Origin of the sequence: Rothia similimucilaginosa, assembly GCF_029850875.1 — a bacterium.
Lineage (GTDB): Bacteria > Actinomycetota > Actinomycetes > Actinomycetales > Micrococcaceae > Rothia.
In genome coordinates this window covers 288,357-346,027 of the sequence record NZ_JAOVAM010000001.1, presented here as the reverse complement: position 1 = coordinate 346,027, position 57,671 = coordinate 288,357, and the positions used below count along the sequence as shown (strand labels likewise).

Here is a 57,671-nt window from a genome sequence, read left to right as displayed (position 1 = left end):
CAACGGCGGCACCCGAACCATCAAGGATATCGACGACGAGAACGTAGAAGTTCCCGCCAGCCCGAAGAAGGTTATCGTCCTCTCCGAACCCACCCTCGACGGCCTGCTCGCCCTCGGCGTGACCCCCGCCGGTTCGGTCTCTGGCCGCGGCCAGTCCGGCGTACCCAACTACCTCGCCGACCGCGCCAAGGACGTGCAGATCATCGGCACCGTCGCCCAGGTCAACTACGAGCAGATCGGCAACCTCGAACCCGACCTGATTCTCGTCGACTCCACTGGCGTGGACAAGCGCTCCGATGCCTACGAAACCCTCAAGAAGATTGCCCCCGTGGTCTACTGCGGCTACGCGGGTGGCGACTGGCGAATCAACTTCCGCAACGTCGCCAACGCCATGAACATGGTCGACAAGGGCGAAGAAGTCATCAAGGCATACGAGGCAAATGCCGCGGCGCTGAAGGGTCAGCTCGCCCCCAAGTACGGCGACAAGACCTTCTCTATCGTCCGTTGGGCAGGCAACGGCCCCGCCCTGATTCTCAAGGAACTGCCCGCCGGCCAGGTGCTCAACGACCTGGGTCTTAAGCGCCCCGAGGCGCAGGACCGTAACGGCCAGGGTCACTCCGAGCCCGTCTCCCTGGAGAACCTGGCAACCATCGACGCGGACTACATGTTCCTGGGCACCCTCGGCGGCGCAAGCCAGCAGAACCCGAACGCGCAGGGCTCCGCAGGTCTGCAGGGCGCCGAAGAAGCACTGAATAAGGCGAAGGAAACCTCCGGCTTCACCAACCTGAAGGCCGTCAAGGACGACCACGTGATTCTCGTGGACGGCTCCAAGTGGACCTCCACCGGCGGTCCGCTGCTGCTCGAGGGCATTATCGAAGACGTCAAGAAGGCGCTTCCGCTCTAAACATCCCGTTCTGAACACTCGGTGAAGCAATCACACGCTGAAGCTTCCGCCACACCCCTTCCCACCGCGACCTGAAAACCGCGGCGGGAAGGGGATGCACGACCCACCACACCATCCTCAAGGAGCACAATGACCGAAACTCGACCCGTGCGCACCGCAGCCCGCTACGGTGCCGTCGTGGCTCTCGCCGGCGCGCTCATCACCCCTGGAGCAGCGCTGACCGGCACCACTCTCGCATTCGCGGATTCCAACCTGCCGATTGGTATCGCCTCGGACCCGGCGGCGACCCCGTCAGCCTCGGCTACCCCTAATGCTGCTCCCTCTGATGAGCCGAGCAAGACCGCTGAGCCTACCCCGTCCGCGTCATCGAGTATTCAGCCGACTAAGTCTGCCAGCTCCAAGACAGCGAACCCTGTGAAGGCACGTGTGACCATCTCCACCGAAAAGTGGCGCGAAGGCAAGATTGTGGTGCGCGGTGAAGGCTTCGTGAGTAATGCCCCCGACCGCGGCGCCATATTTGCGGTCAAGTTCCTGGATGCCCTCCCCGATAAAGCACACCAGGCCATTAATCCCCTGACTAAGGAGGGTGGCAACTCGCCTGCAAACTTCATGGCAATTGCCAATGAAGACGGTACCTTTGAGGTTGAGGTTCCTCTGCCCACCACCGAAAACACCGGTTTGAGTGCCGAAAAACTGGTGGAGGCAGGCTGGGCTACCGAAAATTCCGAGCACAACGTGCAGATCCTCTCCGGTTCCTTGGGTGGAGCAGATGAGCAGGGTAAAAACTACGACCGCGGCGTGTCTATTCGACAGAAGATTAAGCTCAGCGACAAGGCTCCGGAGTACGCCCCCGGTGACGCACCCGAGCCGGTCAACGCCTCCGAACTGACCGCTGGTAATGGCGTGCAGGTGAGCCGTGACGGCTCCACCGTGACCGTGACCGTGCCGAACGCTGAACCGGGCACCTGGGTGTACGCCGCGACCTATCTCGGTAACTCCCCGCAGACCCTCTACGGCTCCGGCTGGAAGCGCCTGGATAACAACCGCAGTTTCAGCTACGAGACTAGCGGAACTATGTCTCCCACCACCTACCGAGTGGTTGTGCACAACGGTAATCAGGATGCTGAGAATGCCGTGCTTGGTTTTGCTGACATAACTATCGAGCGTGTCGTGGCACCCCGCGAGGATGTATCCAATGATGACCAGGGCTCCTACGATGTGGAGCCGTCACTCGCCACAGTTGTTACTCCCGCCGAACCTATTGTGAAGCGAGTGCAGGCTAAGGCGAAGGAAGCAGCTCCCCAAAGCGCTGCCTCGACGCCCCAGGCTAATGCGAGTGTTAAAGCCATCAGCTCACCTTCTGCTTCTGCCTCGCCGCGTTCGAATGCAAGTGCTACCTCCAGCCCTACGGCCCTGACTGCGCAGGGGCCAACCATTGAAGGTACTGAGCTAACCGGTATGACCAAGTGGCTAGTCAATAACGCCAACAACCTGCTGCTTTCGGCAGCTGGCTTGGTGATTCTGACTACGGCTCTGGTGTTGCGTACCTCCAAGAAGTAAATTTTCTGACTGCACACTCACACCGGCACCGGCTCACCCCCCTGGAGAAGGGGTGCGTAAACCGGGTGCCCCTCCGACTACTTGGGTTCAGATATACAGCGTCGCTCCGTTGTTTCTGCTACGGACCGGAATATCCAGAGATGAACCTGGCAAAGATTTGAAAGGACAACCATGCGTGCACCTTTTTCGGGAACCCCGAAGGCATCCCTGACCTCTAAGGCACTGACCGCCTGCGCCGCCGCAACCCTGGCACTGGGCCTGGGTGTTGGCACTGCATCCGCTCTGCCTCCGGGTGGTGCGAAGGCATCTACCGATAACACCTCCTCAACCGTTTCCCCCTCTGTGAGCGAGCACGGCGTGATTTCCTTTAGCGTGAGCGGCTTCCCCGCGAACGCTGTGGTGTCCGTGAAGGTGGACGACGGCAACCTGTGCCCCTCCAATGCGGCTCAGGGCGCTTGCGTGGTGCATCAGCAGAAGACCGATGGCAACGGTAACGTCTCCGGTTCCTTCGTGCTGCCGGATGTAGGCCCTGGCACCCACACTCTGCGTTTCCTCGCTTCCCGTGAGAAGCGTGACAAGGACGGCAAGTACCTGGGTACCGAGGCGTACAGCAACCGCAGCCCCGAGTTCACCGTGGTGGGCGAGAACGGTTCTGAATCTTCTAACTCTTCCTCTCGTCGTTCGGGTTCTGATGATTCCGCAAACTCTCAGAGTGATGAGTCGAATGCTGAGGCTGAGACTGTGTACACCGACGCTGACGGCAACACCATCACCAAGGAGGAGTACGACCGCCTGAACGTGGAAGCTGACTCTTCCGCTGCGCCGGCTGCTTCGGCTTCTGCAAATGCCCAGAAGAAGGCTACCGCTTCGGCGAGCGCATCTTCTTCGGCTGTTGCGCGCGGTAATGCGTCGAACCCGAGCGCTTCAGCTTCGGGCGCGGCTAACACCGCATCCACCGTTCAGACCGTGACTTACGGTGCTGCGTTCCCGTGGATTGGCGTGGTGGTTCTGGGCGTAAGCGTTGTGGGTGCCGCTGCGTTGCTGCTGACCCGTAAGCGCTAAGACTTAACGTCGGATGCGGGTGGGGGAGTAACCCACCCGCTCCGGCGTTTCTCTCATTATCTACCGGTGTGCCGGGTACCCCTCGCGTGGTGTGGGTGCGCCGGGCGCGCCTCCTTAGTTTTCTTGTATCGAGCATAAGGAGCATAGTGGCCCGCACGAGCTCATTGTCCCGAGATGTTCAGCAGGAGAGTACGTCCCGTCAGGGTTCTGTGATTCAGGGGCAGAAGTTGGGTAAGCGCCTGGCTTTTCTGTTCCTGTTTGCGGTGCTTTTGGTGGGGGCTGTGGCTGCTTCTTTGCTGTTCGGGTCGAATAATCTTCCGCCGGATCAGGTTCTGGCTGTTTTCAATGGCACTGCTTCTGAGCAGACGCAGACGATTGTGACGGAGCAGCGTATTCCGCGTACCCTGGTGGGTCTTGCAGCGGGTGCTGCGTTGGCGGTTGCCGGTTCGTTGATGCAGTCGTTGACCCGTAACCCGCTGGCTGAGCCCGGTCTGATGGGTGTGAATGCCGGTGCTGCGGTGGCTGTGATTGCTTCCGTGGTGGTTTTTGGTGTGATGGGCATTTGGCAGTACATGGTTGCTGCGACGATTGGTGGTGCGTTGGCTGCGGTGCTGGTGTACATGCTGGGTCGTGGCCGTGACGGGTCGATTGTGAAGCTTGCGTTGGCGGGTGTGGCGATTTCTGCGGCGTTGTCGGCGATTGCGCAGGGCCTGATTTTGGCTGATCAGGATGCGTATAACGAGTTCCGTGTGTGGGTTGCCGGTTCGCTGGAGGGCCGCGGTATGGATATCGCGTCAACGGTGGGCCCGGTGATTGTGCTGGGTGTGCTGGTGGCATTTTTTGTGGCTCCTGCGATTAATGCTCTGAGTATGGGCGAGGAGGCGGCGACCAGCCTCGGCGTGAGTGTGCGTACGACGCAGAATTTGACGTTGCTGGCGGTGACGGTGCTTGCTGGTGCGGCGACTGCTGCTGTGGGTCCGATTGGATTTGTGGGTTTGGCAGTGCCGTTTGTGGTGCGTGCTCTGCTCGGTAATGATGTGCGCTGGGTGAATTATGGTTCGGCGCTGTTGGGTCCGGTGTGGCTGCTGTGTGCTGACGTGTTGGCGCGTGTGCTGGTGGCTCCGCAGGAGACTCAGGTGGGTATTGTGGCGACTCTTGCCGGTGCCCCGGTGTTCTTGTTCCTGATGACTCGTCGTAAGGTGGAGGCTCTCTAATGTCGAATTCTTCCGCTCTATCGACGGAGGCCGCCACCACTGCGACTAATCGTTCTGCGCGTCGTCGTGGCCGCGATTTGGGTGGCCGCCCGGTGTTGACTGTGCGCGGTCCGCTGAGTGCTCAGGTGCCGTGGCGTGTGCTGATTCTGAATGTGGCGTTGGTGGTGCTGATTGCGGTGCTGGCGTTTTGGGGCATGCTGCAGGGGGACTACAAGATTGCCCCGGAGAAGCTGATCCCGGCGCTGCTAGGTGAGGGTAAGCAGATTACGGTGACTTTTGCTCAGCAGCGTGCGGCGCGTATTGTGGCGGCGCTTCTGGTGGGCGCGGCGCTTGGTCTGTCGGGTGCGATTTTCCAGGTGATTTCGGGTAACGCCCTAGGATCACCGGATATTATCGGCTTCACAAATGGTGCCGCAACCGGTGCGCTGTTGCAGATTATTGTGTTCAATTCCGGCCCCGTTGAGGTTGCCCTGGGCGCTGTGGTTGGTGGCTTAGCGACCTCGGTGCTGGTGTGGTTGTTGACGCGGCACACGGGCCTGTACGGTTTCCGTCTGGTGCTGGTCGGTATTGGTGTGGGTTCGACTCTGGCGGCGTTCAACGCGCTGCTGGTGGTGCGTGCTTCGCTGACTCAGGCGCAGACCGCGGCGTCCTGGCTTGCCGGTTCGCTCAATGACATCACCTGGGAGCGCACCTACGCGCTACTGGGTCTGCTGCTTGTGGTGACTCCGCTGCTGCTGATGCTGGTCCGCCCGCTGGGCGCGATTCGTTTTGGTGACCAGGTGGCATCCGGTTTGGGTGTGAGCGTGAATGCGTACCGTGTGGCGGCTCTGTTCATCGGTGTGCTTCTGGTTTCGCTGGCGACCGCGACGACCGGTCCGATTGCCTTCGTCGCCCTGGCTGCGCCGCACATTGCGAAGACTCTCTCCCGTAGTGGTGGGGTGGGCTTCACCTCCGCGGCACTCATGGGTGCGTTCATGGTGCTCGGCTCCGACCTGATTGGCCGATTCGCTGTTTCCGGACGCATCATTCAGGTGGGTGTGGTGACCGGCGCGATTGGTGGCCTGTACCTGATTTACCTGATTTACCTCGAAAGGAAGAAGAGCTAGTGAACACTAGTGTGACGACCCGCCTTGAAGGCGAGAACATGGTGGTTGCCTACGGTGAGCATACGGTGCTCAACGGGGTAGATTTTCAGGTGCCGGAGGGGGAGCTGGCCGTTATCCTGGGCCCCAACGCCTGTGGTAAGTCGACCACATTGAAGGCTCTTGCCCGCGTGAACCCGCTCAAAGAGGGCGAGGTTCGCCTAGACGGCACCCCGCTGCCGCAGATGAAGTCCCGCGCCATTGCTAAGATCCTGGCGATGTTGCCGCAGACCCCGGAGGCGCCGAGTGGCGTGACCGTGGCGGATGTGGTGGCGCGCGGCCGCTACCCGCACCAGTCGCTACTGCGTTCCTGGTCTGATGAGGACGAGCGAGCCTGCGTGGAGGCGATGCAGGCAGCGAACGTGCTGGAGCTTGCGGAGCGTCCCATTGAGGCGCTCTCGGGCGGTCAGCGTCAGCGCGTGTGGATTGCCATGACCCTGGCGCAGCAGACCCCGCTGATTCTTCTCGATGAGCCGACCACCTACCTGGACATCACACACCAGATTGAGGTGCTGAACCTGACGAAGAAATTGCATTCCGAAGGCCGGACTGTAGCCGTGGTGTTGCATGACCTGAACCTTGCTTTCAGGTATGCTACTCATGTTGTTTTAATGAAGCAGGGTCGGATTATCGCTCAGGGTGATCCGCGTGCGATAATTACACCGGAACTTATTCAGGAAGTTTTTGACCTGCAATCGGTTATTATTCCTGATCCGTGCACTGGTACTCCTTTGGTTATTCCGAAGGAGAACCAATCAATTCATATTGCCGCTGATGCTATTTCGGCGGCCCGCGAAAGCGAATAGTTTTCGCCCCTAAGCCGCGTGGGAGTTGGCGCCAATCGTCTCAGTACGGGTGGAAAAGCTCGGCATTGCGCCGAGTAGCGAACGTTAGGATCTGAGGGACCCAGGATCCCCTGCGCGTAGGGCGCCTACCCGGTGCTCGCCCGTCTTTGACGCATGAACGGATCCGAGCACTGGGTAGGTTCCATTTTGGGAACCCGTAGATGAGGCACCGAGACTGCCGTATGAGGCTTTGAAAGTTACGACTTGAGAGGTTTGATGCACGGTCTCGGTGCCTCATCTCTTTTAACTTTTGGGGTGGACAGGCTGGTTTTAGGTGGGGCTGGGCTGGGCAGGGTTGTGGTGGCTTCGTGCTTGGGTTTTAGTAGTGTGTGCTGGCTGTCATGATTGTCATCTTTTGGTTCTTTCGTTTTTCCCTTTGGCTGGAGTTTGGGTAAGGGATACCATAGAGTGAGGTAGTAGAGGCTAACTAACGATAATGTGCCTCCTCACCGATTCTCATCAATTGAGTGTTTCCACAGACCAAGGAGGAACCGTTGGGCGAGCACGAACCCACCGAGACCGTTCCCGCACAGAGCATTTCTGTACAGGGCATTTCTGTACAGGGCACTTCTGAACAGCCTGCTTCTGTACAGGCTACCTCTGCGCAGCCGTGTACCGTTGCGCCGGCTGTGCGCCCGAGTCCTCCCAAAACCCCGCGCCCCGTACCGGCACCGCGCGTGGATAGCCCCCTCATCAGCGCCCTCATCGCCGAGGCAGTCAGCTCCAAAGAGCTGAACGCCCGCATCGTTGAGGTCGTCTCCGAAGGTACCCCCATCATCGAGCCGGTGCACCGTAAAGACGGCAGCATCAGTGAGAACGAGCGCATCGTTACCTTCCTGTACCACAACGAGCAGGCGGAGCAGGTGCTCATGTTCATCAACCGCCTGACCGATGAGAAGAATCTTGACCGTTCCCTCATGACCCGCATCGAGGGCACCGGATGGTGGCAGCTGAGCATGCAGATGGAAACTACCTGGCGTGCCTCCTACAACTTCTTGCCGGTGCTGCCCGGCGAGCGCCCCGCCTGGCTGGGTGATGACGACCAGGTGCGCCTGCGCGCCGCGCTGGACTCCGGTGAGGGCGACCCGCTGAACCCCGAGACCGTGTGCAACCGCATCGGTCGTTGCATGGGTGTGGTGCAGCTTGAGCACGCGCCGGTGCAGGAGTTCATCCTGACTCAGGAAGAGATTGACGCACTGCCCGCCCCCGAGTGGATGCATACCCCTGACGGCCACCAGTACGTGCTCGGTCGCGTGGGCGATCCCGCCCCGGATGCGCCGTTGTTCATCCAGTTCGACGGCGAAATGTGGTTTAGCCAGGGCATGGAGCGTATCCTCAATCGCGCCCATGAGGTGGGCCGTATTCCGGCGATGCACGTGTTCTTCCTTCACTCTGGCGGTCGTGAGAACCGCTGGAAGGAACTGAACGGTGACAACCCGATTGCCGACTACCTGGTGGAGATTGCCTTCCCGCACCTGGAGGCGGTGCACGGTATTAAGACCGCGCCGCAGAACATTGTGATTAACGGTCAGTCGCTGGGTGGCCTGTCCTCCCTGTTGGCGGTGCTGAGCCGCCCGGAGGCCTTTGGCGGTGCGATCGCGCAGTCATCGTCGCTGTGGCAGCCACAGGTCATGGACCGCCTGGACGAGCTGGAGGCGGCGGGAGAGATTGATCGTCTGCGCCACCTGTACCTTGAGATTGAGGTGGGGGAGCAGGAGTGGGTTTTGGTGCCTCCTCACCGTGAGCTGAAGGTGCGCCTGGAAAAGCTTGGTCTGGAGAGAGCGCGCTGCACGACCTTTAACGGCGGTCACGATTATGCGTGCTGGCGCGGTGCGATTGTGCCGACCCTGGAACGCATCATTGATGCTCACCAGCGGAATATTGAGCGTGGCGAGCAGAACTACGAGAAAGATGCACAAAAAGTAGCGTAGAGCTTGTACCGCTGCCGATGATTGGGCGCCCCGGACCCCTCGCCTGCTGAGGTTTGCCCCGCCCGCTGGGGGCGCATGGTGGGCATGCGGGGTTCCCGTTAGGGTAAACACCGCCGCGCCCGTATCCTAGAAAAGGACAGCATAAGAGATGCGTAGTCTCTTGGTAGATGTAGCACTACCGTGCCACGAGGGGTACCGAAGGGTACCCGGTGTAGGCTGCGCACCCGCCCTCATTGACGAGATGGCATCACGCTGCGAACGCACGCAGCACGTGAGCGCTATAGAAACCGCAAACGACACAGAAATCGAGAGAAGATGACCGTAGAACGTAGCCCCCTGGCCCCCACACCGCTCATCCCCGAGTCTTTTGCCGCGAAGTACCGCGAAGCCGGCTACTGGATTGACCAGACCATCCCCGAGTTCCTGTTGGATGCCTGCCGAGCGAAGCCGCACTTTCCTGCGCTGGTGGCGATCTCGCACGCGCAGCTTAATGAGGACGGCAAGCCCCAGCAGATTCGCCTCTCCTACGGTGAGCTGGAAGCGGCAGGTCGTGCCGCTGCGGCGCGCCTCATTCAGGCTGGCGTGCAGCCCGGTGACCGCGTGCTGCTGCAGCTGGGTAACACCGCCGAGTACCTGGTGTACCTGCTCGGTATTTTCTGGGCGGCTGCTCTGCCGGTGTTCTGCCTGCCGCAGCACCGCACCACTGAGCTCGTGCACTTTGCGACCCGCACCGACGCGGCGGCGCATGTGTTCTCTTCGCTAACCCCGGGTGCAGATTTCTCCGCCCTGCACGAGGATGTTGCCGCCGAGTTGCGCAAGAACTCTCAAGAGCCGCCGGTTGCTATTGACGTTGCGGAGCCGCTGACCCCGCTGACCGAAGAGGAGCTCGCTGAAGAGTTCGTGCCCGGCGTCATTCAGAACACCGAGAACCTGCGTGCGAGCGAGCAGGTGGCGTTCCTGCAGCTTTCCGGCGGTACGACCGGCATTTCGAAGCTGATTCCCCGCACCCACGCTGCCTACCTGTACTCGGTACGCGGTTCGGTCGATATCTGCAAGCTGAACAACAACACGACCATGCTCGTGGTGCTGCCCGCCGCTCATAACTTCACGATGAGCTCGCCCGGTATTCTGGGCGTCATGTGCGCCTCCGGCAAGCTGGTGTTTGCGGCGGATCCGTCCCCGCAGACTGCGTTCCACCTCATTGAGATGGAAGGTGTGACCACCTCCGCGCTGGTGCCGCCGCTGGCTCAGGCGTGGGTCGCCTCCGCGGAGAAGCGCGAAGTGTCCCTGCCCTCCCTGCAGACCCTGCAGGTGGGCGGCTCGAAGCTGGCTCCGGCGGTTGCGGGCAAGATCGAGTCGGTGCTCGGCTGCACCGTTCAGCAGGTGTTCGGCATGGCTGAGGGCCTGGTGAACTACACCCGTTCGACCGACCCGATTGAGATGCGCCTGAGGACTCAGGGCTACCCGATTAGCCCCGACGATGAAATTCTGATTGTTGATGATCAGGACCTGCCGGTTAAGCGCGGCGAGAGCGGCCACCTACTCACCCGCGGCCCGTACACGATTCGCGGCTACTACCTGGAGGAGAACGCGAACCGCTACGGCTTCACCGAGGAAGGCTTCTACCGCACCGGTGATATTGTGCGCCTAGTTGCCGGTAAGTACCTTGAGGTGACCGGCCGCGCGAAGGACCAGATTAACCGCAACGGCGAGAAGATTGCCGTGGATGAAATTGAAGAGCTGGCGCTAACCCACCCCGACGTTTTTGACGCCGTGGTTCTGGGCATCCCGGATGAGACCGTGGGCGAGCGTGTGGGCCTGGTTATTGTGCCGCAGGAAGGCGCCGACCTGGGTGAAAACCCGCGCCGAACGATGCATGAGTTCTTCACTTCGAAGAAGCTAGCTGACTTCAAGATTCCCGAGCGCGTGCAGGTTCTGCAGGAGCTGCCCACCACGAACGTGGGTAAGATTTCTCGCCGCGAACTGCGCGCCAAGCTTGCCGAAATTTTTGGCTAAATCTTAAGCCCGTATTCCTACCCCTATTGAGGAGAAAAATGTCCGCACTTGAGACCCTGCGCCCCATCATGGAGAAGTACATCGTCGAGCCCGACTCTCTGCAGACCGCGTTTGACGAACCGACCACCGACCTGTTTTCTCTGGGCCTGGACTCGATGGGCTCCTTCGCCCTGCTCGACGACCTTGCCGCTGAGGGCGCCGCGATTGAGTTTACCGAGCTGGTGGAGAACCCGACTGTGGAGTTCATCGCTTCCCGCCTGGGCTAAGTTTCATCGTACCCTGAGCGCCTACCTGCCGCGAATGCAGACGGGTGCTCGGGGTGTTTGCTACTCGCCTCGTTTACCCTTGTCAGCTTACTTCTGCCAGCGTGAATTGGCGGGGCAGTAGCCTACCTTTTACACACCGCATATCATCCTTGACTCAGACCCCTGATCCAGACCTTGAGAGGCCACCATGGGCGTAGCTGATACTACCGCAGCCGCTAGCTTCGGGACTGCTTCCTACCTTCGCACCGCCGCGAACCCCTCCGCACAGCATAGTGCTGACAGTCCCTGGCTGCCGCTGACCACTAACGCGCGCGGCATCTATTTTGCCGCCGCGATTGACCCGACGAATCCCTGCTACAACACCGCGGAGGTTCTGCAATGCCCCGCAGACACCGACCTCGCTCTGCTGCGTGAGGCTTTTGAGCAGCTCTACCGCGAGAACGAGGGCTTCCGCGTGCGCACCCGCATTGCCGATGGTGCCGCCTCCCAGCAGATTCTGTCGCTTGAGGCATTCCTCGCGGGCATTGACCTGCTCGTGGATGAGGGGGATCTGAACGACACCGCGGAGGCGGGGGAGGAGAACATCTCTGACCTGCCTAACTCTGACTTGCCTGCGCCGGTGCGCACCTGGGCACAGCGTCTGCTCGCCCAGCCCCTTACCACCGATGAGGGCGTGACCGTACGCAGCGCTGCAGTGCGTTACGACGGGTTCCTCTGGGTGTACCATTCTTTCTCCCATGTGGTTGCTGACGGGTTCGCGGCGTTCAACGGTCTCTCCCGCGTGGCGGCGATATACCGTGCCCTGTCCGCAGGCCAGCCGGTTCCTGCAACCCGCCGCATGAGCCTGCAACAGCTACTCGATGCCGACGATGCTGCCTCAACCTCCCGTGACGAAGACGTCGCCTTCTGGGAGGCGAGCGGCGCCCTGGAGCAGGAAGATACCTCCCTGGCGGGTCGTACAGCCTCCCCGTCGGCGCGGTCTGTGCGCCTGGCGTTCAGCATTGACGTGCCCACCCAGCAGGCTCTGCTGGATGCGGCAAAGCAGCACGCCGTCTCCTGGCCGGTGTTGGCGACCGCTGCCGTGGGCTCGTACCTGGCGCGTGTGGGCGGCTACTCGCAGGCTTCGTTCGGTGTGCCGCAGATGAACCGCATGTTCGCCCGCACCCTGCCGGAGGCGACCCGCGCCCTGGGTGCGGCGAGCGCGCAGACCGGCTGTACCGCGGTGAACGTTCTGCCGGTGCATGTTGCGGCGACCGGTCCCATCGCGGAGTCCCTGCACTCGGTGAAGGAGCAGTACGCCCGCAATGCTGAGCATCCGCTGGCTCGTCAGGAAGATTTGGAACGTACCGCACGTAATGCCCAGTCCAGGCTGTTTGGTGCGCAGATTAACGTGGTGCCCTTTGATGCAGTGTTGCCGCTGGCGGTACCCTCCAAGGATGAGTCCGGAGCCCCGGTACCGACCGCGCACATTCACAATATTTCTGCCGGTCCCGTTGCTGATGCGACCTTCACCCTGCGCGGTATGCCCGGCCGCGGCAACAGTATCTCCTGCGAGATTGACATGAACCCAGCGCTCTACACTGCCAAGGAGCTGGAACGCCACGCCGCCCGCTTGAGTGAGTGGCTGCCCGCCTACGCCGCGGAGGCGCAGCGCGAGGGTGCTTCCCTGAACAACCTGGGTTTGGCGACCGAGGCGGAGCTTGCGACCCTGCGCGAGCTGACTGCCCCGACGCTGACCGAGCACCCGATGGAGTACAAGACCCTGCTGGGTCGCTTCCGTGACGCGGTGGCGGCGCATCCGCAGGCGCTCGCGGTGCTGGATTCTGCCCCCGCGCCCGGTGAGGTGCTCACCCCCGAGGCGGAGCGCGCCTACGCTTTTGACCGCGCCCTCACCTACGCGGAACTGGACGAGCGCGCCCGTGCGCTTGCCTCGCAGCTGCTGGACTGGGGTGTTCGCCCTTCCGATGCGGTGGGTCTGCGTGTGCACCGCGGTGTGGAGCAGTACGTGGCGCTGTACGCCCTGCTGTACGCTGGTGCCACCTATGTTCCGGTGCTTCCGGATCTACCCGCCGAGCGTGTGGGCGTGATGATGGAGGACGCCGAATGTTCCCTGCTGTTGCACGGCCCCGGTCTGCATCCGCTGAGCGCGCAGGAGCTGAACCCGCAGGAACCGCAGCGTCATGTGAACCTGCCCCAGCACGTGCTGTCTGAACAAACCCTGCCGTTGCTGAGCACTAACGATCCCGCCCTGGCCCCCTCCTCAGCACCCGCCGCTGAGGAGCTTCCGGGCATGAAAACCGGCCTGGACGAGGATGCTTACGTGCTCTTCACTTCCGGCTCCACGGGTAGGCCTAAGGGCGTTGCCATCAGCCACCGCGCGATTGATAACCGCCTGCGCTGGCAGCAGCACCAGATTCCGGTAGGGGAGGGTGACCGCGTTCTGCACAAGACCCCCATCTCTTTCGATGTGCACGTGTGGGAGCTGTACTGGCCGCTTGCCGAGGGTGCCGCCGTGGTCATTGCCGCCCCGGATGGGCACCGCGACCCCGCCTACCTGGCGCGCGTGATTGCCGAGCAGTCCGTCACGGCGGTGCACTTTGTGCCGACTATGCTTTCGGCGCTGATCTCTTCGCCGGCGGCGCGCCGCATCCTGGCTGATGCCGGCTTCGGTCAGAATTCCACCCAGCCCCTGCGCTACGTGGTCTGCTCGGGCGAGGCACTGCAGAAGGACCAGGTGCAGGCTGCGGGCGAGGTTCTGGGCGTGTACCCCCTGAACCTGTACGGCCCCACCGAAGCGGCAGTGGACGTGACCTTCTGGGAGACCTCCACCGACCCGCAGCGTGAGAGCGTGCCCATTGGCGAGCCGGTCTGGAACACCGGCACCCTGATTCTTGACCCGACCGGCCACCCCGTGCCGGTGGGTGTGACGGGTGAACTGCACCTGTCGGGCGTGCAACTGGCGCGCGGCTACAAGAACAACCCGCAGGCGACCGCGGCGGCTTTCGTGGAGCAGGCTCCTGCCGGTGCGCTCGCGCTGCTGAACGGTGAGAGCCAGCGCCTGTACCGTACGGGCGATTTGGCGTGCTGGGAGATTCTTCCTGATGGTCGTGCCGTCATCGGCTACCGCGGCCGCACGGACTACCAGATTAAGGTGGGCGGTCAGCGCCTGGAGCTGGGCGATATTGAGATGGCTCTTGCCGCGGTTGAGGGCGTGAGCGCTTCGGTGGCTCTGCTGTACTGCGGTCTGCGTGAGCCTGCCCTGGCGGCGGTGCTGGAGGCCGGCGACGTGCCCGCTGAGCGTGCCGAGCAGCTGGTGGATGCGGCGCGTGAGCATTGCGCGCAGGTTCTGCCGGACTACATGGTTCCGACCCTGTGGCATACCCTGTCTGCTCTGCCGGTAAGCCCCTCCGGCAAGGCGGATCGCAAGCTGTTGGCGTCCCTGGACCTGACCCCGCAGACTTCTGATACTGAGGGCCCGCACGGTCTGCTGGAGCAGCAGCTGTGCTCGATTATTGCCGGCGTGCTGGGTCGTGAGCGTTTCGGCGTAGATGAGGATTTCTTCGCTTCGGGCGGTCATTCACTGGCGGCTCTTGAGGTGATTGCCGCGGTTGAGGAGCAGCTGGGTCTGAGCGTGAGCATTGGTGCGCTGTTTGCACATCCGACCGTGCAGGCTTTGGCGGCGTCCATTGCGGGCGAGCGCGGTGAGGGCGCGGAGTTCGCGCCGGTTCTGCCCCTACGTGAGCATATTTTGACTCAGCGCGAGCACATTGTGACTCAGCGTGAGCATCCTGCCGCGCATGATGCTACTGAGCCAGCTCATCAGCCGCTGTTTATCCTGCCGCCTGCGGGTGGTTTGGGCTGGTGCTATGCGGGGTACCTCTCGCATCTTCCGGTTCAGCAGGGTGTGTATGCTGTGCAGGCTGAGGCGTTCTCTGACCCGCAGGCTGGGTTTGCGTCGAGCCTGCAGGAGTTGGCTGAGGGCTACCTGAAGCTGATTGAGAAGACCCTGGCGGAGCGTTCGTTGCCGCGTCGTTTTGCGTTGATGGGCTGGTCTGTGGGCGGTACTGCCGCGGTGCAGGTGGCGGCTCTGGCGCAGGCTGCGGGTGCGCAGGTTGAGCGTGTGGTTCTGTTGGATGCGTATCCTTCGGAGCAGTGGCAGGGTGTGCCTGCGCCGGATGAACAGGAGAGCTTCCGTGCGCTGCTGCGTATGGGCGGTTTGCCGGAGCCAGCCGCTGATGAGCGGCTTGATTTGCCGGGTACGTTGGAGCGTCTGCAGAGGGCGGGTTCGGCGATGGGTTATTTGCCGGAGGAGAAGTTGGGCGTGTGCCTGGGTAGTATGCGTGCTTCGGCTGCGTTGATGCGTGGTGCTGAGCAGGCGTTCTTTGATGGTGATGTGTTGCTGGTGGGTGTGCCGCATGAGGATCAGCCGTATTTGGAGGCGGCGGGTTGGTCGGCGCATGCGTCGTCCTTCCGTGCGGTGCTGCTGGAGGGTACGCACCCTGACCTGGTGAATCCGACGCGTTTGGCGGAGGTGACCGGCCACTTCGCCGGCTAAACTCGCCAACGCCCACAAGTAACTGAATTAGCCCGGAGGTAATAGTCGTTACCTCCGGGCTACATCGGTTAAAACATGCGGTTGAGTTAAAACACGAATGCCCCCGGTTGATGAATCACCAGCCGGGGGCATTGCTTTATTATCGCAAAGAGTATCTTTTAGGTAATTTTAGTCATATAAAATATTCGTGCAAAAAATTATTAGTATGCAAATGGTATAAAATACCAAATTTTATAGCCTTTAATATACACATGCTCTTAAATTTTGTGACACATACCTCACTCATTGCTTGAAAAGACTCCTTGGTGAGTGCTAGATTGAAGCCACCTCTTAAATATGATTCCGATTACATGGATAGGGATTGTATCTAAGAGAACGACTCGGTATACACCAAGCCGTAGAATGTATTTCACTCACGCAGAAGGATATCCTTCTCAAAACACTAGGAGTTTACGATGAAGCTCTACAAGGCTCTTGCAACCGCGATGGTTGCAACGGCAGCTACCATGGCAGCGATGCCCGCCGGTAACGCCGCAGTCTTTTACGACTGGCGTAACTATAACGAGGCAGGCGGTATTTACGATACCCACGGCGACCGGTACGTGTCTCACCTGCGTGATATGAATGATCGCGTATCTTCCATCCGAAGCTATGGCGAACATTACGTCGCTTTTCAGGATGAGGACTATCAGGGATTCTCATTCGATATCAATTATCGCGACTTCAACAGCCTCGAAGGTTTCTATGAAGGTCGAAATTGGTGGAACGGAGACTGGAACGATAAGATCACTTCCCTTCGCCGAAATGACTATTTTCCCCGCATAAATGGTTGGGCGGCATAATATGACATAAGTATTATGCCGCCCAATCGCAAAAAATAATCCCCTTGTTGTTCTTGAAAGGAAAAATCATGAACCTCAAGAAATTCTTTCAGCCCGCAATGGCTTTAACGTTTGCATTCACGCTAGCCTGCACATCCTGTTCTACAGGCCCGCAACTAGAACGTGATGAAACGGCCCAAGCAACTCTAGACTATAAAAACAACCGAATCATTACTCCACTCGAAGAATACAATGACATTTTCGATGAAAATTCCCAGTATTACGGTCGAGCCTTGGAAATTCTCAGGCAGCGCTGTTTCGCAAAGCACGGCCAGTCCTATGAAATATATATCCCGGATGTAGAAGATAGGAAATTCGTTTCATCCGGTCGCGAGTTTGGTCGCTGGAACCCCGAATACTCCGCCAAATATGGAAGCTACAAGCGACCCGGGAATGCACCATCATCGGGGGGATATGACACAAAAATCATGGAACAGTGCATGCCTGAAATCTTAGCCACGTTGAAAGAGATTGCGGGCATCAGCCTCGAAGAGCAAAGTGGCCTCACAGAAGCCTATCGTCGAATCCACGGTGAATCCTATGCAGCTGCCATGAATCATCCTGAATGGAAAAAATACCGTGAAGCATGGTGGAAATGCCTATCGGATAAAGGTCTAACGCCACGAAAAGGCGACCAAGAATGGGGTACAAAAGAACTATCAAATATAGCCCGCAGTGACGGTGTTAGTAATTCCCCAGCATCGGAAGAAGAAATTCGACTCAGCGTCATCGAAGCACAATGCAGTAAAGATACAGGAATGGCTCAAGGTCTTGCTAATCTTGTAGCTTCGTATCAAAAACCGCTCATCCGGGATAATGAAACAAAACTAGAAGAACAGCGAAAGCAGCTATCAGAAGTTTATCTCCGATATAAAGAGTGGGTTCTCAAAAACCAATAAATAGAATGCCCCCGGTTGATGATTCATCAACCGGGGGCATCGTTTAGCGTCTAACGCAGAACCGGGGTTCTGTCGCTAAATGCTTAGTGCTGCTCCAGCTCGGAGTTAGCGTTCACGTTGAGCAGGTCGTACTTAGCGAATGCCTTCGCGGGAACGTCTGCTGCAACCTCGCCGCGCTTTGCCAGCATCTGCAGGGTGCGGACAACGACCGACTCTGCATCGATGTGGAAGAAGCGACGTGCACCCGGGCGAGTGTCTGCGAAGCCGAAGCCGTCAGCACCCAGGGTTGCGAAGTCGTTCGGAACGAACTGGCGGATCTGGTCGGGAACATCCGAGGAGAAGTCGGTGGTCGCGACGATCGGGCCAGCAGCGCCAGCCAGCTTCTGGGTCACGTAAGGAACGCGAGCGGGCTGGTTCGGGTTCAGCAGAGCCTCTTCCTCAGCGGCAATGCCGTCGCGGCGCAGCTCGGTCCACGAGGTGACAGACCAGACGTCTGCGGAGACGCCCCAGTCCTCAGCCAGCAGCTGCTGAGCCTTCTCAGCCCACGGAACAGCAACACCGGATGCCAGCAGCTGTGCCTTGGGGCCGGAGGTCAGCGGGGACTCGCTGATCTTGTGGATACCCTTGACGATACCCTCAACGTCAACGTTTGCCGGCTCAGCAGGCTGGTGAATCGGCTCGTTGTACACGGTCAGGTAGTACATGACGTTGTGGTCTTCGTCCTTGGTGCCGTACATCTGCTCGATACCGCGCTCCATGATGTGCGCAATCTCGTAGCCGTATGCCGGGTCGTAAATCTTGAACGCCGGGTTGGTGGACGCCAGAATCGGGGAGTGACCGTCAGCGTGCTGCAGACCCTCACCGGACAGGGTGGTACGACCTGCGGTTGCACCGATGACGAAGCCGCGGCACAGCTGGTCGGCAGCAGCCCAGAAGGAGTCGCCAGTACGCTGGAAGCCAAACATCGAGTAGAAGATGTAAATCGGAATCATCGGCTCGCCGTGGGTGTCGTAGGACGAACCCAGAGCGATGAATGCAGCGGTTGCGCCTGCCTCGTTAATACCCACGTGAACAATCTGGCCCTCGGGGGACTCGGTGTAGGTGAGCATGAGCTGGTGGTCAACGGGCACGTAGTTCTGGCCGTTGGGGTTGTACAGCTTAGCCGAGGGGAAGAAGGAGTCCATACCGAAGGTACGTGCCTCATCGGGGGTGATGGGAGCGATACGGTGACCGAAGCCCTTCACACGCATGAGGTCCTTCATCAGGCGGACGAACGCCATGGTGGTAGCAGCGGTCTGCTTGCCGGAGCCCTTCTTGGTCTGTGCGTAGACCTTGGACTCGGGCAGGATAATCTCGGGCTGTGCGTTTGCACGGCCGGGGATGTAACCGCCGAGCTCCTTACGGCGTGCCTGCATGTACTGCAGTGCCGGGTGGCTTGCCTCGGGCAGGTAGTACGGCGGGTTGTACAGATCCTTCTCCAGCTCCTCGTCGGAGATGGGGATGTTCAGGTGGTCACGGAAGCCCTTCAGTGCTTCCATGGTGAACTTCTTAATCTGGTGGGTGGAGTTACGTGCCTCGAAGAACGGGCCGAGCTCCGCACCCTTAATGGACTGTGCCAGGATGACGGTGGGCTTGCCCTTGGTCTCCATAGCTTCCTTGTAGGCTGCGTAGATCTTCTTGTCGTCGTGGCCACCCAGGCGCAGGTTGAAGATCTGCTCGTCGGTCAGGTCTGCAACCAGTTCCTTGGTCTCGGGGTACTTGCCGAAGAAGTGCTCGCGGATGTAGCCGCCGTCTTCGCCGCGGAAGGTCTGGTAGTCACCGTCGAGGGTTTCGTTCATCAGCTGGATGAGCTTGCCGCTCTTGTCCTTCTTGAGCAGCTCGTCGTAGTCAGAGCCCCACAGGACCTTGATAACGTGCCAGCCTGCGCCGCGGAAGAATGCCTCAAGCTCCTGAACAATCTTGCCGTTACCGCGAACGGGGCCGTCCAGACGCTGCAGGTTGCAGTTGACGACGAAGGTCAGGTTGTCCAGGTGCTCGTTTGCAGCCAGCTGCAGTGCACCACGCGACTCGGGCTCGTCCATTTCGCCATCGCCCAGGAAGGCCCAGACGTGCTGCTCGGAGGTGTCCTTGATCTTGTGGTTGTGCAGGTACTTGTTGAAGGATGCCTGGTGGATTGCGTTCAGCGGGCCCAGACCCATAGACACAGTCGGGAACTGCCAGAACTCGGGCATGCAACGGGGGTGCGGGTACGAAGGAATACCGTTTGCGCCCTTGGTCTTCTCCTGGCGGAAGCCGTCCATCTGCTCTTCGGTCAGGACGCCTTCAACGAATGCGCGGGAGTAGACACCGGGGGAGGAGTGACCCTGGAAGAAGACCTGGTCACCGCCACCGGGGTGGTTACGGCCGCGGAAGAAGTGGTTCTGGCCCATTTCGTAGAGGTCAGCAACACCTGCGAAGGTGGAGATGTGGCCACCAACGCCGATGCCCTTCTTCTGGGCACGCTGAACCATAATTGCTGCGTTCCAACGAATCCATGCGCGGTACTGGCGCTCGAGTTCCTCATCACCGGGGTACTCGGGCTGCTGGTCTGCGGGGATGGTGTTGATGTAGTCGGTCTTGACCAGAGTCGGAACCTTTACGCCCTTCTCACCAGCTTCCTTGAGCAGTGCGCGAAGGATGTACTCTGCACGCTCGGTGCCGTGAGTCTTGATAAGGTCCTCGAGGGACTCGGCCCATTCCTGGGTCTCTTCTACGTCGATGTCCTTGAGGCCATCAAGAAGGGTGCTCAGGGAGTGCTCGTTCGGTACGTTAGCCAAACTAATCCAACCTCTCTTCTGTGCGGTTGTGAGATTGCCCGCCCCGCCTTGTTGCGATGTCGAACAATCTTTATGTTTAAGCGATGTAGATCAAAGAGACCTGCTTCGCTTCTTATCTCTACTATCTTAGACCTAAAGGTGCTCCTCTTGGTCTCAAATGAAGGTTTTTGTGATGTGGGTTTCGCATTGTGACAATCTGGGTGGAAAATACGCGCATCAAAAGTACTGGTTAAGGTATTTTTGCACCTAAATAGCGCGGAATGATGGGCTTGGCGGAATGGCGCGGAATGAAGGGGTATGGCCTGCCTAAAAGGTAGTGGCCCAACATGGCTTGCCATGGCTTACTGTGGCTTAGTGTTGGGTATCGTGGGAAAATGAAAAAAATACTGAGATATAGAACACGTATTCAGGATTTGCATGTTGCTCCAGAAGTCCGTATAGTCTTTTCTTGTGTTCGCCACTGGAACGGAAACGAAACAGTGAGAACTATGGGTCTTTAGCTCAGCTGGTAGAGCGCCACGTTTACACCGTGGATGTCATCGGTTCGATCCCGGTAGGACCCACCGCTAACCCCGGTACCGCAAGGTACCGGGGTTTTTGTTTACCCTCGTACAGGCCCCCAGAATGTTTCGCTCAGAGGTTAAAAACACTTCACTCAAGGGTTCAGAAGAAAATCCGGTCGGCAGCGCCAGCCCCCGGGGTATAAAACTGCACTCCACCTATATATAGTCTGCCCTAAGCGCGTATCCTTATATACATGACTGAAAACAAGAAGGCACAGATTGGTGTCACCGGCCTTGCTGTCATGGGCGCAAACCTCGCCCGCAACCTGGCACGTAACGGCTACACCGTGGCATTGCACAACCGTTCCGTAGAGAAGACCGACGCACTGCTGGCTGAGCACGGCGCAGACGGCGACTTCATCCGTACCGAGTCCCTGCAGGAACTTGTTGACTCCCTCGAGTCTCCCCGCCGCATCCTGATTATGGTCAAGGCGGGCGCACCCGTCGATGCAGTGATCGAACAGCTCACCCCCATGCTCGATGAAGGCGACATTATTATCGACGGCGGTAACTCCCACTTCCCCGACACCATCCGTCGCGAGCGCGCCCTGGCTGAAAAGGGTCTGCACTTCGTAGGCGTTGGCGTCTCCGGTGGCGAAGAGGGTGCTCTCTGGGGCCCCTCCATGATGCCCGGCGGCTCCGCAGAGTCCTACAAGCACCTGGGCCCGCTGCTCGAAAAGATCGCAGCGAAGGCACCTCAGGACGGCGCACCCTGCTGCGCATGGATCTCCACCGACGGTGCGGGCCACTTCGTGAAGATGGTCCACAACGGCATCGAGTACGCTGACATGCAGGTCATCGGCGAAGCTTACGACATTCTGCGCTCCATCGCAGGCATTGAGCCGGCACAGCAGGCAGAAATCTTCAAGACCTGGAACGAAGGCGACCTGAGCTCCTACCTGATTGAAATCACCGCAGAGGTGCTCGCACAGGTAGACGCAAAGACTGGCAAGCCCCTGGTCGACGTTATTGTTGACGCAGCGGGCCAGAAGGGTACCGGTCTGTGGACCGCTAAGGCTGGCCTGGACCTCGGTTCCCCCGTCTCAGCTATCGCAGAGTCCGTGTTCGCACGCGCCCTCTCCTCCTCCGAGCGTGAGCAGCGCGAGCAGGCACAGCGCGAACTGCCCGCGGGCCTGATCGCAACCACCGGCATCGGTGCAGGCGACCCCGAGTTCGTTGAGGATGTGCGCCGCGCACTCTTCGCCTCCAAGCTCGTCGCGTACGCACAGGGCATGGACCTGCTCACCCGTGCAGGTAAGGAATACGGCTGGGACCTGAAGCTGGACACCATTGCATCGCTGTGGCGTGCAGGCTGCATCATTCGCGCCGAGCTGCTGGGCGACATCATGGCTGCTTACGCTGATGAGGCTCCCGCGAACATGCTGCTCGCACCGGCGTTCAAGAACCTCATGGAGGAGCTCGTTCCTTCCTGGCGTCGCGTGGTGGCTAAGGCAACCGCACTGGGCATCCCCGTGCCGGTGTTCGCATCCGCACTGTCCTACTACGACGGCCTGCGCCGCGACCGCCTGCCCGCATCCCTGATTCAGGGTCAGCGTGACTTCTTCGGCGCGCACACCTACGGTCGTATTGACGAAGAGGGCGCCTTCCACACTATGTGGAGCGCTGACCGCTCCGAGGTGAACGCAGCGGACATTCACGTTCACTAAGCTCCCGTAGCTGAATACGTCAAAGCCCGCCTTCGGCTGGATGAGAATCCAACCAAAGGCGGGCTTTTATGTCTTGATATAGGACGCCACCGAGATGGGTCAGGGCGAGATGGGTCAGGGGCATCTTTAGGGTATAGCGGGGGAAGACCTGTAAGAACCTAGCTAGGAGCCTCCAGGTGCGCCTCTACCGCCTCAAAACGCTAACAAGCGCTAAATCCACATGGCGGGGTCAATATACTCCACAGCATCCACCAGGGGCTTCTTCTTCTCCGGGGTACGCGGGCGGTGCTTCGCCGGAATACCGGTAATAATCGAATCGGCGGGGTGATCGTTGACCACCACGGCGTTCGCACCAATAGCGCTATCGGCACCAATAACCACCGGACCCAGCACCTTAGCGCCGGCACCAATGGTCACGCGGTCACCAATGGTGGGGTGACGCTTCACCTTCTTCAGGGAACGACCGCCCAGAGTCACGCCGTGGTACAGCATCACGTCGTCACCGACCTCAGCGGTTTCACCAATGACAATGCCCATGCCGTGATCGATGAAGAAACGGCGGCCAATGGTCGCGCCGGGGTGAATCTCCACACCGGTCAAAAAACGAGCAAACTGCGAGAGAGTACGAGCCAGAGCCTTCGTCTCATCCTTCTGCCAGAGTTTGTGGGTCAGACGGTGAACCCAAATGGCGTGCATGCCCGAATAGTTCAGCGCAATCTCGACAGCGCCGCGCGCAGCAGGGTCGTGCTGGCGGACGTTCTCAATATCTTCACGCAGACGCGCAATAAAACTCATGGGTTCCCTTTCCCTCATCGGTCGTGTTCTGTGTATGCGACCCTTCCAAAGGTACCAACAACGGGACCCTTTCGGCTATTTCCGCCGCAACCCTCAGCGGGGATACGGCAAAGAATACGGGGCGACGGTTCACTGCGGGAGTAAAACCCTCTCAGGTAAGCGGTCACAAGAAACACCGCAAGGATGCACAAATGCCCCGCCCGCCGGGTGTAACCGGTAGACGGGGCCGTAGTGCTATAAGCCCCTCCCGGGGCTCAGAAGCTCAATTAGCCGCGGATATCCTCGTACAGCGCGGTAGAGATGTAACGCTCACCGAAGTCGGGAACGATAGCCACAATTAGCTTGTCCTTGTTCTCAGACTTCTTAGCCTCCTCCAGAGCAGCCCAGACAGCCGCGCCGGAAGAAATACCGCCCAGAATACCTTCCTGGGTAGCCAGCAGACGGGAGGTGCGCATAGCGTCCTCAGCGCTGACCGGAGTCACTGAATCGTAGATGCCGCGGTTCAGGGTGTCGGGAACGAAGTTAGCGCCCAGGCCCTGAATCTTGTGGGGACCAACTCGACCCTCGGAGAGTAGCGGGGAGTCCTTCGGCTCAACCGCAACAACCTTCACGTCCGGGTTCTGCTCCTTCAGGTACTTGCCGGCACCGGAGATGGTGCCGCCGGTGCCAATACCCGCCACGAAAATGTCGACCTTACCGTCGGTTGCTTCCCAAATCTCCGGGCCGGTGGTGTTGTAGTGAATAGTGGGGTTTGCCTCGTTAGAGAACTGGGAGGCCAGGATAGCGTTCTCGGTGGTCGCAACGATTTCCTTAGCCTTCTCCACAGCACCGCGCATACCCTCGGTACCGGGGGTCAGCACAATCTGAGCACCGTAAGCACGCAGCAGCACGCGACGCTCAGCAGACATGGTCTCCGGCATGGTCAGGATGACGCGGTAACCGCGAGCAGCACCAACCATAGCCAATGCAATACCGGTATTACCGGAAGTACCCTCAACAATGGCGCCGCCGGGCTTCAGCGCGCCCGACTTCTCAGCGGCGTCAATGATGGCGCGACCGATACGGTCCTTGACCGAGCCTGCGGGGTTGTAGAACTCAAGCTTGACCGCTACGTTACCGGGAAGACCCTCGTCCAGTCGGTTCAGCTTAACCAGGGGGGTCTGGCCGGTTGCTTCAACAATGCTGTTGAGAATCTTTGCCATGGGGTGCTCTCCTTTGTGAGCTTGGGGGAGGCCGGCCGCGTCGGGGGTCTCCATAATGAATAATCGGTTACGTGGCAACTCTACTACTCGCCAGCAACAGGTTTAAACCTGCAGTCACAGTTCGTAATAATGCCAAAGAAAAACCTCAAGGAACGAGGTTCAGGGAAGAGGGTACAGAAAAGCGCCGCACAACCCCTTTCTCAACAAAGGATGATGCATGTGCGGCGCTCTAGAAACATTATGTACCCCAAAAGACAACCTCAATGTATAAGAGGAGTGATGAACTCTGTTCACCGCAATCTGGAGCCATAAATTTTGCCATCAATGGAAAAACAGTGAAAAACCGCATCCTGAGATGGAAAAGATGCAAAAGCGGAGGAGAAAACCAGTCCAGAGGACTAGTTGATGTCCATGTGCAAATCCCACTTGTTGTTCAAGTAACGGCCAACAGACTCACCGAACATCTTCACGTGACGCTTATCAGCCGCCACGGTCTGCTCCTTACCATCCTTGAACAGCTTCTCACCCAGATCCACGTTCAGAGTCACGGTCCAGTTGTACGCGCCCTGCGCCAGAACCGGCTGCTTGGTACCAATGGTCAAAGTAGCGGTCGGGTTCACGTACCAAGTCTTCTTCTCATCAATACCTGCCTTGGTGGAGTCCGCGTACTTCTTCATCGCAGTCAGGGTCTCCTGGTCGGTGCTGACCTCGTTCATATAGCGCATATCGCCGGTACGCAGCAGGTACTCAAATGCCGCACCGAAGTACGCCAGAGCCGCCGCGAAGCCAGCCACCGAGTTCTGGTGCATGGTCTCCGGAATGATCGGGGAGGGAACATTCTGTGGTGGGTGCTCAGCGTTACCCGGCTGGTACTCGCCGTGCTCCTCCATATTCTCCAGCTTCGCTACGCCGCTGTAATCCTTATTGTCGTTAGGCAGCGGAGAATTCGCTGCGGTAGCCGACGCAGACGCAGACGCAGAGGCAGAGGGCGAGGTGGCGGCAGACTCAGAAGCCGATGCAGAAGCACTCTCAGAGCCAGAAGCGGAAGCAGACGCCTCAGAAGTAGTCTTAGAGCCACAAGCCGCCAGCAAAGCCATGGAGCTGACACCCAGCACACCCAGCGCCGCGCGGCGGGTCAGGTTCTCGGACATAGTGATACCTTTCAGTCAGTCGGTGATTGTAACCAGTTTAGCCGCAAACCCAACAGGATACAGAGTTGAGTCAAGCGAAGCGTGAGAAGCGCCTCGCAGATAAAAGTGTTATGACGAACTATCACGCCGCGGAGGTGGCGGAAGCCTCAACAGAAGCTTCAGCAGAACCCGAAACAGACTCGGAAGCAGATGCTGCGCCGGATACCGCCGCGCTCGCGGTGCCCTGAGTAGCGCCTCCCTGGAGTGTCGTACCGTACGCTACGCTCAGCTCCCACATCTTAGAATCAGCATGGTAGCGGCCGCGGAAATCGCACTCCTGAACCGTCACCTGAGAAACCGGATCCGCCGCCGTCGCAGAAGCAGTGGGGGACGGCGCATCAGCCACCAGCGCATCCTCAGAAGACTCAGTAGGCTCAGCAGAAATACTCGCGGAGGTGACCACCGGCTGAATCTTGCCCTCAGCCACCGCATCCGTACCGAAGTCCAGAGTGTACTTGGCTTTAAACAGCAGATTGCCATCACTCATAATGGACGGCTGCGCACTCGAAAGCGCATAGGAAGCCGACGGATTCACATACCAGGACCCCTTCTCCACACCCGCAAGAATAGAAGCCGACAGGGCATCCACCTCCGAGCGAGTCTTTGACGACAGCAGAATGCCGGTCGAGAACGCATCCGTGCTACCGGTCTTCACCAGATAATCCATGGCCGCCGCAAAATAAGCAATTGCTTCATGGAAACCCGTCACCGTATTTACCGACAGAGCATCAGTCACCTTCGGCTTCGGAGCATTACGCGGCGGATGCTCCACCGCGCCCTGCTCATAACTCAGCGTGCCCTCATAGTGGGTGTACTCCACCAGACCCGAATAGTTCTGACCATCATCACTGTACCCATTCGGGTTAGTGCTCGACTTCGAACCGTTCAGGTTACCGCCCTGAGAACCAGACTGGCGGCTAGATCCACCCGAACCGCAAGCGCTCAACAGTGCTGCAGAACCAGCAACAGCAGAAACGCCCAGACCCAGGCGCAGCAGGGAGCGGCGAGAGAGAGAAGACTGAGAAAAAGAAGACATAAGAGAAAAACCTTCAATCCAGGAAAGCTCGTTACTACCAGAGTAAAACAGATCATGCCCTAACCCGAGTGCGAGTTAGGGCATGATGCCTCATCCATCTGAGGGCTTAAAGGTTGTCACCATTAGAATTTCCGCCATTACCGGAGGTACCGGAATTGCCAGCATTACCGAAGTTAGCGCCACCATTCTTAGGCTGAGCTGAAGCCTGAGCCTCATACTCGTCCTGAATAGTCAAAGTCCAATCATTATCGTCGCGTACACCTGTAACCACCAGGCCACGCTCAGTGCGGCGAACCTTCTCAGACATCTCCGCAGGAGCGCCCTCAACCACAACGGTCGGACCCAAATCAATCACCAGATCGAAAGTCCACTGCACGCTCTTCTTCACCAAGGTCGGAACAGCAGTGAATGCAGACATCGTCACCTTCGGCGACACAAACCAATTACGCACCTGTGAGCTTTCATCCGACTCATCCATGAACGATGAGAACGACGCAACGAACTTCTCATCAGCCTTCGACTCACGTAGCGGAGCTGCATCACCGGTCAACACCAGGTAGTTAATCGCCGCATACACAAACGCAATCGAATCGTACAGACCCTGCACCGAGTTCTCCGAAGCGCTCGGCGGGCGCTTCGGGACCGGCACGTTCTGTGCGGGAGTAGACTCGGTCGCCGGAACGAAAATGCCCTTATTCTCATAGTTATCGAAGGTTACCTCGCCGCTAAAGTCAGTGCGCGAAGAAGCAGAGGAGGAAATCTGAGGGGTATTCACGTCAGTGTCCTCGGTGGTGGGGGAAGAGCCACCGCAGGCAACCAGCAGAGCGCTCAATGACACGCCTGCAACGCCCGCACCGGCGTAACGCAGAGCAGAACGGCGGCTGATGCCGGTAGCGGAACTACCAGAAAGCCCAGAGGTCAAAGGGAAAAGCGCCACGGAGTACCTTTCAGGTGAGAATCTCAGGTGAGAGACGAGTGAGAGTGTGCCTCGTCGAACGGATATCACACGCGGATATCCCTCTAGAGACAGTCCTAAGTATAACGCGCCCTCGCCTTCACACCCGTGTGTACCACCGCTCGATTGAGCGTGATATGCCGCCCATCAGCGAACTTACCGCAACCAGTGGCAGCAGGGCAGCGAAGGGGCACAGGACATAGTGCATAGTGAAGGAGAGGACGCGTTCATTGTCTATAGCGGAGGGGCTACTGGGCGCCCCCGGCGGGAGCAGTATCTGTACCAGCGGCACCGGGCTGAGCAACACCGGGTTCAGGAGCGCCGGGAGCTACACTCGGCTGAGCCGTCGCAACGGCAGGCTGAGGATCCTGTGCTCCACCGTTCTGCGCGCCACTATTCTGCGCCGCACCATTCTGGGAGCCGGTGTCCAGTCGTGCGCCGCCGTTCTGTCCACCACTGTTTTGGATGGCAGGCGCCTGCGCAGCACCATTATTTGTGGTACCCTGCGCGGCACCGTTACCCGAGGTGTTCGCACCGGCGTTCGCGCCACCATTAGCCGCCACGGTGCTGTCATCAGTCACCGTCGGGGTATAGGTCGAAGAAGGCTGAGCACGCGGAGTCTGAGTAGGCTTCGGAGTCAACGCAGGATCATACTGCTGAGGCGCAATCACCAACCAGCGCTTCGCCTCCTCATCGTACTCAGCGTACAGAACAGTGGTCTCCGCAGCCTCAGTATTTTCCAGGGGCTTGGTAGCGTTCGTCGACTTCTCAACCTGCAAGCCGTGCGCCTGAGTAACAGAACACGCCCACGAATACTTAGTACCGCGAATAGTCGGCTGCTTCTCGGTCAGACGGAAAGTCCACTCGCCATCAACCAACCAGTTCGTGCCGGGCGCATAGAACGCACGCAGCTTCTCTAAAGAAGCACGCTGAACAGAATTATGCTCATGCACCACCTGCAGAGCCGGACCGGGTTCACCGGTCATACGGGCATAGTTCACCGCCGCCGCAAAATACGCGAAAGTGGCACGCAAACCGCGGGCGTTCTTGTCGTACATGCTCTCATCCTCAATCGGGATGGGCACAGCACTTGCCTTAGAATCTGTGCTAGCAGGACCGGCAGTAGGCTCAATCGTGTACACCTGACCGGTTTCCGGATCGGTACTGCTCATCGGAGCTGCACCATGACCGGGAATGTACTTGGTCCACTTCAACTCGCCCGACAGGTTGTCGTAGGCACCCGCAATCGAAGCGGAAGCAGTGGGGGAGGCGGTCGCCTCCGCAGTCTTCTTGGAACCGCAAGCGGCAAGCATAGTACCCATGGCAACGGTGCCCGTGAGCGCAATAAAGTGGCGGCGGCTGTGAATCATAGTGATCCCCTTGAACGTGCTGTGATGCGGAAATATCGGTGATAAGTGAAGGGCTCACATCCTAATCCTCAGCCTAACATCACGCCCCTACAGGAGGGTGCGAAGCAGTCACCCGCGGGGCGGGTAGACACGGATTGAGACGAAAATGGGCCGACCTCATCTAGCCCTAGCCTATAGATTTCGCGCGTGGCACACAAATAAAAGCCCTCATCCGTGCCTCATATCACCCAATATGGAGGGTTCTTCAAGGCACGGATGGAAAGAAGCTTTAGGCTGAGTCTCGAATGTAACGAGTCGCCTTCGAGAGGCTACTCATGTGAGGTGTTGGCTGTGCACTCGGAGTATTCGTGGATGGTTCAGAGTTAGCCACAGGGGTGGTTATTCGTAGAAACCAGCCATCCAAAGCCGATACCGACAGGGGCTCTACCTGGCGAATGCTAGGGACTCTACGCTAGGAGTTTGACCGTACCTCCTGAGAACCTTGCGGTGCTGAGATGGGGGGGGGAGGCTCTACTACTGAATGAGAATGAGAATCTGCAGTGTTGCTGCACGCGCTTGCGGGCGCACTCAAAGCTGTACCAGATGTGAGAGTAAGAAGATGGCGGCGCGCCAACACCCAAACATGGCATGAAGCAGGTGCGCCCTATGGGACAATAGCGCTGTGACTACCACTGACTATGCGCAGCTCAAAGCAGCTCGCGAACTGCTCACTCGAATCCCCCTCCCACTCGACGTAGAAGCCAGCGAAACCCCTGGCGCGCCCTACACCGTCACCCACGACGGCACCGGCGAGCACGGCACCGCCACCGCGCGCACCCTGCTCGCCGCCATGGCACGCCAACTTGATGACTACATCCTGCCGCGTAGCGCCAGCGTCGACAACCCCCTCACCATCGTGGTCGGAGGCTCCACCGGTGCCGGCAAATCCACCCTCGTCAATACCCTGCTCGGCGAGCCGCTCACCCAGTCCGGTGCGATTCGACCCACCACCCGCCACCCCGTACTCCTGCACCGCGCAGAAGATGAGGAGGCTCTGTCACCCGAACGCTTCCTACCCACCCTGCCGCGCACCCGCACCTCCGGCATGAACGCAGGAGTGCAGGCACTACCCGGCCTCGACCCGAAGATTGCGCGCGCCCTCATTCCTATTACCACCTCGGCACTACCACAGGGCATCGCGCTTATTGACGCACCCGATATCGACTCCGTCTCCGAGGAAAACCGGACCCTCGCCAAGGAGCTACTCTCCGCCGCTGACCTGTGGCTCTTCGTCACCACCGCCAACCGCTACGCCGACGCCGTGCCCTGGGAACTACTCCACCAAGCAGCCGCACGCTCCATCGCTATTGTCGTGGTGCTCAACCGCGTGCCCGAAGGTGATGAAGAAGCCATCGAAAAAGACCTGCGACGCATGCTCGACGAGGCCGGAATCCACGCCGTACTGATTCACACCGTCACCGAACAGCCGCGCGATGAAAGCGGCATGCTCGCACCCGTCAGCCTTGCCCCGCTGACCCTGTGGATCCGCGAACTCGGCGCCGACGCGCCCGCCCGCGCCGCCATCGCCCGGCAGACCCTCGCCGGTGCCGTCGAAACCCTCGCCGGTAACCTGCAGGTGCTCGCCGCCGAACAGGCACGTCAGCAGGTGGCACACCAGTCGCTTGCCGCCATCGCAGCCGAAGAATACGAAGATGCGCTGACGACCATCGACGGTGCCCTCTCCGATGGCTCCTTGCTACGCGGCGAAGTACTCTCACGCTGGCACGACTTCGTGGGAACCGGCGACTTCTTCCGATCCCTCGACAGTACCATCGGTCGCCTGCGCGATCGCGTCGGCTCCGCCCTGCGCGGTCAGCCCGCCGCTGCCCAGAAGGTAGAAGACGCCCTCGAAAGTGGCATCCACGCCGTCGTGCTGGATGCAGCCGCCCGCGCCTCCGAAAACACCCGCACCCGCTGGCGTGCCAGCCGCGCCGGGCGCTCGCTAGTTGCGCGCCTGGATGTGCCACAGACTGTCTCTGCCGCGTCCAAACAGAATGCAGAAGCTAAGGGTGAGGTGCAGTCCGCCGACGACATCTTCTCCGCAGCCGTTGCCGAGCAGATTCGCCTTTGGCAGGGCTCCGTCCTCGAAATGATCCGCAAAGAAGGCGCCGACAAGCGCAAACGCGCCCGCTTCCTCTCCCTGGGTGTGAACGCCACCGCCGTGATACTCATGGTCGCCGCGTTCAGCCTCACAGGCGGCATTACCGGTATTGAAGCGGGTATTGCGGGCAGTAGCGGCGTGGTCGGCACCAAGCTGCTCGAGTCCATCTTTGGTGAAGACGCGGTGCGCCGCATGGCAACCCGCGCCCGCACCGACCTGCTCGAACGCATGGTGGATCTGCTCACCGAGCATGCTCAGCCCTTCACTGCTGTACTCGAAGAAACCGACCCGCAGGCTGAGGCTGAGGACATTCATCGTGCGGCCGAGCAGGTGCAGAAAATCGCCGCAGAAATGAGCGCGCAGAGCCAAGCTGCCCAGGCAAAGGATGTGCAGACCCCCTGGTCGGCTACAGCATAGTCGGGGTAGCGCGGTCAACCGCCTGTCACCAGATCATCTCCACCGCGCACCACCTCACCGCGCACCACAGACGAAGAAAAATACACTATGACTACCCCCGAGAAGAAACTCGAGAACAAAGCCGCTGAGCGCAACGCGGAGCGAGGCGCCACCTCTGTCGTGGCGTCCTCGCCCTTCGCGCGCTCCGTTGCATCCCTGAAGGATGCCATTAGCTACGGTGAAGGACGAGTCCCCGAAACCGTCCTGTTCGACGCCGCAGAAACCCTCGAACGCCTCAGCCAGCGCCGCGAACTCTCCACCGAACACACCGTCATCGGCTTCTTCGGTGCAACCGGTAGCGGCAAATCCACGCTATTTAACGCTATCGCCGGGCAGAATATCGCCCTCTCTGCCCCCACGCGCCCGACCACCTGCACCGTGCAGGCGGCAATCTGGGAGGCAGAAGGCAGCGAAGAACTGCTCGATTGGCTAGGCATTGACAAGCGCGTCTACCCGCAAACTCAGGCGCTCGCGGCCGAAGGAGACGTATCCGAGGGGAATGAAGCAGGCGGAAACAATAAAGCAGCCGGGGGAGCGGCGGCACCCAACGCCGTCACCGAACCGGCACCCGGACTCTTCAACCGCATACGCCGCGCAGCAGGCGGACGCGGCGAAATGCGTACCCGCACCGGCGGCCTCATTCTGCTGGACATGCCCGACTTTGACTCAGTCACCACCACGAACCGCGACCTCGCCGCCCGCATGATGCGCTATGTGGACGTACTCGTCTGGGTAGTCGACCCCCAAAAATACGCCGACGCCGTTATCCACCGCGACTTCATGGTGCCGCTTGCCGCCTCCGGCGCGCAAGCACTCTGCGTGCTCAACCAGGCAGACAAGCTTGCACCTGCCGAGGTGCCCGCCGTGCTCGCATCCTTCACCCGCCTGCTTCAGGCTGAGGGCACCGAAGCGCACCTGCTCGCCGCACCCATCGCCGTTTCCGCACGAACCGGTGAGGGCGTCGACGTGCTACGCGACCTGCTCGCGCAGGTAGCTGCCGCCAAGAGCCTATCCCTCCAACGAACCGACGCACAGCTGCACGCCACTGCATCCCAGCTGCGCACCTATGCCGGGGGAGAGGGAGCCGTGCTCGCCGGAGCCTACGCCCTCGAAGCGGAACAGAAGCTCGCGAAGGCGTGCTACACTTCCAGCCAGGCAGAGCAGGTTTTGCAGGCGGCAACCGCCTCCTACCGTCGCGCCGCAGGTCAGCACACCGGCTGGATCCTCACCCGCTGGATGAGCCGTCTGAAAGCTGACCCCCTGCGCCGCCTGCACTTGGGGCAGCAGGACGAAACGAAGAGCGCGTCTAAGGCGGAGAAATCCTCGGGTATGCTTGGCTCCGATAGTGAGAATGCACCCGAGCTGGTGGCATCCTCGCTACCCCCGCTGAGCGCCGCCCAGAAGGCAGGCATGGCGAACGCCGTGCGCCAATACAGCAATCAGATGGCGGACCGCGTCGAAGACCCGTGGAAGCGCAGTATGAAGGAAGCCGCTCTCTCCCGCGAGGTGGAGCTACCCGAACTGCTCGAACGGGACATGATGCGCATCGACTACGGTCTGGGCCGTACCCGCGCCCCCTGGGTCCTCTTCAACGCGCTGCAGTGGATCGCGCTACTGAGTGCCCTGGTAGGCGTCGGATGGCTGACCCTCATCTCCAGCATGGCGTACCTGCAGATTCAGCTACCGCCCGCCCCGACCCCCGAAGGCTCCCCGGTACCCCTGCCGACCCTGCTTCTGCTGCTGGGCATACTCCTTGGCATCGCTTCGGCGGGGGTGGGCAGATTGCTCACCGCCATGGGCTCACGCTACTACAGACGTAAGCTGCGAGGTCGCCTGCAGACCGGTGTTGAGAAGGCGGTGCAGTCCTGCGTGGTTGCCCCGGTGCAGCTGGAAGCTAAGCGCCTCAACTCCTACCGCAAGGCGCTGGATATTTAGCGGCGTATTATCTGAAAAACAGTATCAGGCTAAGAGCGCATAAAAGGATCCCTCCCCACCTCAAATCGAGGTGGAGAGGGATCCTTTTCATGAAAACTATCCAGAACAGAGCCTTAGCTTTCCTCAACATTCGATGCCGAGTGAGAAGCAGAAAGCTCACGCAAACCGTCAGTAATCGCCTGAGCAGCCTTGACGACCAGCTCGGGGTAGTTGCGGTTCGGCTGGCGGGTCATACGATCCACCGGACCTGAGATAGAGACTGCCGCAATCACCTTGCCACCGGGAGCACACACCGGAGCAGACACCGAGGCGGTACCGCGCTCACGCTCGCCCACGGACTGTGCCCAGCCGATGCGGCGTACAGCGGCGAGCATGGCGGCGCTGAAGTGTGCATCGCGCAGGCCTTCAACAATGCGGTTCTGGTCTTCCCAAGCCAGCAGTACCTGGGCGGCGGAGCCAGCCTGCATGGACAGCTGGGTGCCGACCGGAATAGATTCATGCATGCCGGAGGGGCGTGCCGCGGTCGCCGTGCAGACGCGCCAGTCACCCTGGCGGCGGTACAGCTGGGTGGATTCGTCAGCTGCGAGGCTGAGCTTCTGCAGAATCGGGTCTGCCACGGTGATGAGCTCGTCAGCAATGGTTGCGGATGCGAGTTCGGCCAGACGGGGTCCGAGCATGAAGCGTCCCTGCACGTCGCGGGCTACGAGGCGGTGGTGTGCCAACGCCACGGCGAGGCGGTGTGCGGTGGGGCGTGCCAGACCGGTTGCCTTGACGAGGTCGCCCAGAGATACGGGTCCTGCCTCGAGGCAATCAAGAATGAGGGTCGCTTTGTCGAGTACGCCAACGCCGGAGGAGCCGTGGGAGTTTACCTTTACCATCTGCTCGTCGGCGGCCATGTGTTCGTGCGGCTTGACGGGGTCGACAATCGGTGCGTTGTGGTGTGTGGATGCGTTGGGGTGACGCATTCCGTATGCGTTAAAACGTGAGGCGGAAAGAGTCATTCTTATATTCTATCTCAGAATATGAAAGATGCCCTGGACTTTGTGGACTCTTCCGGGCGCACAGCTGAAGATGGAATCACCCCCTACGGGATAAATTATGAATTTGTCATAATAAGTGTTTATGTGGGTTTATGGGTGAAAATGTGTGAAAGAGTCGCAGAAAAGTGCGTGCAACCCCGCAAAATCACTACGGAGCCATAGTGTAAACCCACAATAAATCACCCGCTATCTCGGGGTGATTCCGGTCTGTCTCACAGGCTAAGAATCCGTGAAAAAATACGCGACACGCCGCAGGGAAATACCGGTTTGAGGGTCCCATCGGGTACATAATCCGCCTCTCAATCCCCAAAACCGGCGGCACGCACCACCCCGAACGCATCCACCGTAGGAACGCATCAAGCAGGAGAAAGCATGACTAGCGAACAGAACGCAACCACCGCGGGCACCCGTCCGCGCACCCTGGCAGAAAAAGTCTGGGACGCACACGTCGTCGTCCCCGGTGAAAACGGCAAGCCCGACCTGCTCTACATCGACCTGCAGCTACTGCACGAAGTGACCTCGCCCCAGGCATTTGAAGGTCTGCGCATCGAGAACCGCCCCCTGCGCCGCCTCGACCTGACGATCGCCACCGAGGACCACAACACCCCCACCGACAACATCTTCGGCACCATTGCCGACCTGACCAGCCGCACCCAGATTGAGACCCTCCGCCGTAACGCTGCAGAGTTCGGCGTGCGCATCCACTCCCTCGGCGACGAGGAGCAGGGCATCGTGCATGTAGTCGGCCCCCAGCTGGGTCTGACTATGCCCGGCATGACCGTGGTCTGCGGCGACTCCCACACCTCCACCCACGGTGCGTTCGGCGCTCTCGCGTTCGGTATCGGCACCTCCGAGGTGGAGCACGTCATGGCAACCCAGACCCTGCCCCTGGCACGCTTCAAGACCATGGCAATCAATGTTGAAGGCACCCTCAAGCCCGGTGTGACCGCGAAGGACATCATCCTTGCTGTTATCGCCCAGATCGGCACCGGCGGTGGTCAGGGCTACGTGCTCGAATACCGTGGCTCCGCGATTCGCTCTCTCTCCATGGAGGGCCGTATGACCATGTGCAATATGTCCATTGAGGCGGGTGCCCGCGCCGGTATGGTCGCCCCCGATGAGACCACCTTCGAGTACGTCAAGGGCCGCCAGCACGCACCCAAGGGCGAAGAGTGGGACAAAGCAGTCGAGTACTGGAAGAGCCTGCCCACCGACGAAGGCGCCATCTTCGACAAGGAAATCTTCATTAACGCTGACGAGCTCGAACCCTTCGTCACCTGGGGCACCAACCCCGGTCAGGGTATTCCGCTGAGCCACGCCATTCCCTCCCCGGATGACTTCGAGGACGAGAACGATAAGGTCGCAGCAGAACGCGCCCTCGAATATATGGGCCTGGAGGCGGGCACCCCCATGAAGGAAATCCCTGTGGATGTCGTCTTCCTGGGCTCCTGCACCAACTCCCGCATCGAGGACCTGCGCGCCGCGGCGGACATCGTGCGTGGCCGCACCATCGCCGAGAACGTGCGCATGATGGTCGTGCCCGGCTCGCAGAAGGTCCGTGCACAGGCTGAAGCAGAAGGCCTGGACAAGATTTTCAAGGACTTCGGTGCCGACTGGCGTTTCGCTGGCTGCTCCATGTGCCTGGGTATGAACCCCGACCAGCTGGCACCCGGTGAGCGTTGCGCCTCCACCTCGAACCGTAACTTTGAGGGCCGCCAGGGCAAGGGTGGCCGCACCCACCTGGTCTCCCCGGTGGTTGCCGCCGCAACCGCTGTACGCGGTACCCTGTCCGCCCCGTCCGACGTCGTGGCCTAGCACGCCGCTATAGCTAAGGAGCCATTATGGAACCCATTATTAAGCACACCGGCATTGGCGTGCCGCTGCGTTCTTCGAATGTTGACACCGACCAGATCATTCCCGCCGTCTACCTCAAGCGAGTGACCAAGACTGGCTTCGACGATGCCCTTTTCGCTAACTGGCGTAAGGACCCCGAGTTCATCCTGAACCAGGAGCCCTACAAGCACGGTAGCGTGTTGGTGGCGGGCCCAGATTTCGGTACCGGTTCTTCCCGTGAGCACGCGGTGTGGGCGCTGAAAGACTACGGTTTCAAGGTCGTTATTTCCGCTCGTTTTGCCGATATTTTCCGTGGCAACTCCGGTAAGCAGGGCCTGGTTACCGCACAGGTTGCACAGGATGATATTGAGCTGATCTGGAAGGCACTGGAGTACGAGCCCGGCACCGAAATCACCGTTGACCTGGAGTCCAAGACCGTAACCGCGGGTGCGCTGGTTGTTCCCTTCGAGATTGACGACTACGTGCGTTGGCGCCTCATGGAGGGCCTGGACGATATTGGTCTGACCCTGCAGAACCTGGACGCTATTGAGGCGTACGAGGCGAAGCGCCCCTCCTGGATGCCCCGCACTCAGGAGCTCTAAGTAGAGAACTCTATATAGGGAATATCTACGCCGAGCGTTCTAAAACCTAGGGATATAAACCTCGAAGGCGGCGACTGAATCAGTCGCCGCCTTCGAGCTTTTCTGTACCTAAAACCCTTGGCACGCAGATAAAAGTGCCTCCCCGGAGCATCAGCTCCCGGAGAGGCGTATTTATTCAATGCCTAGAGATTAGGGACCCTCAGTGATGGGGGTTTCCAAGGTTGTATTCTCGGCGCACTTGTACAGTGCCGCCGAACCGGGGGAGCGCACACCTGCAGTCGGGTTCGCGTTCTGTGCGGTGGTAAGAGCGAAGTCAGAGACCACCTCGTAGTTAATGTAGCTGCCGCCCGCGCCGCCGCCACTGCTCAGGGAGCTGATTGAGTAGATGTTGCCTTCGCCCTCGAACTGTACCTGACGGCCGAAAACGCTCTCGTAGTATGCGCCGATAGTCCAGATGTTCAGACCTGCGCCGCCTCCACCATAGCCGGCGCCACCGCCGGATGCTACGGAAGTGAGGGAGAGCCTGCCGTGGGTGTGGGAGAGTAGAGCGCCTGAGCCACCCTTACCGCGGTAGGAGCCGGTAGCGTCCGCGCCACCGGTGCCCTTCTCGCCCTCATGTACGGAGTCACCCTCGTAGAAGTAGTAGCGCGGGAAGCTGTACGAATCGAACCAGGGGTCGGACATCGACTGAAGCTTTAGCTCATTGTTCTCGTTGAGGATGCCGGTCAGTGCCTCACCGAGGGTGCCGGGTGTGCCGGAGCGACCAGCGGTACCGCCGGTGACCACGAAACGCATATCGAAGGGTTTGTCCCCCTCTTCCAGAGGCTTAAATTCCTGGTAGGGGCTTGCCATGAGTATGCCGCCCTGACCGGTGTTATCGGTGCCCAAGTCACTGCCTGCGCTACCGCCTGCGGTAGTGGATGCGTCGCGGCGGTCCAATGCCACGCGCAGTGCCGGGTTCAGCTGATCCTTGGGCTGTACGTTGAAGACGTGCTGGTGGGTGGTGAGGGTGCCCAGCTGGGCACCGCCGCCCCCTGCACCCGCAACAGCCACGACGGTGACCACACCGTCACGGACCAGCTCGACAGCGGAGGATCCGCCGCCGGAAGCACCGTAGACGTAACCGCTACTGGTGCCCACTACCTGTGCGCTGCCGGTTGCGGTGCTGGAGCCGGTGGAGTCACCACCGGCTGCGTAGCCTTCGCCACCGTATGCGGGCTGCGCGCCGGCTGCGGAGCCGACACCGCCGTTACCCGCCCAGACGCGAAGGATATCGCCGGACTTGACCATCAGAACGCCGCTGAGCTGTGCGCCAGCACCGCCGCCAGCCAGGGACGGGTTCGTGACATTGGTCAGGTAGCTGGGGGTGAAGGAGGATGCGGCACCGCCGGCACCTCCCACGAGGTTGAATCGTACTCGTCCAACGCCTTCAGGAACGAGCCATTCGGTGTACGCACCAGCCTTGTCGTCGAAGCCGGTTGCGGTTGGCTTGAGGGTGAGGACGGGGGAGCATGTGGGCTCGCTACTTGCCGCCCATGCAGGGACGGCTGCACTGGCGAGGATAACGGGGGCACTCCATGCCGCACCCTGTACAAGGCGACGGCGTGAAATGGCAGACGCAGTGTTGTGATGTGTCATATTGGGTCCTCCAGCAGTTCGCGGATGCAGGCGCGAAGTGACCTGTGGTTGGTTGTGATGTGCCCATGGTTTTTAGTTGACTTTCGAATATTTAACGGTGAGGTTGAGATGAATTTTTGAAGTTGAAGTGAATCAGGAAGCCGAACCATTTTGGGTGGGCACTATCGCAAAGGTGTATGCGGTGAATGCACGCCCCGCGCTCTCCCGTGGGACTCTATACTGCGCGGTTGCAAAGGCGGTGCCGGCGCCGATGCCGCAGTGTAGAGCTGATTGGCTCCTCCTAGAGAGCGGAGGTGCCGTTCAGCGGGCACAAGTGTGCACGCTATTGTAGGGGTGAGGTTGCTCTCAAATTTAAATTCGGACGTTAAAAAGACGAAACTAACGTCAAATTTCCGCGAAGAACCCAAAAATGTTTGTATTATTGTGATTTTTTGTGTATTTTTTTGTTTTTCGGCACTGAATCTGAAGGTTCAGACCGGTTCTTCACATACATAGCAGAGCAAAATCCTCGTCGGCCCTGCCAAAGATTATTCATCGTTTGGAGCACCTATATACAGGGCTTAGAATAATGATGAATATGTGCGCCCGTTTCACCCTGCTACCGGCAGGGGCACGTATGAGAACGCGGCGCATTGGCACACTGTTAAAGTTCGGCCTAAACCAGCCGACTCCATAAAGGATTTTTAATGACTGAGAACATCAGCAAGCTTCGCATTGAAGGTGGCACTCCGCTCGTTGGTGAGGTCCACGTTCGAGGCGCCAAGAACCTGGTGCCCAAGGCGATGGTCGCAGCACTGCACGGTTCGACCCTCTCGACCCTGCGTAACGTCCCTGACCTGAGCGATGTCGAAATCGTTACCACCCTCGTGGAGCTGCACGGCGCAAAGGTTGATTACGACCGCGAAGCTGGTGTTCTGACCCTCAACCCCGCACAGGATGCAACCACCGCTGCAAAGAACGCGGAGGAGATTCAGCTCTTCGGCGGTAACTCCCGCATCCCGATTCTGATGGTGGGCCCGCTGCTGCACACCCTTGGTACCGCACGCATCCCCAACCTGGGTGGCTGCAAGATTGGCGACCGCCCCATCGACTACCATATGGCGGCTCTGCGCAAGTTCGGCGCAGTTGTTGAAAAGGATGATGAAACCGGTACCACTCTGATCGTTCCTGAAGAGGGCCTAAAGGGTGCAGAGATTGTACTGAACTATCCCTCCGTGGGTGCTACCGAGCAGGTTCTGCTCACCGGTGTGCGAGCTAAGGGTAAAACCGTCCTGCGCAACGCAGCGATTGAGCCTGAAATTATTGACCTGATCGCTGTTCTGCAGAAGATGGGTGCCATTATCTTCATCAATGAGGACCGCACCATCGTCATTGAGGGTGTGGACGAGCTGACCGGCTACGATCACACGTCCCTGCCCGACCGTAACGAGTCCGCTTCCTGGGCTTCTGCTGCACTGGCTACCGGCGGCGATATTTTTGTGCGCGGCGCAGATCAGAAGGATATGACCGCGTTCCTCAACCAGTTCCGCAAGATGGGCGGCCTGTATGAGGTGACCGCCGAGGGTATTCGCTTCACCCACCCGGCTCAGCGCACCCCCGGTGCTCAGCTGAAGCCCATTGTCTTTGAGACCAATGTGCACCCCGGCTTCATGACCGACTGGCAGCAGCCCCTTGTTGTGGCGCTGACCCAGGCTAAGGGTGCATCTATCGTGCACGAGACTGTGTACGAGGAACGTTTCGGCTTCACCAACGCCCTGAAGCAGATGGGCGCAGATATTGTCGTCATGCGTGACTGCGTGGGCGGCACGCCCTGCCGTTTCGAGGGTAAGGGGTACGGCCACTCCGCTATTATTTCTGGTCCCACCCCGCTGACCGGTGCCGACATAGAGGTTCCGGATCTGCGCGGCGGCTTCTCCCACATCATTGCTGCTCTGGCTGCTAAGGGTACCTCTCACGTGAGCGGTGTTGAGCTGATTGCTCGTGGCTACGAGAACTTTGAGGAGAAGCTCAAGGGCCTGGGCGCCAACTTTGAGGTGCTGACACGCAAGGTGTCGAAGGCTCCCAAGCCCGATGCTGCAATAGTCGTTGTTGAGCCCGAGGAAGTTGAGGTTCAGGACTAGTGAGCGGACAGCAGGGAAAGCAGGCTCTGTCTGAGATTGAGCCCACCGCCTATGGTGACGCTCTGTACAAGGTGCTCGGTAACGCTACGCGTGGGCTGTACAAGCTCATCGCGCATGTTGAGATTACCGGTCGTGAGAACCTGCCTAAGAGTGGCGGGTACATTATCGTGGCTAACCACACCACCGAGCTTGACCCGGTGACTGTGGCTTTCCCTGTTTTCGTTGAAGGTGCCCTGCCGCGCTTCTTGGCGAAGGATTCACTCTTCCGCGCTCCCGTGCTCGGCTACATTATGCGTAAGCTTGCGCATATTCCCGTGGTTCGCGGTTCGGTGGATGCGCGTAAGTCCCTGATTACTGCCCGCAAGATTGTTGAGGCTGGCGGTGCCGTTGTGATTTTCCCGGAGGGCACCACCACCCACGATCCGCAGCTGTGGCCCATGCAGGCGCGTACCGGTGCGGCTCGTCTGGCTCTTGCGACCGGCGCGCCCGTCTACCCGGTGGCGCATTGGGGCGACGAGCAGATTCTTGGTTACGTGGATGAGGACGGCGAGGATGGCCGCATCAAGGAGAAGCGTAAGATTTCGCTGTTCCCGCGCAAGACCGTCCAAGTGAAGGTTGGCAAGGCACTGGATATTGCCTCCCTCGTTGAGGACATCAGCCCCGATGCTAAGCACACCCGCACCGAACTGGGCGTGGTCACGGACGCCATGCTGGATGCTATTACCGCCGAGCTGGAGAAGATCCGCGGTGAGAAGGCTCCTGAGGGTCGTTGGAATCCGCGCGCTAAGCGTCGTGAAGCCTCCGGCACCCCCTCCGGTCCGGTCGGTGGCCCACTCGGCGAACCGGACGAAAAGTAGTATTCCCACTGGGAAACATATGAGAGTCACCGATAGGTGCCCGACCGGGTGCCTTCGGTGGCTCACCTAAGGACCTCACAAGGAAGAGAAGCTGGTGTTTTCGTGACCTTCTTTGGACGCACCCCCGCAGCAAGCCCTGAATTTACCCCTCCGGCAACCGTGCAGTCTATTGCGGTGTTGGGCGCCGGTAGCTGGGGCACCGCTTTCGCTAAGATTGCAGCGGATGCTGCCCGCGAGCGCGGCGATGACACTCGCGTGACTCTCATCGGTCGTGATGAGCAGGTGATGGCTGAGTGCGAGCGCACCCGCGAGAACGCTCGCTATTTTCCGGGAATGAAGCTGCCAGATAACATGCACTTCACTGCGGATGCCCCCGCCGCGCTGACCGGTGCCGATATGGTGGTTCTTGCTTTGCCTGCGCAGGTTCTGCGTTCGCAGTTGCAGAGCTTCGCCCGCTATATTGAGCCGAACGCCATGTTGGTGTCTTTGGCGAAGGGCCTGGAAACCGGTACGGGTCTGCGCATGTCGCAGGTCATTACTGAGGAGCTGGAAGAATCTATGGCTCTGCGTGGTGCTGATGTGCGCGCGATTGGTCATATTCCGCACCGCGTATGCGTGCTCTCGGGCCCGAACCTGGCGAAGGAAATCATGGGGGAGGAGCCTACCGCCTCCGTGGTTGCGGCTCGTACCCTGCCGGTAGCTGAGTCTGTTGCTCACGCAATTGCGTGCGCGTATTTCCGCCCGTACACCAACACGGATGTGGTGGGTACCGAAATTGGCGGCCTGGTGAAGAACGTGATTGCCCTTTGCGTGGGTATTTGCGAGGGCCGCAATTACGGTGATAACTCGAAGGCGTCCATTATGACTCGCGGTCTGGCGGAGATTACCCGCCTGGCGGTGGCCTTGGGTGGCGAGGCTGCGACGATGAGCGGTCTTGCCGGTATGGGCGACTTGATTGCGACCTGCTCTTCGCCGCTGTCTCGTAACCACACGGCGGGGCGCCTGCTGGCCCAGGGTATTACCCCTGACCGCCTGCATGAGCATATGATCCAGACCGCTGAGTCGATTAAGTCGGCGCCGGTGGTGGCTGAGTTGGCTCGTCGTCACAGTGTGGAGATGCCCATTGTTGAGGCTGTGGTGGCTGTGCTTTCGGGTCGTATTGGCATTGAGGAGTTGGCGCCTCAGCTGTTGGGTCGCCGCCTCAAGCATGAGAGCCACTAGGTTTTGAAGCTATCTGGTGTGCTGGTAACCCCTAATTAGTGATGTGTGCCAGGACATACTAGAAGAAGATTGAACGTAGACATCCGAGGACGGATACCGTTGCGGAAGACCTGTGCGTGAGAAACGCATCAGTGACCGCGACGGTATTCGTGCGTTAGGATTATTGACGCATTGCCGTTCCACCTTCCGGCTCTGAGGGTAGGGGAACATTGACTAGGAGAAATATATGACCGAGAAGAAGACCGTCGCCCTGCTGTGCGGTGGCCGCTCCTCCGAGCATCCCATTTCGCTCATTACCGCCGCTGGTGTGCTGAGCGCCATTGACCGCACTGCCTATGAGGTCATCACTATCGGCATTACCCGTGACGGCCGCTGGTATCTGACCGACGAGCAACAGCTCGCCGAGCTGACCGCTGGTACACGCGGTACCGCAGAGTTTCCCGAGGGTACCCAGCAGGTGTTCCTGCCGATGGGTGCCGGTGATTCGCGTTTGACCCTGGTGGATGCTGAGGGTAACGTTACCCGCACCGCACCGGTGGACGTTGTCTTCCCGCTACTGCACGGCCCATTTGGTGAGGACGGTACCGTGCAGGGCCTGCTGGAAATGGCTGACCTGCACTATGTGGGTTGCGGTGTGACCGCATCCGCTGTGGGTATGGATAAGCATTTCATGAAGGTTGCTTTCGAATCTGCTGGCCTGGAGGTCGGACCCTACGAGGTTGTCACTAACCGCCAGTGGGAGCACGAGGACCGCGAGCAGATTCTGGAGCGCGTGCTGAAGCTGGGCTTCCCCATGTTTGTGAAGCCGACTCGTGCTGGTTCTTCTTTCGGTATTACCAAGGTGGATTCGGTGGAGGAGCTTGTGCCGGCGATTGAAGAGGCTCGCTGCCACGATCCGAAGATTATTATTGAGGCCGGTATTGCGGGCCGTGAAATTGAGTGCGCTGTGCTTGATGGTCACCACGGCGAGATGCCTCGCGCATCCTACCCCGGTGAGATTGAGGTTGTGGACGAGGACCACGGCTTCTACGACTTTGAGGCGAAGTATGTTTCTGAGTCTTCTGCTGTGACCGTGTGCCCGGCGAACCTGCCGCAGGATGTGCAAGATCGTCTGCGTGAGCTGGCTGTGAAGGCGTTTTTGGCGCTGGATGGCGAGGGCCTGTCGCGTGCGGACTTCTTCTACACCGAGGATGGCCGCCTGATCATTAACGAGGTGAACACCATGCCCGGCTTCACCCCGATTTCGATGTACAAGACCATGTGGGAGAACACTGGTATTTCCTACACTAATTTGATTAGCGAGCTGCTGACCCTGGCGATGGAACGCCCCTTGGGTCTGCGCTAGTTTTAGAGAGTGCTTAAGCTTTGAGTGGGCTAAGTTCTTGAGCTGACGCTCAGCGTATGAATATTTAACGGTGGAGGAGTGTCCCTGCTGGAAGGCGCCTCGGTGCGGATTCTTGAGACTCTGCATCGGGGCGTTTCTTGCGCGGCTGATAAGTTAGTTGCCGGGGAAAACGGTGAATTGGTATGTATTTTCCGCATATATGCTGATGAGAATCGCTTGTTTTTCATTCATGAGCAAATCACTAATGTCTATCTTGGGGTACTCCAATGGGGGAGTGTAAGTTCTAAAGCGGCATTGATAGGGTGAAATGTAATTCTGTTCATAAGTGCATGAAATAATGCTTCTAGATGGCGAAAAGATTCGCTAGGTAGTCCTAGCACTTGGCAAAGCTCAAAGCTTGCCAGGAAAGCACTAAAATGAGTAATGAAGAAAAAGCTGATTCGGTAGAATAGACGAAGGCAACTCCGGTTTACCTAATGACCGGATATCTATTCACTCACAACGTATTAGAAAGTCAAGGACAACCTTTGGGAAAACGAAGCCGTAAGGTGGTCTCTGCGAGTCTGGCGACAGCACTGGTTGCTTCCGGAAGTCCATGCGTAGCCTCGTTTGCTCAAGATATGCAGGAGGCAGCATCACAGCTTCCGCCGAACCCTGTTGGCACCGCAGAACAAACCCTGGATTCCGCCGCGACCGCGGCATCCTCCTCCCAGACGGTATTACCCGCGCTTACTACCATAAGCGCATGGCCCACCGAGCAGGGGGACAATAAGACTGACAACGCGCAGTCAGAGCCCACCGCTCAGCCTAGCACTTCTTCCAACCCTCAGCCCATTGCTAGTGCTAAACCTTCTGCGATCGCTACGCCCACTCTGGACGCGACACCTACCCCGGACGTGACCGTACAGCCGACTGCCGAGCCCACCGTAGCTCCTGTTGCAGAGCCTACCGATGAGCTCGCTAAGGACGTAACCCCGGAACCTACGGCAGAGCCTACCGCTGAGTTCACTAAGGACGTAACTCCCGAGCTGACCCCGGAACCCACCTCTGATCCGAAGGTAGAGCCTACTCCGGAACCGCAGCCGACTCCGGAACCGGAGCATACTCCCGAACCGAATCCGGAGCCGACCAAGGATGTAACTCCCGAACCGACTCAGGAACCGAGCGAGGCACCCTCCGAGGAGCCGACTCAGGCTCCGGTAGTGCCCGCGCCAACTCAGGAACCCTCTAAGGAAGCAGAAATCCCCGTGGTTCCGGTAGCTCCCGTAGCTCCGGTAAAGGACACAGGTAACGACTCGGACTCCAAATCGGTTGCTCCGGTCGAGACTGAGCCTGTTGCTCCGATTCCTCCGGCGAACAACCAGGTGACCACTCCCGGCAACCGTCAGGAAATCTCTGGGGAAGATGTCATTATTTCGATTGAGCTTCCGCGACCGGGCGGTTCCTCTGAATCCTCCATCTCCTCTTCGGGATCTTCAAGCTCTTCATCGAGTACCAAGGCACCGAATGACGGGCTTGATGACGACGAGGATGATCCGTTGCGTTCTGGCGGCACCACCCTCGGACGAATCGCAGCCAATAATGGCTCGAATGACTCCATCCCGGGGGCGGCAGACTGGGTTGCTGGATACCTCTCGCGCAATACGACCGACGAAGACCACTCCCAGGAGGCAAGCCCCTCGAACTTCTCAAGCTCGGCATCAGCTTCGAAGTCGTCCAGCTCCTCCACCTCGGCTATCGTCAGCCACTCCGCAAAGAGCGTGGCAAAGGCTGACGGCGCGAACGCCGCCCAGGAGCAGGCCGTGAAGAATGCGGACGCTGACGATTCCGGACTTTCCGGCATTGCACCGCTGATTCTCTTCTCACTCATCGGTCTGGTGCTGATTGCTCTGGCAATCCGCTACTTCAGCCGCGGAGCATAAGGCGAACATAACGCGTAAGAATACGCGATAATAGAGGATGTGAATCCTCAGACTTTTAGCGATACGCGGGACAACCCCATGCGAGAGACACCTCTCTCAAAGCTGGGGGAGTCCCGCGTTCTGCGCGCTTTCATGCCGATTATCAACGCCCACAACGAGCAGGTCGCCGCTACGGCACGCCAGGCTGGGCACATTGAACCCCTCGATGTGGGTCCCGGCGACGACTGTGCCGTCCTCGCCGCGCCCGCACCCGGTCAGCGTACAGTGGTCACCACCGACACTCTCGTTGAGGACCAGGACTTCATGAACCTTTGGCCCGGCGGCATCGCGCGGACGGGTGAGGGTGGCGAGTTCATTCTGGAACCCGCCCGCAGCAGCGGTTACGATGTGGGGTGCAAAGCCGCGACCCAGAACCTTGCCGACGTTGCCGCCATGGGTGCACGCCCGGCAAGCCTCTTCATCTCCTTGAGTCTGCCCGGTAGCACTCCTTACGGCTGGATTGACGGCTTCGCCCACGGCATTGTGGATGGAATCAATGCCTGTGGAGCCACCGAATGCGTGATTGGCGGCGGCGATATTGGCGACTCCACCGAAATGTCGGTGACTGTTACCGCCCTCGGCTACACGGATCATGCCGTGCTGCGCTCCGGTGCGCGACCCGGTGACACTATCGCCCTGGCGGGACGTACCGCCTGGTCCGATGCCGGTCTGCGTCTGCTGCTCAACCCCCTTTCCCTACCCGCTACGGCACTGCTATGTGCCATTGTTGCAGGTCAGGATGCTGAGGTGGCACTGAGTGCGGTGGCTCAAGCGTGGGCTCAAAAGCACACTGAGAAGCAGGCTGAAGGTTCGGCTGCACTTGCTGCTCTTCCCGAAGGACTCATCGAGCTTGCCCGCACTCTCACCCCTGAAGACGCCGCGCAGATGCTCGCGGTCTGCGAGCGCGCCGTCGACTCGCAGCACCACCCCGTCAGCCCCATCCCCGCAGGAGAGGTGGCACGCCAGCACAAGGCAAGCTCCATGCTGGACCTCTCCGATGGCCTCGTCAAGGACGCTGGACGAGTTGCCGCCGCCTCCGGGGTGCAGATGCGCCTTGACCGCGCCGCCGTGGATGCGTTCGCCGAGCCGCTACTACCGTTGGCACGCCTGCTACTGGCGATTGGTGAGCGCAATGAGGCGGGGGAGAGCCCTGCATCCTTGGCGCGCGCCTTCGTGCTGGTCGGTGGAGAAGACCACGGTCTGCTGGCGACCTTCCCCAGCGAAGTACCCGAAGAGTTCGTGCCCCTGGGAACCTGCGTTGCGGACGTGCCGGAGCGCGGTCTGAGTGCTGAGCTCTACGGTGCCGAGCGCCGCCACGATACGGTAACCGGCGCGGCGGTCGTGATGGACGGCCGCTCCCTGGACGGCATGGGTTGGGAGCACTACGGAGCTTCCGCGTAGGAGCTTGGTTGAGGGCCGTGAGGTGCGTGCGGTTTGTGCGTTCCCTCTGTGCTTTCATTCCGCGGGACAAATGGCGGACAATACCGTACATTTAACCGAAAATTTACTAGAATAGAAGTACGAAATAGGCTGGATACCGCCCGTGCCGCGGACGCTGAGAAATCAGTCAGGAACTAGCCGAGAACTAGTTGAGAAATCAGCCGAGAACCAGGTGAAACTGATAGGGAGGGTAGCGTGAACGCAGAACAGAACCAGCGCACCGAAGAGCGCGAGATCTACCGCCGCGCCTGCGTGCGCGCCTACCGCTTCGGTATAGCGTGGTCCACCGCCGCCCGCACCACCATCGAACGCTACCGTGAGGCGCTCAATGAACTCAATGGGTTCCCCGTGCCCGATAAGGACACCGGCTCCAATATCGCCCACACCCTGCTGACCCTGACTGAAGAGTTTGAGCGGGGTATGGAGCAGGTTCTGCCCAGTGAAATTCTTCCTAGTGAGGTTCTGTCCGGTGAGGTTCTGCCAGCTAACGAAATTCCTGGCGGGGAGGGTGCGTGCGTGCCCGAGTCGGCGGGTGCCTCCGAAGCCGAAACCCTCGCCGACCTGTGGATTCAGCTGGGCGGTATCTACGAGCACGCGATTATGCGCGCATCCCGCGTGGCGCGCGGCAACTCGGGTACTCTGCTCTGTGCCTGGGCGCTGGAGGCAGTGCGCAGCTACTGGTTCCTGCCTGGAAACCTTGCTCGGGAGCTCGGTGACGCAGCCGATGAGTTGCCGCTCGTGCGAGCCCTGGAGGCAGACTACGAGCGCGTTATTGCTAGCGGCTGCTTGCCGAAGCACCGTGAGGTGAAGTTGGAGTACGCCCACGCGGAAGCACGCGCGATGGCGTTCGCGGCGGAGCGGATTCGCGCCAGCGTGGGGGAGCAGATGGTGCCCTCCACAATGCTGTCGGTTATGGTGGAGCTCGCCCGCCTGGACGCACACTACGATGCATTACAGGACGCAGAAGCCGCTGACGAGGCGCTGAAAGAGCGTCGACGTGCGCTGATGTGTGCCACCCTGGAACGTACCGCGCAGTTTCCGCCCTCGCCAGAGCTTGCCGGTTTCGTGGATGCCGGTGCGCTCGGGTTCTACCTTGCCGTGGTGCACTCCAACCCGCGCTGGGAGGCAGCAACCCTGAACGAGGCGCAGGTGGAGTCCATGCTCCGTGCGCCTTCTGCAGTAGATGCGGTGCGAACGGGCTCTGAATCTGCTGAGCACACAGAACAGGTGGGGCAGAGCGGCTGGGAGCTCATGGGTACACTGAGCTGCGAACCTCTGGCCCTGGCGCAGCTGCGCCCTGAACTTGAAGCCATGGGTGACAGCCTGCTTATTACCCCCCTGGACATGGCGGCTGGGCTCTGGACACTGCACGTGCATGTGCCCGACATCGACCCCGCCCGCGAGCTGATTATGGGCTACGGTCAGTGGTCGGATGAGCGTATTTCTTCCCTCGCGGATGGTCACCACACCGACCACGCGTGCGGTGCGGAGGGCGGCGTATGAGCCCCGCCCGACGTTCCGTGAACACGCAGCAGGAAGCCCTGGACTTGGGGCTTCCTGAGCCTGCGCCCGAAAAAACTAAGCCGATAAATACTAAACCTGCGAAGGTTGAAGTAGCGCAGGGTGAGCCCGTAGATTCAGCGGGTGTCGAGTATACCCGTGCCGATTCTGCGACCCGAGCTCATCATGGGAAAAAAGACGCGCCGCTACTGAGCGATGAGCAGCTCCGCACCACCGCCGAGCTGACCGTGCGTGATCTTGCCGCCTACGCCCGAGGCGAGGTGAGCCGCGCTGAGCTGAGCAAACGCGCCGCGCAGCGCGCCAGTGCCCCCTACCGTAAGGCGCTCAAGACGCTCAAGCATTCGCTGGGCCCCGCAGCGCACACCATGACCGACGACGCTATCTACGAGCTGGTCGATATTGCGTTGGCGGCGCGGCAGGCAACTCAGCCGGATGAACAGCAACCGAAGGAACCTGCCCGGAAAGCGCCCGCCCGGAAGAAGCCAGCTCAGAAGAAGCCAGCTCAGAAGAAGCCAGCTCAGAAGAAAGCAGTTCAGAAGGAACTTGCACAGAAGGAACTAGCTCAGAACGACCCCAACCCGCAGCAGAGCGAAACTGCCGCCCGGGCTACTTCGGCGCGCCCGCAGAAGATAACGAAAGCGAGCGAAGAGGCCGAGCAGAAGCCTGCGCCGAAGAAGAGCGCGCCCGAGGTAGAAGTTGAAAAGTCCGCGACCAAAAAGCCTGCACCTAAAAAGGCTGTAGCGAAGAAGACTGCGCCCGCGGAGAAAGCTCCCGCTTCTAAAGCCTCGGCATCGAAAATCCCGGCAAAGCCGAAAACCGCAGCGCCGAAAACCGCATCCAAGAAGGTAACGCCTGCACAGAAACCCCCCGCCCAGAAAGCTTCGACGAAGAAGGCAACTACTGAGAAGGTTGTGGCTGAGAAGCCCGCATCAGCTACCGCGGAGGCTAAGAGCCGTGCCCTGGCGCGCTACGCCTCCGAAGACCGCATCGAAAATGCGCCGCTCAAAAAGTACCTACCCGCGCCCAGCGCCAAGACAATCTCCACGCACCTGGACCTGCACACCGTCGGGGAGATGCTCGATTACTTCCCTCGCAAGTACCTGCCGCGCGGTGAGCTCAGCTCCTTCGCAAAACTCGTTGAGGGCCAAGACGTCACCATCATCGCCCGCGTGGTGCACGTGAGCACCCGAAATATGGCGGCGCGCCGCGGCAAAATCACGGAAGTGACCATCACTGACCGGCTTTCCGACGCCACCGGGCAGGATGCACCCGCAGGTTTTGGTGCCGCTAATTTTGGGGCTGGCGGTCCTGTATCCGTGGTGCCCGGGCGCGCTAACCGCCCCGGTGCATCCGGCGTATCCAGAGTATCCGGTGCGCCCGCGCAGAACTGGCAAGCAACCGGGATGCACAACCCGCGTATCAACGCGCTCGCTAACTCCACGCAGAACCCAGCCGCCCAGATTCCCAGCGCCCAGAACCCGATACAGGGCAGGGGAGTGCAACCCGCCTCCTACAGCGGTTACGCAGACAGCTACGGTCAGGATAGCTTCGCACAGGATAGTTTTGCACAAGATAGTTTTGCACAGGATAGTTTTGCACAGGGAGGCCTCTTTGGCGTGCCTGCACCTAGCATGACGAACCCCGGCGCGCTCATCGGCTCGCAGATCAAGCTCTCCTTCTTCAACGCCTGGACTGCCGCCCGTGAAATCCGTGAGGGCGAAACCATGATGTTCTCCGGCAGGGTCGGCATCTACCGCGGCGAATACACCCTCACCAACCCGCACTACGCCCTGCTATCGAAGGACGCCTCCGGCGCGGACGTCACCGACGCCGCCACCGCCCCCGTGCCCGTCTACCGCGCCCCAGTGAAGCTACCCACCGACCGCATCAGCGGCTACATGGCGCAGCTGCTCGAAAAGGTGCCGCTCAAAGAACTCGAAGACCCGGTACCCTACACGATTCGTCGCGCCCGCAAGGTGCACTCGCTGGAGTGGACGTATCGTGCCCTGCATACCCCCGACTCGGAGGACACCTGGCGTGCCGCGCAGGCGCAGATGCGTTACCGCGAGGCATTCGTGCTGCAGAGTGCGCTTGCCCGCCTGCATTCGGTGCGTGCCGCGCACCTGACTCAGCCGCGCCCCACCGTGGAGGGTGGACTCGCCGATCAGCTGCTTCAGGTTCTGCCCTACGAGCTGACTGAGGGGCAGCAGAAGGTAGGCGCTGAGATTGCCGCCGATCTGTCGAGCGAATCGCCCATGAACCGCCTGCTACAGGGTGATGTGGGTTCCGGTAAGACCGTGGTGGCTCTGCGTGCCATGCTGCAGGTTGCTGATGCGGGCGGCCAGTCCGCGATGCTCGCCCCGACCGAGGTGCTCGCTGAGCAGCATTTGCGTTCGGTACTAGACATCCTGGGGGATATGGCGGCGTCCGAAGACTCTGATACTGACGATTCAGCCGCCGGTTCTGCCGATGAAACTCCCTGGAGGAGCGGGGAGAAACCCCGCCGTGTGCGTGTGCGCCTGCTGACCGCCTCCATGGGTACCCGCGCTAAGCGCAAGGTACTGCAGGAGCTCGCCGCCGGCGCCGCCCAGATTGTGATTGGCACCCACGCCCTGCTTTCCGATGAGGTGCGCTTCCACGATTTGGGTCTGGTCGTCGTGGACGAGCAGCACCGCTTTGGTGTGGAGCAACGCGACGGTCTGCGCGGCACTGACGGCGCTCTGCCGCACCGCCTAGTCATGACCGCAACGCCCATTCCGCGTACCGTCGCCATGACCGTGTTCGGTGATCTGGATGTGTCCGTGCTCGACACCCTGCCCGCCGGTCGCCAGAAAATCTCAACCCACGTGGTGCCCCTCGCCGAGAAGCCTGCCTGGGCATCCCGGCTGTGGAGGCGTGCCCGCGAAGAAATCGACGCGGGCTACCAGGTGTATGTTGTCGTACCCAAAATTGGGGAGGACGGCGACAGCCTGGAGGAAGGTGCCGCGTTCTTTGGCGCATCCAGCCTGAATGGTGCGGGAACAGGCACGGGCAACTCAGCCCAGGGCTATTTCGGTCAGGGTGGTAATGCCAGCAGCGACGGCAAGGTTCAGCTGACCTCGGTCGCCTCAATGTACTCGTACCTGAGCGCTGAGGACGCCCTCATCGGTGTGCGTATCGGCACCCTGCATGGACGCATGGACCCGGCGGAGAAGACGGCCGTCATGACCGCTTTCGAACGCGGTGAAATTGACCTGCTCATCAGCACCACCGTCATTGAGGTGGGCGTGAACGTTCCGAACGCCACGCTCATGATTATCATGGACGCCGACCGCTTTGGCATCTCGGGCCTACACCAGTTGCGCGGTCGTGTGGGCCGCGGCGGCTACGCGGGCACCTGCCTGCTGGTTACCCGCCAGGAGGCAGGTGGCGTGTCCCGCGAGCGCCTGGATGCGGTTGCCTCCACCACGGACGGCTTTGAGCTCTCTCGCATCGACCTGGCGCAGCGCCGCGAGGGTGATATTCTGGGTGCTGCACAATCGGGCTCAAAGAGCACTCTGCGCTTCTTGCGGGCACTTGCCGATGCTGACATTATTGAGCGTGCCCGCGAGGATGCCCGCTCGGTGGTGGAGAAGGATCCGACGCTGGCTAAGCATCCGTCTTTGGCGCGTACGATTGACCGTGCCCTGGACGCTGACCGTGAGGCGTTCCTCGGCAGGGGATAAGCGCTCAACGGGGCAGAACGCTCTGCCAGCCCCGCCCACCAACTTGCTTTGACCATAACCCACCGAAATCGTGACGTTAACACACCGCACTAGTGAAGAGGAGAATCCCTATGAGCCGTATTATTTCCGGTGCCGCCGGAGGTGTTCGCCTTACCTCGGTTCCGGGGGATAATACTCGCCCCACCACCGATCGGGTGAAGGAATCCCTCTTCTCCAAACTAGAGAGCTACGACATTATTCGTGGCGCCCGTGTGCTGGACGCCTTTGGCGGTTCGGGTGCGCTTGGCTGCGAGGCGCTCTCGCGCGGTGCAGCCTCCGTGACTCTGCTGGATACGTACCCGAAGGCTGTTGCGGTGATTCGCAAGAACATTGCCGCGGTGGAGAAGGCAATGGGGTGCACCGGCTCTGGTCCTTCTGGCGCTACCGGTTCTGTGGCACACGTGCAGCAGTCTCAGGCGCTGACCTACGTGAAGTCCGTCTCCGGTCCGTGGGATCTGGTGTTTGTTGACCCGCCCTACGCCGTGCCAAATGAGCAGGTCAGCGAGCTGCTGGAGGAACTCACCTCTAAGCTTGCCGAGGGTGCCGTGGTCGTGGTGGAGCGTTCTTCGCGCGATCCGGAGCCGGTGTGGGGCGAGGGCCTGTACTGTTTTTCGACCCGTCAGCACGGTGAGACAGTTCTCTACTATGTGGAGCCTGACGAGGTGGAGGAGCAAGCGGGCGACGAGTTCGGCAACGAATCTGGTGAGGACGCTGAAGAGATCGCTGCCTAAGATTTCTGTCTCATCTCACCGATCAATCTTTCCGCCTCAGCCTGCGCTCGCCCGCATGACGCTATCCCGCATCCTAAATTCGCCCGCATCTAGTCATTCCAACGTCTGATATTTATTCGTGAAGGGACCGCCATGATTGTCCTCTGCCCCGGATCTTTTGACCCCGTGCACCACGGCCACCTGGAAATCATTGCCCGCGCCGCTCAGCTCTTTGACGAGGTGATCGTGGGCGTGGCGCACAATAGCTCCAAGAAGTACCGTTTCTCCCTGGAGAAGCGCGTGCAGCTGGTGCGTGAGTCTTTGCGGGAGCTCGGCATTGAGGGTGTGGGCGTGGAGCCGATTCCGCCGGGCGTGCTGCTTGCCGAGTACGCGGCGGAGCGTGGTGCGAAGGTTCTGGTGAAGGGTCTGCGTTCGGCGACGGATTACAGCTATGAGGCTCCGATGGCGAGTATGAACCGCCACTTGGCGCAGGTTGAGACGGTGTTCTTGGCCGGTGAGGACCGCTACGGTGCGGTGTCGTCCACGATTATTCGTGAGGTGGCGTCGTTGGGTGGTGATGTGACTGCCTTCGTGCCGGAGGCGGTCGCCCGCGCGTTGAAAAACGCCTAATCAACCCGGGCAACCCGGATGCGCACCCGTCTCCGATACGCCAGATACGCACACGGCACAGCAAACTGTACCGCCGACCGGGCGCTTAATTACCTCTGGAATGCCCCGACCGACCGATTAAATGCCGCGCGGTGCCTCCTTAAGGGGATATTTAAGAGGTGAGCGCCACTTAAAGAGATTTAAAAGGCGCTTAATCTTGATTAACGGTGCGAATGACCCCTAAAATGGGACTTTGGTTTATACATTTCGTAAGGAGAAACGCCATTTCACGTGCAGACGCATCGCCGCTGGTTGTATCAGTCACTAACCTGATTCACCGCCCCGGCACCATGGAAACTCTCGCTGAGGTTCTGCCCGCACCGGCAGACCTGGGTAACACGCTCATCGGCGTGGAAGAGGGTTCGGATATTGACCTCGATATTCGTATGGAGTCTGTTGTTGATGGTATCCTAGTAACCGGCTCCGTTGTTGTGGATGTACACGGCGAGTGTAGCCTTTGCTTGGATCCGATTGATTATGAGATGTCGGCTAATATTCAAGAGCTTTTCGTCTTTGAGAAGGCCCCGGCTGGCGGCCCCGAAGACGAAGTAGATGAGCAGTACGCCGTTGAGGATGATTCCATCGACCTTGAACCGGCTCTGCGGGACGCAGTAATCCTTCAACTGCCGTTCCAGCCTGTTTGTAGGGATACCTGCCAGGGTCTGTGCGCCGATTGCGGTGCGCGCCTGGAGGATGACCCCGGGCATCATCACGAGGTGTTGGATCCGCGCTGGTCGGCTCTACAGGGCCTGCTCGGCGCAGATACCGAAAACTAAATTGTTGTTACTAGAGATTGTGAGATAGCTGTGGCTGTTCCCAAGCGCAAGATGTCCCGCGCTAACACCCGCGCACGCCGTTCCCAGTGGAAGGCATCCGTGCCCCAGCTGGTTAAGACCGTTGAAAATGGTCGCGTGACCTACAGCCTGCCCCACCAGGCAAAGGTTGTAACCGACGCTGCAGGCAACGCCCTGTTCCTGGAGTACAAGGGCCGTAAGGTTGCAGACGCCTAAGAAGCGGTGAATCCTTATGACTGAATTTCCTAGTGTTGATACTAGGGAGTTGCGTAAACGTCTCGGGGTCGATATCGACGCCGAGACGTTTTTGCTATCCCTAACCCACCGCTCCTACGCCTTCGAGAACCCCGGAGTGGAGCATAATGAGCGCCTGGAGTTCCTGGGCGATTCGGTGCTTTCCCTGGCAATTGCTGAAGAAGTGTACCGACGCTACCCCGACCTGCCCGAGGGAGAGCTCGTGAAGCTGCACCACGTGGTGGTGTCTACTGTGGCGTTGGCGAAGGTGGCACGCGACCTGGATCTGGGTCGGTACATCCTGCTCGGTAAGGGCGAGATTCACACCGGCGGCGCCGATAAGGACTCGATCCTTGCCGACACCATGGAAGCGATTTTCGGCCTGACCTACCTGGAGTGCGGTCGCGAGGCGGCTCGTGACCTGGTGCTACGCCTGATCGCCCCGCTGCTCGATGATGAGAAGGTCCTGAACTCTGGACGAGACTGGAAGACCGAGCTGCTGAACCTCGCCACCGCCCGCGGTTGGGGAGACGTGCGCTATGAGGTCACCGGTGAGGGCCCCGACCACGCGCGCGTGTACACTGCGGTCGCTATTGTGGCGAACCAGCAGACCGGTACCGGTGTGGGTCCGAGCAAGAAGGAAGCAGAGCGCCTTGCCGCTGAGCAGGCGTACCGCGTTCTGGTTTAGGCTCGTTCAATCATCCTGCAGGTCTGCTAACTCTGCGGGGCTCTTGATCCTGCAATCCTGTTGAGGGGAGTAAATCATGCCCGAACTACCCGAGGTAGAAACCGTTCGCGCGGGCATCGCCAATCATTCCTTGGGTCGCCCCGTGCGGGCGGTGCGCGTGGTCGATGCCCGTTCGCTGCGCAGACACCTGACCGGTCCCGCCCACTTTGAGGCGGCACTGACCGGCAGGGTTCTGCGCGGTGCCTACCGCCGCGGCAAGTACCTGTGGCTGACCCTGAGCGAGGCGGACGGCACACTTGCCGACGAGGCACTCGTGGTGCATCTGGGCATGAGCGGTCAGCTGCTTGTGCGCGATGAACCGGGCAGAGATTTGGGCAGTGACTCGGGTAATGATTTGCAGGCGCGTGCGGCCTTTGATGAGCAGCCGCGGCACCTGCGCGTGGCGCTAGAGCTAGGACCGGCGGAAGCCACCGGCGATGCGGTGAGCACCAACCGGGCATGTACCGGGCAGTGCTTGCTTTTCGTGGATCAGCGCATCTTCGGTGGTATGTTCCTCAGCCCGATGGTACCGGACGTACCCGCGGTGGTAGCAGTGAATGAAGCTGCGGCGGGTGAAGTATCTGAGCGTTTTCTGGTGCCGGAAGCAGTCAAACACATTGCCCGCGACCCGCTGGACGAATTCTTCGACCCCGCGGCGGTGCGTCGCAAGTTCCTGCGTACCTCCAGCGGGATTAAGAAGGTGCTGCTGGACCAGTCGGTCATCTCTGGCGTAGGCAATATCTACGCCGATGAGGCGCTGTGGCGTGCGCGGTTGCACTATGCGAAGCCCGCACGCACCCTCAGCGCCGTTCAAACCCGCGAACTGCTGGAGGCTGTCACCCAGGTGCTGCGCGAGTCCTTGGCGGCTGGCGGCACAAGCTTCGACGCCCTGTACGTGAATGTGCTGGGGGAGTCTGGCTACTTTGCGCGCTCGCTGAACGCCTACGGCCGTGCCGGGGAGCCTTGCCACCGTTGCGCGGAGGCGGGCCGCACATCCCTGATAGTGCGCGAACCGTTCCAGAACCGTTCGTCCTACCGTTGCCCGCACTGCCAGCGGGCACCGCGCTCTCGACAAGTTGAGGGCTCTCGATAAGGCTTACGGTAGGCACAAACTCACGCTAGTTATGCATATGACGGCGTAGCTACGTTTCTCCCATATGGGGGATGTAGCTACGCCGTCATTCGTTTAAACTTCATTCATTTAAACCGAGAGTGGGGGAGCCAACCCGAAAGCCACCCCGAAAAGAAGCACTTAGCGGCTGTACTTGTTGCCGTAGAATAAGCCCAGACGCTCATAGCCTTCCTCAATCGACACGGCGGGCTCCCAATGCAGAAGCTCGCGGGTGCGGCGCTGATCAAACCAGTGCGCGGTCGACAGCTGCTCCGCAAGGAACTCCGTCATCGGCGGCTCATCACCGGCGGTCACGTTCTTCGGCAGACGCTCCCACACACGCTCAATAACCTTACCCGCCAGAGCCGCAACCTTCGCTGGAACCGAGAAACGCGGAGCGGGAACACCGACCGCCTCACAGAAACCACCCAGTAGCTCAGCGATAGTGCGCGGCTGACCGTTCGTCACCACCAGCGCCCGACCCGCAAAAGCGTCGATGCGCTGATAGCCATGCACCAGCGCATCCGCGGCGTTATCAATGTAGAGCGTATCAATCAGCCCCGTACCGCCAGAGAGCAACGGCAGGCGGCCCGCGGCGGAACGCTCCAGAATACGCTCCACCAGCTGGGTGTCGCCCGGACCCCACATCAGGTGAGGACGCAACGCACCCACGCGCAACACCCCGCCGTCGGGCAGGGCAGTGCC

General features: G+C 59.9%; 41 protein-coding genes and 1 tRNA gene (2 of these 42 cut by a window edge). 32 read left to right on the top strand and 10 right to left on the bottom strand.

Annotated elements, in window-relative coordinates:
• The 12 genes from QFX05_RS01305 to QFX05_RS01250 form a co-directional block, all read left to right on the top strand.
• Positions 1–904, top strand: partial view of an iron-siderophore ABC transporter substrate-binding protein gene (locus QFX05_RS01305; protein WP_279740254.1) — the 3' portion only. 170 nt of this gene lie to the left of the window's left edge; 904 of the gene's 1,074 nt are visible here — the last part of the coding sequence; its start codon lies off the left edge, out of view; the stop codon is at positions 902–904.
• Positions 905–1,033: 129 nt separating this feature from the next.
• A complete protein-coding gene (locus QFX05_RS01300) occupies positions 1,034–2,464 on the top strand; it encodes a hypothetical protein (RefSeq protein ID WP_279740252.1) in 1,431 nt (476 codons plus the stop codon).
• Positions 2,465–2,635: 171 nt separating this feature from the next.
• Positions 2,636–3,526 (top strand): plasmid partitioning protein, encoded by an 891-nt coding sequence (locus tag QFX05_RS01295; RefSeq protein ID WP_279740251.1) that lies wholly within the window; start codon positions 2,636–2,638, stop codon positions 3,524–3,526.
• Positions 3,527–3,672: 146 nt separating this feature from the next.
• Positions 3,673–4,740, top strand: a complete 1,068-nt coding sequence (locus tag QFX05_RS01290; protein ID WP_279740249.1) for a FecCD family ABC transporter permease — start codon at positions 3,673–3,675, stop codon at positions 4,738–4,740.
• A complete protein-coding gene (locus QFX05_RS01285; protein WP_279740247.1) occupies positions 4,740–5,846 on the top strand; it encodes a FecCD family ABC transporter permease in 1,107 nt (368 codons plus the stop codon). The genes QFX05_RS01290 and QFX05_RS01285 overlap by 1 nt, the downstream gene beginning before the upstream one ends.
• A complete protein-coding gene (locus QFX05_RS01280; RefSeq protein WP_279740245.1) occupies positions 5,846–6,688 on the top strand; it encodes an ABC transporter ATP-binding protein in 843 nt (280 codons plus the stop codon). Before QFX05_RS01285 ends, QFX05_RS01280 begins: the two co-directional genes overlap by 1 nt.
• 533 nt (positions 6,689–7,221) lie before the next feature.
• Positions 7,222–8,658: an enterochelin esterase domain-containing protein gene (locus QFX05_RS01275; RefSeq protein WP_279740244.1), complete on the top strand. Its 1,437-nt coding sequence runs from the start codon at positions 7,222–7,224 to the stop codon at positions 8,656–8,658.
• A gap of 315 nt (positions 8,659–8,973) precedes the next feature.
• Complete coding sequence (locus QFX05_RS01270) at positions 8,974–10,674, top strand: (2,3-dihydroxybenzoyl)adenylate synthase (protein WP_279740242.1); 1,701 nt, start codon at positions 8,974–8,976, stop codon at positions 10,672–10,674.
• Positions 10,675–10,712: 38 nt separating this feature from the next.
• Positions 10,713–10,940, top strand: a complete 228-nt coding sequence (locus QFX05_RS01265) for a phosphopantetheine-binding protein (protein WP_279740240.1) — start codon at positions 10,713–10,715, stop codon at positions 10,938–10,940.
• A gap of 187 nt (positions 10,941–11,127) precedes the next feature.
• Entirely contained in the window at positions 11,128–15,495 is a 4,368-nt protein-coding gene (locus QFX05_RS01260) for an amino acid adenylation domain-containing protein (protein WP_279740238.1), read from the top strand.
• Positions 15,496–15,950: 455 nt separating this feature from the next.
• Positions 15,951–16,337, top strand: coding sequence for a beta/gamma crystallin-related protein (locus QFX05_RS01255; protein WP_279740237.1), 387 nt, complete (start codon positions 15,951–15,953; stop codon positions 16,335–16,337).
• A 68-nt stretch (positions 16,338–16,405) separates the two neighbouring features.
• Positions 16,406–17,275 (top strand): hypothetical protein, encoded by an 870-nt coding sequence (locus QFX05_RS01250; protein ID WP_279740236.1) that lies wholly within the window; start codon positions 16,406–16,408, stop codon positions 17,273–17,275.
• 83 nt (positions 17,276–17,358) lie between these two features.
• Here the strand turns inward: QFX05_RS01250 and aceE are convergent, their stop codons facing one another.
• Positions 17,359–20,091 carry a pyruvate dehydrogenase (acetyl-transferring), homodimeric type gene (gene aceE, locus QFX05_RS01245; RefSeq protein ID WP_279740234.1) on the bottom strand — a complete coding sequence of 911 codons (2,733 nt, stop codon included), beginning with the start codon at positions 20,089–20,091 and terminating at the stop codon, positions 17,359–17,361.
• Between the two features lie 490 nt (positions 20,092–20,581).
• Between aceE and QFX05_RS01240 the strand changes: the two genes are divergently transcribed.
• A tRNA-Val gene (locus QFX05_RS01240) sits at positions 20,582–20,654 on the top strand.
• Between the two features lie 194 nt (positions 20,655–20,848).
• Entirely contained in the window at positions 20,849–22,321 is a 1,473-nt protein-coding gene (gndA, locus tag QFX05_RS01235; RefSeq protein WP_279740232.1) for an NADP-dependent phosphogluconate dehydrogenase, read from the top strand.
• Between the two features lie 210 nt (positions 22,322–22,531).
• On the opposite strand, the gene epsC is transcribed toward gndA, so the two are convergent.
• The 6 genes from epsC to QFX05_RS01205 all read right to left on the bottom strand — a co-directional run bounded on the left by epsC (position 22,532) and on the right by QFX05_RS01205 (position 28,869).
• Positions 22,532–23,116, bottom strand: coding sequence for a serine O-acetyltransferase EpsC (gene epsC / locus QFX05_RS01230; RefSeq protein WP_279740231.1), 585 nt, complete (start codon positions 23,114–23,116; stop codon positions 22,532–22,534).
• Between the two features lie 266 nt (positions 23,117–23,382).
• Entirely contained in the window at positions 23,383–24,318 is a 936-nt protein-coding gene (gene cysK / locus QFX05_RS01225; protein WP_279740229.1) for a cysteine synthase A, read from the bottom strand.
• A gap of 398 nt (positions 24,319–24,716) precedes the next feature.
• Positions 24,717–25,469 (bottom strand): DUF6318 family protein, encoded by a 753-nt coding sequence (locus QFX05_RS01220; protein WP_279740227.1) that lies wholly within the window; start codon positions 25,467–25,469, stop codon positions 24,717–24,719.
• A 121-nt stretch (positions 25,470–25,590) separates the two neighbouring features.
• Positions 25,591–26,544 carry a DUF6318 family protein gene (locus QFX05_RS01215; RefSeq protein WP_279740225.1) on the bottom strand — a complete coding sequence of 318 codons (954 nt, stop codon included), beginning with the start codon at positions 26,542–26,544 and terminating at the stop codon, positions 25,591–25,593.
• A 106-nt stretch (positions 26,545–26,650) separates the two neighbouring features.
• A complete protein-coding gene (locus QFX05_RS01210) occupies positions 26,651–27,481 on the bottom strand; it encodes a DUF6318 family protein (RefSeq protein ID WP_279740224.1) in 831 nt (276 codons plus the stop codon).
• Between the two features lie 266 nt (positions 27,482–27,747).
• Positions 27,748–28,869, bottom strand: a complete 1,122-nt coding sequence (locus QFX05_RS01205) for a DUF6318 family protein (protein WP_279740223.1) — start codon at positions 28,867–28,869, stop codon at positions 27,748–27,750.
• A gap of 661 nt (positions 28,870–29,530) precedes the next feature.
• Between QFX05_RS01205 and QFX05_RS01200 the strand changes: the two genes are divergently transcribed.
• Complete coding sequence (locus QFX05_RS01200) at positions 29,531–31,426, top strand: dynamin family protein (protein WP_279740221.1); 1,896 nt, start codon at positions 29,531–29,533, stop codon at positions 31,424–31,426.
• An 87-nt stretch (positions 31,427–31,513) separates the two neighbouring features.
• The gene (locus QFX05_RS01195; protein ID WP_279740219.1) at positions 31,514–33,400 is read left to right on the top strand and encodes a GTPase; all 1,887 of its coding nucleotides are present in this window, start codon (positions 31,514–31,516) and stop codon (positions 33,398–33,400) included.
• Positions 33,401–33,513: 113 nt separating this feature from the next.
• On the opposite strand, the gene QFX05_RS01190 is transcribed toward QFX05_RS01195, so the two are convergent.
• Entirely contained in the window at positions 33,514–34,401 is an 888-nt protein-coding gene (locus tag QFX05_RS01190) for an IclR family transcriptional regulator (RefSeq protein ID WP_279740217.1), read from the bottom strand.
• 411 nt (positions 34,402–34,812) lie between these two features.
• On the opposite strand from QFX05_RS01190, the gene leuC reads away from it, so the two are divergent.
• On the top strand, positions 34,813–36,255 hold the full coding sequence (gene leuC, locus QFX05_RS01185; RefSeq protein WP_279740215.1) for a 3-isopropylmalate dehydratase large subunit: 1,443 nt from the start codon (positions 34,813–34,815) through the stop codon (positions 36,253–36,255).
• A 26-nt stretch (positions 36,256–36,281) separates the two neighbouring features.
• Positions 36,282–36,875, top strand: coding sequence for a 3-isopropylmalate dehydratase small subunit (leuD, locus tag QFX05_RS01180; RefSeq protein ID WP_279740213.1), 594 nt, complete (start codon positions 36,282–36,284; stop codon positions 36,873–36,875).
• 189 nt (positions 36,876–37,064) lie between these two features.
• Here leuD and QFX05_RS01175 read toward each other — a convergent pair whose 3' ends face one another.
• The gene (locus QFX05_RS01175; protein WP_279740211.1) at positions 37,065–38,513 is read right to left on the bottom strand and encodes a transcriptional initiation protein Tat; all 1,449 of its coding nucleotides are present in this window, start codon (positions 38,511–38,513) and stop codon (positions 37,065–37,067) included.
• 686 nt (positions 38,514–39,199) lie between these two features.
• On the opposite strand from QFX05_RS01175, the gene murA reads away from it, so the two are divergent.
• The 14 genes from murA to mutM all read left to right on the top strand — a co-directional run bounded on the left by murA (position 39,200) and on the right by mutM (position 56,948).
• Complete coding sequence (gene murA / locus QFX05_RS01170; protein ID WP_279740210.1) at positions 39,200–40,633, top strand: UDP-N-acetylglucosamine 1-carboxyvinyltransferase; 1,434 nt, start codon at positions 39,200–39,202, stop codon at positions 40,631–40,633.
• Entirely contained in the window at positions 40,633–41,490 is an 858-nt protein-coding gene (locus QFX05_RS01165) for a lysophospholipid acyltransferase family protein (protein WP_279740209.1), read from the top strand. The genes murA and QFX05_RS01165 overlap by 1 nt, the downstream gene beginning before the upstream one ends.
• Before the next feature lie 102 nt (positions 41,491–41,592).
• The gene (locus QFX05_RS01160; RefSeq protein WP_279740208.1) at positions 41,593–42,711 is read left to right on the top strand and encodes an NAD(P)H-dependent glycerol-3-phosphate dehydrogenase; all 1,119 of its coding nucleotides are present in this window, start codon (positions 41,593–41,595) and stop codon (positions 42,709–42,711) included.
• A gap of 226 nt (positions 42,712–42,937) precedes the next feature.
• On the top strand, positions 42,938–44,056 hold the full coding sequence (locus tag QFX05_RS01155; RefSeq protein WP_279740207.1) for a D-alanine--D-alanine ligase family protein: 1,119 nt from the start codon (positions 42,938–42,940) through the stop codon (positions 44,054–44,056).
• A gap of 620 nt (positions 44,057–44,676) precedes the next feature.
• Positions 44,677–45,978 (top strand): hypothetical protein, encoded by a 1,302-nt coding sequence (locus QFX05_RS01150; RefSeq protein ID WP_279740206.1) that lies wholly within the window; start codon positions 44,677–44,679, stop codon positions 45,976–45,978.
• Between the two features lie 78 nt (positions 45,979–46,056).
• Complete coding sequence (locus tag QFX05_RS01145) at positions 46,057–47,418, top strand: thiamine-phosphate kinase (protein ID WP_279740205.1); 1,362 nt, start codon at positions 46,057–46,059, stop codon at positions 47,416–47,418.
• A 234-nt stretch (positions 47,419–47,652) separates the two neighbouring features.
• Positions 47,653–48,960, top strand: coding sequence for a DAK2 domain-containing protein (locus QFX05_RS08340; protein WP_279740203.1), 1,308 nt, complete (start codon positions 47,653–47,655; stop codon positions 48,958–48,960).
• Positions 48,957–52,682: a helicase-related protein gene (locus tag QFX05_RS01135; RefSeq protein WP_279740201.1), complete on the top strand. Its 3,726-nt coding sequence runs from the start codon at positions 48,957–48,959 to the stop codon at positions 52,680–52,682. The genes QFX05_RS08340 and QFX05_RS01135 overlap by 4 nt, the downstream gene beginning before the upstream one ends.
• 110 nt (positions 52,683–52,792) lie before the next feature.
• Positions 52,793–53,452, top strand: a complete 660-nt coding sequence (rsmD, locus tag QFX05_RS01130; protein WP_279740200.1) for a 16S rRNA (guanine(966)-N(2))-methyltransferase RsmD — start codon at positions 52,793–52,795, stop codon at positions 53,450–53,452.
• A 132-nt stretch (positions 53,453–53,584) separates the two neighbouring features.
• The gene (coaD, locus tag QFX05_RS01125) at positions 53,585–54,061 is read left to right on the top strand and encodes a pantetheine-phosphate adenylyltransferase (RefSeq protein ID WP_279740199.1); all 477 of its coding nucleotides are present in this window, start codon (positions 53,585–53,587) and stop codon (positions 54,059–54,061) included.
• A 206-nt stretch (positions 54,062–54,267) separates the two neighbouring features.
• Entirely contained in the window at positions 54,268–54,876 is a 609-nt protein-coding gene (locus tag QFX05_RS01120) for a YceD family protein (RefSeq protein ID WP_049337938.1), read from the top strand.
• A gap of 30 nt (positions 54,877–54,906) precedes the next feature.
• Positions 54,907–55,110 (top strand): 50S ribosomal protein L32, encoded by a 204-nt coding sequence (rpmF, locus tag QFX05_RS01115; RefSeq protein ID WP_005505656.1) that lies wholly within the window; start codon positions 54,907–54,909, stop codon positions 55,108–55,110.
• Between the two features lie 16 nt (positions 55,111–55,126).
• A complete protein-coding gene (gene rnc, locus QFX05_RS01110) occupies positions 55,127–55,816 on the top strand; it encodes a ribonuclease III (protein ID WP_005508108.1) in 690 nt (229 codons plus the stop codon).
• A 76-nt stretch (positions 55,817–55,892) separates the two neighbouring features.
• Complete coding sequence (mutM, locus tag QFX05_RS01105; protein WP_279740192.1) at positions 55,893–56,948, top strand: bifunctional DNA-formamidopyrimidine glycosylase/DNA-(apurinic or apyrimidinic site) lyase; 1,056 nt, start codon at positions 55,893–55,895, stop codon at positions 56,946–56,948.
• Between the two features lie 159 nt (positions 56,949–57,107).
• Here mutM and QFX05_RS01100 read toward each other — a convergent pair whose 3' ends face one another.
• Positions 57,108–57,671: the 3' end of an NAD-dependent epimerase/dehydratase family protein gene (locus QFX05_RS01100; RefSeq protein WP_279740365.1), read on the bottom strand. The gene runs 678 nt beyond the window's last position; 564 of the gene's 1,242 nt are visible here — the last part of the coding sequence; its start codon lies off the right edge, out of view; the stop codon is at positions 57,108–57,110.

Coding starts and splice junctions, on each gene's coding strand:
- QFX05_RS01300 (WP_279740252.1), top strand. CDS start 1,034: ATGACCGAAACTCGACCCGTGCGCACCGCAGCCCGCTACGGTGCCGTC.
- QFX05_RS01295 (WP_279740251.1), top strand. CDS start 2,636: ATGCGTGCACCTTTTTCGGGAACCCCGAAGGCATCCCTGACCTCTAAG.
- QFX05_RS01285 (WP_279740247.1), top strand. CDS start 4,740: ATGTCGAATTCTTCCGCTCTATCGACGGAGGCCGCCACCACTGCGACT.
- QFX05_RS01270 (WP_279740242.1), top strand. CDS start 8,974: ATGACCGTAGAACGTAGCCCCCTGGCCCCCACACCGCTCATCCCCGAG.
- QFX05_RS01265 (WP_279740240.1), top strand. CDS start 10,713: ATGTCCGCACTTGAGACCCTGCGCCCCATCATGGAGAAGTACATCGTC.
- QFX05_RS01260 (WP_279740238.1), top strand. CDS start 11,128: ATGGGCGTAGCTGATACTACCGCAGCCGCTAGCTTCGGGACTGCTTCC.
- QFX05_RS01255 (WP_279740237.1), top strand. CDS start 15,951: ATGAAGCTCTACAAGGCTCTTGCAACCGCGATGGTTGCAACGGCAGCT.
- QFX05_RS01250 (WP_279740236.1), top strand. CDS start 16,406: ATGAACCTCAAGAAATTCTTTCAGCCCGCAATGGCTTTAACGTTTGCA.
- gndA (WP_279740232.1), top strand. CDS start 20,849: ATGACTGAAAACAAGAAGGCACAGATTGGTGTCACCGGCCTTGCTGTC.
- epsC (WP_279740231.1), bottom strand. CDS start 23,116: ATGAGTTTTATTGCGCGTCTGCGTGAAGATATTGAGAACGTCCGCCAG.
- cysK (WP_279740229.1), bottom strand. CDS start 24,318: ATGGCAAAGATTCTCAACAGCATTGTTGAAGCAACCGGCCAGACCCCC.
- QFX05_RS01220 (WP_279740227.1), bottom strand. CDS start 25,469: ATGTCCGAGAACCTGACCCGCCGCGCGGCGCTGGGTGTGCTGGGTGTC.
- QFX05_RS01215 (WP_279740225.1), bottom strand. CDS start 26,544: ATGTCTTCTTTTTCTCAGTCTTCTCTCTCTCGCCGCTCCCTGCTGCGC.
- QFX05_RS01205 (WP_279740223.1), bottom strand. CDS start 28,869: ATGATTCACAGCCGCCGCCACTTTATTGCGCTCACGGGCACCGTTGCC.
- QFX05_RS01195 (WP_279740219.1), top strand. CDS start 31,514: ATGACTACCCCCGAGAAGAAACTCGAGAACAAAGCCGCTGAGCGCAAC.
- QFX05_RS01190 (WP_279740217.1), bottom strand. CDS start 34,401: ATGACTCTTTCCGCCTCACGTTTTAACGCATACGGAATGCGTCACCCC.
- leuC (WP_279740215.1), top strand. CDS start 34,813: ATGACTAGCGAACAGAACGCAACCACCGCGGGCACCCGTCCGCGCACC.
- leuD (WP_279740213.1), top strand. CDS start 36,282: ATGGAACCCATTATTAAGCACACCGGCATTGGCGTGCCGCTGCGTTCT.
- QFX05_RS01175 (WP_279740211.1), bottom strand. CDS start 38,513: ATGACACATCACAACACTGCGTCTGCCATTTCACGCCGTCGCCTTGTA.
- murA (WP_279740210.1), top strand. CDS start 39,200: ATGACTGAGAACATCAGCAAGCTTCGCATTGAAGGTGGCACTCCGCTC.
- QFX05_RS01155 (WP_279740207.1), top strand. CDS start 42,938: ATGACCGAGAAGAAGACCGTCGCCCTGCTGTGCGGTGGCCGCTCCTCC.
- QFX05_RS01150 (WP_279740206.1), top strand. CDS start 44,677: ATGCAGGAGGCAGCATCACAGCTTCCGCCGAACCCTGTTGGCACCGCA.
- QFX05_RS01145 (WP_279740205.1), top strand. CDS start 46,057: ATGCGAGAGACACCTCTCTCAAAGCTGGGGGAGTCCCGCGTTCTGCGC.
- QFX05_RS01135 (WP_279740201.1), top strand. CDS start 48,957: ATGAGCCCCGCCCGACGTTCCGTGAACACGCAGCAGGAAGCCCTGGAC.
- rsmD (WP_279740200.1), top strand. CDS start 52,793: ATGAGCCGTATTATTTCCGGTGCCGCCGGAGGTGTTCGCCTTACCTCG.
- coaD (WP_279740199.1), top strand. CDS start 53,585: ATGATTGTCCTCTGCCCCGGATCTTTTGACCCCGTGCACCACGGCCAC.
- rnc (WP_005508108.1), top strand. CDS start 55,127: ATGACTGAATTTCCTAGTGTTGATACTAGGGAGTTGCGTAAACGTCTC.
- mutM (WP_279740192.1), top strand. CDS start 55,893: ATGCCCGAACTACCCGAGGTAGAAACCGTTCGCGCGGGCATCGCCAAT.